This is a genomic window from Pseudomonas sp. TE3911 (assembly GCF_054062775.1).
Map to the genome: position 1 here is coordinate 513,467 of NZ_JBSSFP010000001.1, position 57,029 is coordinate 570,495.

55 protein-coding genes (2 of these 55 running past the window's edge) are annotated in these 57,029 nt (G+C 60.1%); 45 read left to right on the forward strand and 10 right to left on the reverse strand.

The features are described from left to right. Positions 1–851: the beginning of a ribonucleoside-diphosphate reductase subunit alpha gene (locus ACVWXD_RS02425; RefSeq protein WP_032886782.1), read on the reverse strand. Its footprint begins 2,044 nt before the window's first position; 851 of the gene's 2,895 nt are visible here — the first part of the coding sequence; it begins with the start codon at positions 849–851; the stop codon falls past the left edge of the window. 715 nt (positions 852–1,566) lie between these two features. Here ACVWXD_RS02425 and ACVWXD_RS02430 point away from each other — a divergent pair. Together ACVWXD_RS02430 and ACVWXD_RS02435 are read left to right on the forward strand one after the other, a co-directional pair. Beyond that, on the forward strand, positions 1,567–2,292 hold the full coding sequence (locus ACVWXD_RS02430; RefSeq protein ID WP_032886784.1) for a response regulator: 726 nt from the start codon (positions 1,567–1,569) through the stop codon (positions 2,290–2,292). Then, positions 2,289–3,899: an ATP-binding protein gene (locus ACVWXD_RS02435; protein ID WP_032886785.1), complete on the forward strand. Its 1,611-nt coding sequence runs from the start codon at positions 2,289–2,291 to the stop codon at positions 3,897–3,899. Before ACVWXD_RS02430 ends, ACVWXD_RS02435 begins: the two co-directional genes overlap by 4 nt. 4 nt (positions 3,900–3,903) lie before the next feature. On the opposite strand, the gene ACVWXD_RS02440 is transcribed toward ACVWXD_RS02435, so the two are convergent. After that, a complete protein-coding gene (locus ACVWXD_RS02440; RefSeq protein ID WP_457370640.1) occupies positions 3,904–4,620 on the reverse strand; it encodes a 4'-phosphopantetheinyl transferase family protein in 717 nt (238 codons plus the stop codon). Positions 4,621–4,745: 125 nt separating this feature from the next. Here ACVWXD_RS02440 and ACVWXD_RS02445 point away from each other — a divergent pair, with 125 nt between their 5' ends. The 3 genes from ACVWXD_RS02445 to ACVWXD_RS02455 are packed head-to-tail and all read left to right on the forward strand — an operon-like array spanning position 4,746 to position 7,093. Next, positions 4,746–5,054 (forward strand): hypothetical protein, encoded by a 309-nt coding sequence (locus ACVWXD_RS02445; protein WP_457370641.1) that lies wholly within the window; start codon positions 4,746–4,748, stop codon positions 5,052–5,054. Positions 5,055–5,072: 18 nt separating this feature from the next. Further along, complete coding sequence (locus ACVWXD_RS02450) at positions 5,073–5,750, forward strand: response regulator (RefSeq protein ID WP_032886788.1); 678 nt, start codon at positions 5,073–5,075, stop codon at positions 5,748–5,750. Next, a complete protein-coding gene (locus ACVWXD_RS02455) occupies positions 5,747–7,093 on the forward strand; it encodes an ATP-binding protein (RefSeq protein WP_032886789.1) in 1,347 nt (448 codons plus the stop codon). The genes ACVWXD_RS02450 and ACVWXD_RS02455 overlap by 4 nt, the downstream gene beginning before the upstream one ends. 138 nt (positions 7,094–7,231) lie before the next feature. Here the strand turns inward: ACVWXD_RS02455 and ACVWXD_RS02460 are convergent, their stop codons facing one another. Further along, complete coding sequence (locus ACVWXD_RS02460) at positions 7,232–8,230, reverse strand: AraC family transcriptional regulator (RefSeq protein ID WP_032886790.1); 999 nt, start codon at positions 8,228–8,230, stop codon at positions 7,232–7,234. A 339-nt stretch (positions 8,231–8,569) separates the two neighbouring features. On the opposite strand from ACVWXD_RS02460, the gene ACVWXD_RS02465 reads away from it, so the two are divergent. The 3 genes from ACVWXD_RS02465 (at position 8,570) to ACVWXD_RS02475 (ending at position 11,608) form a co-directional block, all read left to right on the forward strand. Then, positions 8,570–9,901 carry a dicarboxylate/amino acid:cation symporter gene (locus tag ACVWXD_RS02465; RefSeq protein WP_032886791.1) on the forward strand — a complete coding sequence of 444 codons (1,332 nt, stop codon included), beginning with the start codon at positions 8,570–8,572 and terminating at the stop codon, positions 9,899–9,901. Positions 9,902–10,046: 145 nt separating this feature from the next. Further along, positions 10,047–11,033: an XdhC family protein gene (locus tag ACVWXD_RS02470; protein ID WP_401384490.1), complete on the forward strand. Its 987-nt coding sequence runs from the start codon at positions 10,047–10,049 to the stop codon at positions 11,031–11,033. After that, positions 11,030–11,608 carry a nucleotidyltransferase family protein gene (locus ACVWXD_RS02475; protein ID WP_401384487.1) on the forward strand — a complete coding sequence of 193 codons (579 nt, stop codon included), beginning with the start codon at positions 11,030–11,032 and terminating at the stop codon, positions 11,606–11,608. The genes ACVWXD_RS02470 and ACVWXD_RS02475 overlap by 4 nt, the downstream gene beginning before the upstream one ends. A gap of 62 nt (positions 11,609–11,670) precedes the next feature. Here the strand turns inward: ACVWXD_RS02475 and rne are convergent, their stop codons facing one another. After that, complete coding sequence (gene rne / locus ACVWXD_RS02480; protein ID WP_457370642.1) at positions 11,671–14,862, reverse strand: ribonuclease E; 3,192 nt, start codon at positions 14,860–14,862, stop codon at positions 11,671–11,673. 758 nt (positions 14,863–15,620) lie between these two features. Here rne and rluC point away from each other — a divergent pair. The 3 genes from rluC to ACVWXD_RS02495 are packed head-to-tail and all read left to right on the forward strand — an operon-like array spanning position 15,621 to position 18,234. Next, positions 15,621–16,580 (forward strand): 23S rRNA pseudouridine(955/2504/2580) synthase RluC, encoded by a 960-nt coding sequence (gene rluC / locus ACVWXD_RS02485; RefSeq protein WP_032886795.1) that lies wholly within the window; start codon positions 15,621–15,623, stop codon positions 16,578–16,580. Beyond that, positions 16,567–17,229 carry an HAD-IA family hydrolase gene (locus ACVWXD_RS02490; protein ID WP_457370643.1) on the forward strand — a complete coding sequence of 221 codons (663 nt, stop codon included), beginning with the start codon at positions 16,567–16,569 and terminating at the stop codon, positions 17,227–17,229. The genes rluC and ACVWXD_RS02490 overlap by 14 nt, the downstream gene beginning before the upstream one ends. A gap of 21 nt (positions 17,230–17,250) precedes the next feature. Next, positions 17,251–18,234: a S49 family peptidase gene (locus tag ACVWXD_RS02495; protein ID WP_260367647.1), complete on the forward strand. Its 984-nt coding sequence runs from the start codon at positions 17,251–17,253 to the stop codon at positions 18,232–18,234. Between the two features lie 146 nt (positions 18,235–18,380). Here ACVWXD_RS02495 and ACVWXD_RS02500 read toward each other — a convergent pair whose 3' ends face one another. Beyond that, positions 18,381–18,959, reverse strand: a complete 579-nt coding sequence (locus tag ACVWXD_RS02500; RefSeq protein ID WP_457370644.1) for a Maf family protein — start codon at positions 18,957–18,959, stop codon at positions 18,381–18,383. A gap of 105 nt (positions 18,960–19,064) precedes the next feature. On the opposite strand from ACVWXD_RS02500, the gene ACVWXD_RS02505 reads away from it, so the two are divergent. The 20 genes from ACVWXD_RS02505 to ACVWXD_RS02600 all read left to right on the forward strand — a co-directional run bounded on the left by ACVWXD_RS02505 (position 19,065) and on the right by ACVWXD_RS02600 (position 36,604). Beyond that, positions 19,065–19,595: a YceD family protein gene (locus ACVWXD_RS02505; RefSeq protein WP_457370645.1), complete on the forward strand. Its 531-nt coding sequence runs from the start codon at positions 19,065–19,067 to the stop codon at positions 19,593–19,595. 13 nt (positions 19,596–19,608) lie between these two features. Continuing rightward, positions 19,609–19,791, forward strand: a complete 183-nt coding sequence (gene rpmF / locus ACVWXD_RS02510) for a 50S ribosomal protein L32 (protein WP_008152339.1) — start codon at positions 19,609–19,611, stop codon at positions 19,789–19,791. 4 nt (positions 19,792–19,795) lie between these two features. Then, on the forward strand, positions 19,796–20,806 hold the full coding sequence (plsX, locus tag ACVWXD_RS02515; RefSeq protein WP_286820059.1) for a phosphate acyltransferase PlsX: 1,011 nt from the start codon (positions 19,796–19,798) through the stop codon (positions 20,804–20,806). A 126-nt stretch (positions 20,807–20,932) separates the two neighbouring features. After that, complete coding sequence (fabD, locus tag ACVWXD_RS02520) at positions 20,933–21,871, forward strand: ACP S-malonyltransferase (protein WP_032886801.1); 939 nt, start codon at positions 20,933–20,935, stop codon at positions 21,869–21,871. Positions 21,872–21,895: 24 nt separating this feature from the next. Then, entirely contained in the window at positions 21,896–22,639 is a 744-nt protein-coding gene (gene fabG, locus ACVWXD_RS02525; RefSeq protein ID WP_032886802.1) for a 3-oxoacyl-ACP reductase FabG, read from the forward strand. 191 nt (positions 22,640–22,830) lie between these two features. Then, positions 22,831–23,067, forward strand: a complete 237-nt coding sequence (gene acpP, locus ACVWXD_RS02530; protein WP_010566559.1) for an acyl carrier protein — start codon at positions 22,831–22,833, stop codon at positions 23,065–23,067. 127 nt (positions 23,068–23,194) lie between these two features. After that, positions 23,195–24,439 carry a beta-ketoacyl-ACP synthase II gene (gene fabF, locus ACVWXD_RS02535; RefSeq protein WP_032886804.1) on the forward strand — a complete coding sequence of 415 codons (1,245 nt, stop codon included), beginning with the start codon at positions 23,195–23,197 and terminating at the stop codon, positions 24,437–24,439. Further along, a complete protein-coding gene (pabC, locus tag ACVWXD_RS02540; RefSeq protein ID WP_457370646.1) occupies positions 24,439–25,254 on the forward strand; it encodes an aminodeoxychorismate lyase in 816 nt (271 codons plus the stop codon). Before fabF ends, pabC begins: the two co-directional genes overlap by 1 nt. A gap of 1 nt (position 25,255) precedes the next feature. Beyond that, on the forward strand, positions 25,256–26,377 hold the full coding sequence (mltG, locus tag ACVWXD_RS02545) for an endolytic transglycosylase MltG (RefSeq protein WP_457370647.1): 1,122 nt from the start codon (positions 25,256–25,258) through the stop codon (positions 26,375–26,377). A gap of 19 nt (positions 26,378–26,396) precedes the next feature. Then, complete coding sequence (tmk, locus tag ACVWXD_RS02550; RefSeq protein ID WP_122756364.1) at positions 26,397–27,029, forward strand: dTMP kinase; 633 nt, start codon at positions 26,397–26,399, stop codon at positions 27,027–27,029. Next, positions 27,022–28,011 (forward strand): DNA polymerase III subunit delta', encoded by a 990-nt coding sequence (locus tag ACVWXD_RS02555; RefSeq protein WP_122681222.1) that lies wholly within the window; start codon positions 27,022–27,024, stop codon positions 28,009–28,011. The genes tmk and ACVWXD_RS02555 overlap by 8 nt, the downstream gene beginning before the upstream one ends. Before the next feature lie 63 nt (positions 28,012–28,074). After that, positions 28,075–28,860, forward strand: a complete 786-nt coding sequence (locus ACVWXD_RS02560; RefSeq protein WP_095185663.1) for a TatD family hydrolase — start codon at positions 28,075–28,077, stop codon at positions 28,858–28,860. A gap of 448 nt (positions 28,861–29,308) precedes the next feature. Next, a complete protein-coding gene (locus tag ACVWXD_RS02565; RefSeq protein WP_095185662.1) occupies positions 29,309–29,977 on the forward strand; it encodes a TetR/AcrR family transcriptional regulator in 669 nt (222 codons plus the stop codon). Between the two features lie 113 nt (positions 29,978–30,090). Continuing rightward, positions 30,091–31,059: a GTP 3',8-cyclase MoaA gene (locus tag ACVWXD_RS02570; RefSeq protein WP_032886813.1), complete on the forward strand. Its 969-nt coding sequence runs from the start codon at positions 30,091–30,093 to the stop codon at positions 31,057–31,059. A gap of 113 nt (positions 31,060–31,172) precedes the next feature. After that, the gene (locus tag ACVWXD_RS02575; protein ID WP_032886814.1) at positions 31,173–31,778 is read left to right on the forward strand and encodes a DUF4823 domain-containing protein; all 606 of its coding nucleotides are present in this window, start codon (positions 31,173–31,175) and stop codon (positions 31,776–31,778) included. Between the two features lie 27 nt (positions 31,779–31,805). Continuing rightward, positions 31,806–32,366, forward strand: coding sequence for a DUF1285 domain-containing protein (locus ACVWXD_RS02580; RefSeq protein ID WP_457370648.1), 561 nt, complete (start codon positions 31,806–31,808; stop codon positions 32,364–32,366). Positions 32,367–32,436: 70 nt separating this feature from the next. Continuing rightward, on the forward strand, positions 32,437–33,150 hold the full coding sequence (locus ACVWXD_RS02585; RefSeq protein ID WP_032886816.1) for a GntR family transcriptional regulator: 714 nt from the start codon (positions 32,437–32,439) through the stop codon (positions 33,148–33,150). After that, the gene (locus ACVWXD_RS02590; protein WP_260367682.1) at positions 33,147–34,148 is read left to right on the forward strand and encodes an ADP-ribosylglycohydrolase family protein; all 1,002 of its coding nucleotides are present in this window, start codon (positions 33,147–33,149) and stop codon (positions 34,146–34,148) included. The genes ACVWXD_RS02585 and ACVWXD_RS02590 overlap by 4 nt, the downstream gene beginning before the upstream one ends. A gap of 79 nt (positions 34,149–34,227) precedes the next feature. Beyond that, positions 34,228–35,694, forward strand: coding sequence for a purine-cytosine permease family protein (locus tag ACVWXD_RS02595; protein WP_122753523.1), 1,467 nt, complete (start codon positions 34,228–34,230; stop codon positions 35,692–35,694). Then, on the forward strand, positions 35,687–36,604 hold the full coding sequence (locus ACVWXD_RS02600; RefSeq protein WP_260367684.1) for a PfkB family carbohydrate kinase: 918 nt from the start codon (positions 35,687–35,689) through the stop codon (positions 36,602–36,604). The genes ACVWXD_RS02595 and ACVWXD_RS02600 overlap by 8 nt, the downstream gene beginning before the upstream one ends. 120 nt (positions 36,605–36,724) lie before the next feature. On the opposite strand, the gene ACVWXD_RS02605 is transcribed toward ACVWXD_RS02600, so the two are convergent. Both ACVWXD_RS02605 and ACVWXD_RS02610 read right to left on the reverse strand, forming a co-directional pair. After that, positions 36,725–36,985 (reverse strand): hypothetical protein, encoded by a 261-nt coding sequence (locus ACVWXD_RS02605; protein ID WP_032886820.1) that lies wholly within the window; start codon positions 36,983–36,985, stop codon positions 36,725–36,727. Between the two features lie 51 nt (positions 36,986–37,036). Continuing rightward, a complete protein-coding gene (locus ACVWXD_RS02610; protein ID WP_032886822.1) occupies positions 37,037–37,375 on the reverse strand; it encodes a hypothetical protein in 339 nt (112 codons plus the stop codon). Positions 37,376–37,653: 278 nt separating this feature from the next. On the opposite strand from ACVWXD_RS02610, the gene ACVWXD_RS02615 reads away from it, so the two are divergent. The 6 genes from ACVWXD_RS02615 (at position 37,654) to ACVWXD_RS02640 (ending at position 44,549) form a co-directional block, all read left to right on the forward strand. After that, on the forward strand, positions 37,654–38,133 hold the full coding sequence (locus ACVWXD_RS02615) for an N-acetyltransferase family protein (protein WP_457370649.1): 480 nt from the start codon (positions 37,654–37,656) through the stop codon (positions 38,131–38,133). Between the two features lie 157 nt (positions 38,134–38,290). Continuing rightward, positions 38,291–39,112, forward strand: a complete 822-nt coding sequence (locus tag ACVWXD_RS02620; protein WP_032886824.1) for an SDR family oxidoreductase — start codon at positions 38,291–38,293, stop codon at positions 39,110–39,112. Positions 39,113–39,149: 37 nt separating this feature from the next. Then, complete coding sequence (locus ACVWXD_RS02625) at positions 39,150–40,136, forward strand: substrate-binding domain-containing protein (protein ID WP_095186531.1); 987 nt, start codon at positions 39,150–39,152, stop codon at positions 40,134–40,136. After that, positions 40,133–41,635, forward strand: coding sequence for an L-arabinose ABC transporter ATP-binding protein AraG (gene araG, locus ACVWXD_RS02630; RefSeq protein ID WP_095186530.1), 1,503 nt, complete (start codon positions 40,133–40,135; stop codon positions 41,633–41,635). The genes ACVWXD_RS02625 and araG overlap by 4 nt, the downstream gene beginning before the upstream one ends. 9 nt (positions 41,636–41,644) lie before the next feature. Beyond that, entirely contained in the window at positions 41,645–42,613 is a 969-nt protein-coding gene (araH, locus tag ACVWXD_RS02635; protein ID WP_122681215.1) for an L-arabinose ABC transporter permease AraH, read from the forward strand. Between the two features lie 1,132 nt (positions 42,614–43,745). Continuing rightward, positions 43,746–44,549, forward strand: a complete 804-nt coding sequence (locus tag ACVWXD_RS02640; RefSeq protein WP_032887414.1) for an IclR family transcriptional regulator — start codon at positions 43,746–43,748, stop codon at positions 44,547–44,549. Here ACVWXD_RS02640 and ACVWXD_RS02645 read toward each other — a convergent pair whose 3' ends face one another. Further along, on the reverse strand, positions 44,550–45,602 hold the full coding sequence (locus ACVWXD_RS02645; protein WP_032887416.1) for an NAD(P)-dependent alcohol dehydrogenase: 1,053 nt from the start codon (positions 45,600–45,602) through the stop codon (positions 44,550–44,552). Between the two features lie 182 nt (positions 45,603–45,784). Here ACVWXD_RS02645 and ACVWXD_RS02650 point away from each other — a divergent pair, with 182 nt between their 5' ends. Then, positions 45,785–46,678 carry an AraC family transcriptional regulator gene (locus tag ACVWXD_RS02650; protein WP_032887418.1) on the forward strand — a complete coding sequence of 298 codons (894 nt, stop codon included), beginning with the start codon at positions 45,785–45,787 and terminating at the stop codon, positions 46,676–46,678. Here ACVWXD_RS02650 and ACVWXD_RS02655 read toward each other — a convergent pair. Continuing rightward, positions 46,675–48,066 (reverse strand): aminotransferase-like domain-containing protein, encoded by a 1,392-nt coding sequence (locus ACVWXD_RS02655; RefSeq protein WP_095185323.1) that lies wholly within the window; start codon positions 48,064–48,066, stop codon positions 46,675–46,677. The genes ACVWXD_RS02650 and ACVWXD_RS02655 overlap by 4 nt on opposite strands. Positions 48,067–48,415: 349 nt before the next feature. Between ACVWXD_RS02655 and ACVWXD_RS02660 the strand changes: the two genes are divergently transcribed. The 5 genes from ACVWXD_RS02660 (at position 48,416) to glyA (ending at position 53,838) form a co-directional block, all read left to right on the forward strand. Further along, the gene (locus ACVWXD_RS02660) at positions 48,416–49,621 is read left to right on the forward strand and encodes a benzoate/H(+) symporter BenE family transporter (RefSeq protein WP_032887422.1); all 1,206 of its coding nucleotides are present in this window, start codon (positions 48,416–48,418) and stop codon (positions 49,619–49,621) included. Beyond that, entirely contained in the window at positions 49,618–50,790 is a 1,173-nt protein-coding gene (locus ACVWXD_RS02665; RefSeq protein WP_032887423.1) for an NAD(P)/FAD-dependent oxidoreductase, read from the forward strand. Before ACVWXD_RS02660 ends, ACVWXD_RS02665 begins: the two co-directional genes overlap by 4 nt. 30 nt (positions 50,791–50,820) lie before the next feature. Next, positions 50,821–51,252, forward strand: coding sequence for a Rid family detoxifying hydrolase (locus ACVWXD_RS02670; protein WP_050442841.1), 432 nt, complete (start codon positions 50,821–50,823; stop codon positions 51,250–51,252). 95 nt (positions 51,253–51,347) lie between these two features. Continuing rightward, positions 51,348–52,589, forward strand: a complete 1,242-nt coding sequence (thrC, locus tag ACVWXD_RS02675; RefSeq protein WP_032887425.1) for a threonine synthase — start codon at positions 51,348–51,350, stop codon at positions 52,587–52,589. A gap of 10 nt (positions 52,590–52,599) precedes the next feature. After that, positions 52,600–53,838 carry a serine hydroxymethyltransferase gene (gene glyA / locus ACVWXD_RS02680; protein ID WP_032887426.1) on the forward strand — a complete coding sequence of 413 codons (1,239 nt, stop codon included), beginning with the start codon at positions 52,600–52,602 and terminating at the stop codon, positions 53,836–53,838. A gap of 58 nt (positions 53,839–53,896) precedes the next feature. Here the strand turns inward: glyA and ACVWXD_RS02685 are convergent, their stop codons facing one another. After that, a complete protein-coding gene (locus ACVWXD_RS02685; RefSeq protein WP_457370650.1) occupies positions 53,897–55,561 on the reverse strand; it encodes an electron transfer flavoprotein-ubiquinone oxidoreductase in 1,665 nt (554 codons plus the stop codon). 506 nt (positions 55,562–56,067) lie between these two features. Here ACVWXD_RS02685 and ACVWXD_RS02690 point away from each other — a divergent pair. After that, positions 56,068–56,817, forward strand: coding sequence for an electron transfer flavoprotein subunit beta/FixA family protein (locus tag ACVWXD_RS02690; protein ID WP_032887429.1), 750 nt, complete (start codon positions 56,068–56,070; stop codon positions 56,815–56,817). A gap of 2 nt (positions 56,818–56,819) precedes the next feature. Beyond that, positions 56,820–57,029, forward strand: partial view of an electron transfer flavoprotein subunit alpha/FixB family protein gene (locus ACVWXD_RS02695; RefSeq protein WP_099602920.1) — the beginning only. Its footprint extends 720 nt past the window's final position; 210 of the gene's 930 nt are visible here — the first part of the coding sequence; the start codon lies at positions 56,820–56,822; the stop codon falls past the right edge of the window.

Sequence of the window (57,029 nt, forward strand, 5' to 3'; positions counted from 1 at the left end):
AGTTTTTCCAGGTCGAAAGTGGCCAGGATTGGGTTCAGCAATTCGAACTCGATACCCTTGGCGACGTAGGCAGGCAGGGCCTTGGCATACAGGTCGGCCATTTCGTGGTGGGTGGCGCTGTCGGCCACGCCCAGGAAGCCCAGGCCTTCGGCACGCAGGGTGTCCATCAGCAGGCGCGCGGTCACGAACGAGTAGTTCGGCTCGCGTTCAACCAGGGTACGGGCGGTCATCACCAGGGCGGTGTTGACGTCGGTCAGGGCCACGCCGTCGTACAGGTTCTTCAGGGTTTCGCGCTGGATCAGGTCACCGTCGACTTCTTCCAGGCCTTCGCAGGCCTCGGTGATGATGGTGTTCAGGCGGCCCAGGTCCAGCGGTGCAAACGTACCGTCGGCCAGGGTGATGCGGATCGACGGGTGAGCTTGTACGGCGGCTTCTTCGGCCGGGGAGCGCACGGCGCGCTCTTTGGAGCGGGCGTCACGGTAGATCACGTAGTCGCGCGCAACTTTTTGCTCGCCGGCACGCATCAGGGCCAGTTCGACCTGGTCCTGGATTTCTTCGATGTGGATAGTGCCGCCCGACGGCATACGACGCTTGAAGGTCGCGGTGACTTGTTCGGTCAGGCGGGCAACGGTGTCGTGGATGCGCGACGAAGCGGCAGCGGTGCCGCCTTCAACTGCAAGAAACGCTTTGGTGATGGCGACGGTGATTTTGTCATCGGTGTAAGGAACGACAGTGCCGTTACGCTTGATCACGCGCAGTTGCCCTGGTGCAGTGGCGGACAGATCCATATTCGAATCTGCTGCCAGCGGCACGGAGCCCTGCGGGTTCTCGCGAGTTGTGTCGGTTTGCATGGGGGGTTGTCTCCACATTCTATATTTATTTGGGCACCATCACGGTGCCCACCGTTCCGTCCTGAAGCACTTACAGCAGGCGTTGGCCTGGCATAACAACTTCGGGACAGGAGGAAGGGGGGCTGTTCGCGCCGCTTCCATGCCGAAGTCTTCGGTTCGGGGCTTTAATGCCCTTGGCCGTATTCCTGGTGGGTGACAGTTGCCAGGTTCAAGCACTGCAACACCCGTACCGTTTTCTGCTATTGGAGCTTGAAAACGGCTGCCATCCGCTTGAGCGGTTTGGGCTTTCAAAAAATGCTTGGGTTCGACCAAACAGGAGCAAGAAAGGGCTTGAGTTTCTTGTCTGACTTGTGTTGGGTCTTTTCGCTCAAAACCCTACATGTAGGGTTTTTTTAGCGCCGAGGTACAAGATAATGCGTTTTGGGGGGCTTAGCAACGCACGACCTGTGGATAACGCTGTGGGTAAAATGTGTATGAAACGTGGAACGCCCGTGTAGGCCGCAGTACTGCTGGATTCGGCCGTTTGTCACCGAATATTCCAATATAAAAACAGCCGGTTGGATTTTTGAGGGCGCGAACCCTACCACAAAAAAACGCGATCACCGAATGGATTTACCGGCTTGTGTTCCAGGGTTGGGGCATGGCTACAATCGGCCTTCAATAGAGGCAGTATTGTGCTTCCCGTACATGACAATAATTAGAATCGAGGTAGCGCATGGAGCAAGAAGCCTGGCAAATCCTGATCGTCGAGGACGACGAGCGATTGGCCGAATTGACCCGTGAGTACCTGGAAAGCAACGGCCTGCGTGTTTCGGTTGAAGGCGATGGCGCCCAGGCCGCAGCGCGTATCATCGCCGAGCAACCAGACCTGGTGATCCTCGACCTGATGCTGCCCGGCGAAGATGGCCTGAGCATCTGCCGCAAGGTGCGCGAGCGCTACGAGGGCGTGATCCTCATGCTTACCGCGCGCACCGACGACATGGACCAGGTGCTGGGCCTGGACATGGGCGCCGACGACTACGTATGCAAACCCGTGCGCCCCCGGCTGTTGCTGGCGCGTATCCAGGCGCTGCTGCGGCGCAGTGAGCCCGCCGAATCCGCAACGGTAGAAAACCAGCGCCGCCTGGAATTCGGCCCGTTGGTGGTAGACAACGCCCTGCGCGAAGCCTGGCTGCACGACGGCAGTATCGAACTGACCAGCGCTGAATTTGACCTGCTGTGGCTGCTGGTGGCGAATGCCGGGCGCATCCTGTCCCGCGAAGAAATCTTTATCGCCCTGCGCGGTATCGGCTATGACGGCCAAGACCGGTCCATCGATGTACGCATCTCACGAATTCGCCCGAAAATCGGCGACGATCCGATCCATCCGCGTCTGATCAAGACCATTCGTAGCAAAGGCTACTTATTCGTCCCTGAAGCCGCCGCCGATATGTCGCTGTGAACTCGATCTTCCTGCGTATCTACGGCGGCATGTGCGCGGCCCTCATCCTGGTGGCGCTGTTGGGCGTACTGGCCTTGCACCTGCTTAACGAGGTGCGCAGCGGCCAATACCGCGAGCGCCTCGCCCATGGCACCTTTGCCTTGATGGGCGACAACCTGCAACCCATGAGCGCTATCGAACGCCAACGTGCCTTGGCGGTGTGGGAGCGCTTGCTGGGGATCCCCCTGGAACTGCGCAGCCTCACCGACGCACAGTTGGACCTCAGCCAGCGCAACAGCCTGCAACGCGGCCAGGTTCTGGTGCAGCAGACCGGCCCTCACGCCGCCCGTGTTCTGCGCCTGGTCAGCGATAAAGAGCAATGGGTGCTGACGGGCGAGGTGCAGCAGATCAGCGAACAACTGGCCCGTGCGACCATTTACCTGCTGGCTGACGAATTGGTGCGCTTCCCCGTGGCCGAGCAGCCGCAAAGGTTGGCGGATATAAAAGAAGCCAAGGGCTTTGGGTTCGAAATGCACCTGATGACCCTCGACCAGGCCGATATGGACGACGACCAGCGCCGCCGCGTGTCGGAGGGCGATACGGTGATGGCCCTGGGCAAGGGGGGCGACTCGATCCGCGTGTTCTCCGGCATTGTCGGTACGCCCTGGGTGCTGGAACTCGGTCCGCTGTATCAAATGAACCCGTACCCGGTGCAGTGGCTGGTCCTGATTGCTTTGATTGGCCTTACCTTGATCGGCTTGATCGTCTATCTGCTGGTGCGTCAGCTTGAGCGCCGGCTGCGTGGCCTGGAGGCGGCCGCGACACGCATTGCCAAGGGCAATCTGGAAGTGCGCGTGCCGGCCCGGGGAGCGGACTCGGTGGGTCGCCTCGCCGCGGCCTTCAATGGCATGGCTGAGCACTTGCAGCAATTGCTGGCGATTCAGCGCGAACTGGTACGTGCGGTGTCCCACGAACTGCGCACGCCGGTAGCGCGCCTGCGCTTCGGATTGGAGATGATCGGCGACGCTGCTACCCCAGAGGCCCGGCGCAAGTACCTGGAAGGCATGGACAGCGATATCCAGGACCTCGATGGCCTGGTGGATGAAATGCTCACCTACGCCAGGCTGGAGCAGGGCGCACCCGAGCTGAGTTTTCAGCGAGTGGACCTTGATGCGTTGCTTGATCAGGTGATTGGCGAATTATCGCCACTGCGCCCACAGGTGACTGTGGCGCGGGGTATCTGCTTGTCATCGGCCCACTGGGATAACGCCTGGGTCGACGCCGAACCCCGCTATTTACACCGTGCCCTGCAAAATCTGGTGAGCAATGCCATGCGCCACGCGCAGAGCCAAGTGCTGATCAGTTATCAGGTGGGTCAGGTACGCTGTCGAATCGATGTCGAGGACGATGGCCCCGGTGTGCCGGAAAACGCCTGGGAGCGTATTTTTACGCCCTTCCTGCGGCTCGACGACAGCCGCACCCGAGCGTCCGGGGGCCATGGCCTGGGCTTGTCGATTGTACGGCGGATCATCTATTGGCACGGCGGGCGCGCATTGATCAGCAAGAGCAACAACCTGGGTGGGGCGTGTTTCAGTTTGAGTTGGCCGAGGGGGCAGGATAAAACCTGACCTATCAGGCGCTGATGCTCACCAGGCTCAAGAGCTGCCCATCATTCACCGCAAACTGCCCAACCAACTCTTTGCCATGGCACCACTCATCCGATAAGTCAGTCAGCAGCCGCAGCTTTATATGCCCGGCCTCGGTCCACTCCACCACCTCGGCATGCTCAAAGTAGAAGCGCTTGTGCACAATTGGGTAAAGCGCCTTGAACAGGCTCTCTTTGACCGAAAACGTCAGCGTCACCAGCAGGGTAATCTGCTCTCGCGCCACATCGCCCATACGCTGCAGCTCGTCGGCTGTCATAATTTCCCCGGCCAGACGCTCCGCGCGCTCCAGCGTGAGTACATTTTCCAGGTCCATCCCCAACCCGAGCCATTGCGCCTTGTACCCGACAATCGCCGCGGCATGCCCGGTGCTGTGTGTGATCGAGCCACTGATGTGCGCGGGCCAGACCGGTGCACGGTCTTCGCCGATAGCCGGGATGCAGTCAAGCTGATCGAGGTGTTGCAGAGCGGCGCGGGCGCACAGGCGACCGGCCAGAAACTCGGCTTGGCGCTTGGCCACTGAGCGCTGGATGCTCGCCGGTGCCGGCACTGCGCAGCGTTGGAAATCAGCGGCTGCCAACAATGCCGGGTCGAAGTGAGTGCCGAGAAACACTGTTCCCGGTAATGGTTCGGGCAGTGGCCAATGGGCGTCGAGTGGTGTGCAGCAAGCGGGCAGAAGATTCATGGCCGGTATTTTGCCGAGTTGAGGCGCCAGAGGATAGCCCGCTGCGGCGCACCGCCTGTTCAGGGGGAGTTCAGGGGCTTTTGCGTAGGCTGACCCCAACAGCCAAACGCGTATGAGGTAACACCATGACTGCGATCAAAAAGCTGATGTTGGCGTTGACCATGCTCAGTGCTACCGCAGGGGTCCAGGCCTCTGATGATGACTTTGCCGCATTCGGCCGCGAGAAAACCAAGAAAACCAGCACCTTGATTCAACGTGTCAGTTTCGAAGACGCGAGCAGTCAGCCTACGCCTTGGGGCCAGTCCCTGGGCCTTGCTACCCCACAGCCAGCCTACCGCACCGGTTACGCGCACCTGAGTGGCCAGTTCAATGGCATTAAACTGCGCCCGCAAGACCTGCAGGGCCGCTATGATGTCCCTCTGTCGGACAGTTGATTTGCTTTGGAGAGCCTTATGAAATTGCTGGTGGTGGAAGATGAGGCGCTGCTGCGTCATCACCTGTTTACCCGCCTGACCGACAGCGGCCACGTGGTCGAAGCTGTGGCCAACGCCGAAGAGGCGCTTTACCAGGTCGGTCAATTCAACCATGACCTGGCGATTATCGACCTGGGCCTGCCCGGCATGGGCGGCCTGGACCTGATCCGCCAACTGCGCAGCCAGGCCAAAACGTTTCCGATCCTAATCCTCACCGCGCGCGGCAACTGGCAGGACAAGGTCGAAGGCCTGGCCGCCGGCGCTGACGACTACGTGGTCAAACCATTCCAGTTCGAAGAGTTGGAGGCGCGCATGAACGCCTTGCTGCGCCGCTCCAGCGGGTTCACCCAATCGACTATCGTTGCCGGGCCCTTGCTGCTGGACCTCAACCGCAAGCAAGCGTCCCTCGACGAACAGCCCCTGGCGCTGACCGCCTACGAATACCGCATCCTTGAATACCTGATGCGCCACCACCAGCAAGTTGTCGCCAAAGACCGCTTGATGGAACAGCTTTACCCCGACGACGACGAGCGCGATCCAAACGTCATTGAAGTCTTGGTCGGCCGCCTGCGCCGCAAGCTGGAAGGCCCCACAGGGTTCAAGCCGATCGACACCGTGCGTGGCCTGGGCTACCTGTTCAATGAGCGCTGCCGTTGATCCGCTCGTTACGTGTGCGTTTGATGCTGGCGGCAGCGACCCTGGCCGTGTTGTTCATGCTGGGCTTGTTGCCGGCCATGCAGGGCGCTTTCAGTCTGGCGCTGCAGGACTCCATCGAACAGCGCCTGGCGTCGGACGTGACGACGCTGATCTCCGCCGCGCGGGTCGAAAACAACCGCCTGCTGATGCCTGCGCAGTTGCCGGACGAACGTTTCAACCTGACCGATAGCCGTCTGCTCGGCTATATCTACGACCGCGAAGGCCACTTGGTGTGGCGCTCGAGGGCTACCCGGGAAGAAAATATCAACTACAAGCCGCGCTATGACGGGCGAGGCAATGAATTCGCCAGGATTCGCGAAGCGGACGGCCAGGAGTTCTTCGTCTATGACGTGGAGGTCAAGCTGCTCGGCGGCAAGAGCGCGGCGTTCAGTATCGTCGCCCTGCAACCGGTGCGCGAATACCAACTGACCCTCGAAGGCCTGCGCGAAAACCTCTACTTGGGCTTCGGCGCGGCGTTACTGGTGCTGCTGACGTTGCTGTGGCTGGGCCTGACCTGGGGCCTTCAAGCCCTGCGGCGGCTGAGTCAGGAGCTTGACCAGATCGAAGGCGGCACCCGCGAAAGCCTGTCCGAACAACACCCACGTGAATTGCTGCGCCTTACCGGCTCCCTCAACCGCTTGCTGCACAGTGAGCGTGAACAACGTACGCGATACCGCGACTCCCTCGATGACTTGGCTCACAGCCTGAAAACCCCGCTCGCCGTATTGCAAGGCGTGAGTGAAGACATGGCCAAGCGCCCGGAAGACCGCGATCAGGCCTGGGTGCTGCAATCGCAGATCGAACGCATGAGCCAGCAGATCAGCTACCAGTTGCAGCGCGCCAGTTTGCGCAAAAGCGGCCTGGTGCGCCATCAAGTGCGCCTGGAACCGGTGCTGCAAAGCCTGTGCGATACCTTGGGCAAGGTCTACCGTGACAAGGGTGTCAGGGTGTCCTTTGAACTGCCGCACGCCTGCGATGTGCCGATCGAAAAGGGTGCCTTGCTCGAATTGCTCGGCAACCTGCTGGAAAACGCCTATCGGCTGTGCCTGAGTGAAGTGCGCGTTAGTCTGGTCGAGAACCTCGAAGGCATTGAGTTGTGCATAGAAGATGACGGACCAGGCGTGCCGCCAGATCAGCGCGCGCGGATTTTGCAACGGGGCGAGCGGCTGGACCGCCAGCATCCGGGGCAGGGGATTGGGTTGGCGGTGGTCAAGGACATCATAGAAAGCTACGGCGCGCGACTGACCCTGGGAGATTCACCGCTGGGTGGCGCGGCGTTCAAGATCCACTTTCCATCTGTGTGATCTTCACTGGCTGGGCTGGCCCTATCGGGGGCAAGCCCTCTCCCGCATTTTGAATTTATTCACGCATCAAACTTTGTAAACGCAGTCAAAGGTGGGAGGGGGCTTGCCCCCGATGAGGCCCTCACACACAACGCCTCTCTAACTCTCCCGTGCGCGATAGGCCCCCGGCGTTAACCCTGTCCACTTCTTGAACGCCCGATGAAATGCCGACGGTTCGGAAAATCCCAACTGCTCGGCAATCTCCTGCAACGACAAATCCGCCCGTCCCAGATGGTAGATGGCGATGTCCCGCCGCAACTCATCTTTGAGCGCCTGAAAGCTGGTGCCTTCTTCGCGCAAATGCCTGCGAAGGGTTTGTGGGCTGATGTGCAAGTGCTGAGCGACGGCTTCCAGATCCGGCCACGGCGTGCGATCGCGGCTCAGTAGGCGTCGCAACTGACTGCTCAAGCTATCGCCTTCATCCGGGCGTGACAGCAGGTCAGCGGGAGAGCGCTCCAGAAAGTGCTTGAGGGTGCGCTCATCCTGCAGCAGCGGCATGTTCAGGTAGCGGGCAGGGAACACCAGGCTACTGTTCGGCGAACCGAACACCCGGTCGCAGGGGAACAGCAGGTCATATTCGCTGGAGTGGGCCGGCATCGGGTAGCTGAACGTGGCCTGGTGCAGTCGGATGCGCTGGCCGATCAGCCAACTGCCCAGGCGGTGCCAGATCACCAGCAGGCATTCGCTGAGGAAGTGATCCGGGTCCCACAGTTGGGAGTCATCCAGGCTCAGGCGGGCCATTTCGCCTTCCCGTGTGAGCTGCCAACGCGGGCCTTGTGGGAATAGGCTATAAAATAATAAGCCGCGTTCCAGGGCTTTCTCCAGCGTGCGGCAGTGGATCAACGCATGGCACATCATGGCGAAAGTGCCACGTTTGCTCGGACCGTCGGCAAAGCCCAGGTATTCGTCGTCCAACGCCAGCCAAAGCATCTGGAGCAACCGGGTAAATTGCTCCGGCGCAATGCGGGCGCGAGGTTCAGTCAACTGCTCGGGGGTGATGCCCAACTGTTGCAGCAGGCCCGAATAATCGTAACCGGCCCGACGCGCTCCGCCCAGGGCGGCCCGTGCGTAGTGACTGGCGATGGTGCGTTCACGCATGCGGGGCCCTCGTCCATGGAATGGCGGATGGTAGTCAGCACCTGGCAAGGCGACAAGGCGGATATCCGCCAAATTGTAGGACGCGATTGGGTGCGGTGGCGGAAATTCGCCAACCGATTTGGCGCCTGGCGAGGCGTCTGAAAACGATCAGCCCTGATGCCTAAAGGCCTTTAGGGCTTTTGAGCAAAGTGGCACGGCGTTTGCGATAAGGATTACAGCGCAGGCCTGGACCTACAGGCTTCGCAAACAACAAATCCCTCCAGTGCAGGAGGGTTCGCAATTCAAGTGTCGTGGGCAATGGCGGATATTTGCCACACGGGACGATTGAGGAATTTTGCAATGACGACTCGTCAGCCAATCTACAAATCCCTGTATTTCCAGGTGATCGTTGCAATCGTTATCGGTATTTTGCTCGGTCACTTCTACCCGCAAACCGGTGTGGCCCTTAAGCCACTGGGTGACGGGTTTATCAAACTGATCAAAATGGTCATCGCCCCGATCATCTTCTGCACCGTTGTCAGCGGCATCGCTGGCATGCAAAGCATGAAATCGGTCGGCAAAACCGGCGGCTACGCGCTGCTGTACTTCGAAATCGTTTCCACCGTCGCCCTGCTGATCGGCCTGATCGTGGTGAACGTCGTGCAACCGGGCGCCGGTATGCACATCGACGTAGCGACCCTGGACGCTTCCAAAGTCGCTGCCTATGTGACTGCTGGCGCAGACCAGAGCATCGTTGGCTTCCTGCTTAACGTGATCCCGAACACCATCGTCGGCGCCTTCGCCAACGGCGACATCCTGCAAGTGCTGATGTTCTCGGTGATCTTCGGTTTTGCCCTGCATCGCCTGGGTGCCTACGGCAAGCCGGTGCTGGACTTCATCGATCGCTTCGCCCACGTGATGTTCAACATCATCAACATGATCATGAAGCTCGCGCCACTCGGTGCCCTGGGCGCCATGGCGTTCACCATCGGTGCCTACGGTGTAGGCTCGCTGGTGCAGTTGGGCCAACTGATGATCTGCTTCTACATCACTTGCCTGTTGTTCGTGCTGGTGGTGCTGGGCGGTATCTGCCGCGCTCACGGTTTCAGCGTCATCAAGCTGATCCGCTACATCCGTGAAGAGCTGCTGATCGTATTGGGTACTTCCTCCTCCGAGTCCGCACTGCCACGCATGCTGATCAAGATGGAGCGTCTGGGTGCCAAGAAATCCGTAGTAGGTCTGGTAATCCCGACTGGCTACTCCTTCAACCTTGACGGTACTTCGATCTACCTGACCATGGCTGCCGTGTTCATCGCTCAAGCGACTGACACCCACATGGACATCACCCACCAGATCACTCTGCTGCTGGTGCTGCTGCTGTCCTCCAAAGGCGCTGCTGGCGTGACCGGTAGTGGCTTCATCGTTTTGGCTGCAACCTTGTCGGCTGTAGGCCACCTGCCGGTTGCCGGCTTGGCGCTGATCCTGGGTATCGACCGCTTCATGTCCGAAGCCCGCGCACTGACCAACCTGGTCGGTAACGCCGTTGCCACCATCGTTGTGGCTAAGTGGGTCAAGGAACTGGACACCGACAAGCTGCAAAGCGAGCTGGCGTCTGGCGGTACCGGTATCTCCGAAACCCGCGAAATCGATGACCTGGGCGTGGCCGAAGGCCCTGCACCTGTCGTCAAGTAAGCCGCTGAAGGCGTGAGCCCACGCTAGCAGCTATACGCAAACGCCCCGACTGGTTCGGGGCGTTTGCGTTTCTGCTCGGCCACTTTTGAATCGCTTTGCTTTACAGTAAATGAATACTTCATCAACAACGCTGGCGGGAGACTGAATGGACAGTGTGGATTTGAATGTCCTGCGCAGCGTGCTGGAATGGCGCCGCGCTGGACAGCGAGTGGTGTTGTACAGCGTGGTCCAGACTTGGGGCAGTGCACCGCGTCCGCCGGGGGCAATGCTAGCCCTGCGGGGCGACGGCGTGGTGATTGGCTCGGTTTCCGGTGGTTGCATCGAGGATGACTTGATCGCGCGGTTGCAGGACGGCCGCTTGCCTCATGACGGCCCGCCGGTGCAGATGGTGACCTACGGCGTTACACGCGACGAAGCTGCGCGTTTTGGGTTGCCGTGCGGCGGCACGCTGCGCTTGACCGAGGAGAGGGTGGATGACTGGGGCTGGGTAGAGAAGTTACTGGCGCGCTGCGAGGATCATCAGATTGTTGCTCGGGAGCTAAACCTGGCAAGCGGCGAAGTGACCCTGAGCGGCGCGAGCAAGACTGATGTGGTGAGTTTCGACGGTGAACGCTTGCGCGCCATCTATGGACCACGCTGGCGCCTGCTGCTGATCGGCGCCGGGCAACTGTCGCGCTATGTGGCGGAAATGGCGCGTTTGCTGGATTTCGAAGTGCTGATCTGCGACCCGCGCGAAGAGTTCGTGTATGGCTGGGAAGAGCAACATGGCCGCTTTGTGCCGGGTATGCCTGATGAGGCAGTATTGAATATCCAGACCGACGAACGCACGGCGATTGTCTGCCTCACACACGACCCGCGGCTGGATGACATGGCGTTGCTGACGGCGTTGAATTCCAATGCCTTCTATATCGGCGCGCTAGGTTCAAGGGTCAATACCCAGAAGCGCCGTGAAAACCTCGCCGCACTGGGTTTGTCGGCGGAGGCGATTGCCCGCTTGCATGGGCCGATTGGTTTGCATATCGGCAGCCATACGCCGGCGGAAATCGCGCTGTCGCTGATGGCGGAAATTGTCGCAATCAAGAACGGCGTGGCGCCTATGCAGAAAAAGCCTTTGCCGGTGGTAGCTGAGTGACCGTGACGGCGATTGTGCTGGCGGCAGGGCAGGGCAGCCGCTTTCGCGCAGAAGCTGGGGCCGACCAGGATAAATTGCTGGCGCTCTGTGTAGGTCGCGATGGCGTGACGCGACCGGTGATCGAGCAGGTGCTGTTGAATCTGCCGGCAGACGTAGTGGAGCGCTGGGTGGTGACCTCGCCAGATCGTTCGGAGGTCATTCGGTTGGCGAAGGTGTATAGCTGCAAGGTCTTGCTGCTGCAGTCGGCTGGCATGGGCGACAGTATTGCCGCAGCTGTCGCGGCCAGTGCTTCGGCGCAGGGTTGGCTGGTGGTACTGGGGGATATGCCGTTTATTCAAGCGTCGACGATCGAGCGCGTGATAGACGGCCTGGATAGCATCAATGTGCCGGTACATGCCGGTCAGTATGGCCACCCGGTTGCCTTTGCCCGTGCATTTGGGCCCGCCTTGATGGCGCTGAGTGGCGATCGTGGTGCCAAAGCGTTATTTGTACAGGCTGTTTTGAAGGAGGTGCGGGTGGAGGATTCCGGTGTTTTGTGGGATGTGGATGTGCCCGCGTTATTGCATTACCGCTGACCGGCAGACAAAAAAAAGCCCCGCCTGATCACTCAGGCGGGGCTTTTTAGTGGCTGATGGAATCAGACGAGGGGTTTAGGCTCGTGCTCTTCTTCCAGGGCCTTGTGCTCTACCACGGCTTCAGCAACCGGAGCAGGCGCTTCGACAGCTTCGACTACAGCCGGAGCGGCGGCGGCAGCAGCAGCGGCGGCTGCCTCAGCTTCCTTGCGGCGACGACGCACTTCACGTGGATCGTTCGGCGCACGGCCGTTTTCGCTCAAGGCGCTGGCAGGAGCAGCTTCAACCACGGGTGCTTCAACTTCAGCAACAACCGGGGCTTCAACAGCCACTGGTGCAGGCTCGGCAACCACGACTTCAACCACCGGTGCTGGCGCTTCTTCTACAACAGGCGCTGGCGCGGGAGCTTCGACCGGGGCGGCAGGTTCGGCAGTCCACTGGAAGGCGGTCTGTTCTTCGCGAACTTCACGCACCGCTGGGGCAGCTTCTTCGACAGCCGGAGCTTCAACTACGGCTTCAACCACTGGCTGAGGTTCAACAACCGGCGCAGGTTCAATGGCGACCGCTTCGGTTTCTGGCTGGGCGTCGCGAACCGGGGCTACTTCCACTTCCGGAACCACTGGGGCTTCGATCGGGGTAGTTGCCTCAACAGCGGGGGCCTCAACGACCGATGCTTCAACCGCTGGGGTCTCGGCAACTGGTGCTTCTACAGCAGCGGTTTCTTCAACGGCTGCAGTAGCGCGTTCAGCTTGCTCGTGAGCCTGGGCTTCAGCAGGAGCGCTGATGACCGAGCTGGCAACGGCAGCAGTAACGGCCAGGCCGGCAGCCAGTTCGACACCCGTCGGTTCGTTAGCTTCGTTGGTTGCGCCCTCAGCGTTCTCGCCGGTCTCTTCCGAGCCTTCGATTACGTTGCCGTTGGCATCACGCTGGCGCTCGCGACGGTTGCTGCGACGACGCTGACCACGGGAGCGGCGGCGAGGACGATCGCCTTCGGCGTTGTCCTGACCATCTTCCTGCAGTTGCTCTTCGCCGGTCAGTACTTCTTCCTCTTCGCTGGCGGAAGCAGCTTGCTCGGCGCGTGGTTGACGCTCTTCACGCGGAGGGCGCGGCTGGCGCTCTTCACGGGGGGCGCGTTCTTCACGCGGCTGGCGGGCCGGGCGCTCTTCGGTAGTCGCAGCAGCGGCAGCAGCAACGGCTGGCGCAGCGTCCAGCGGCTCACGCAGTTCACGTACGCGTTCCTCACGCTCGCCACGTGGCTTGCGATCTTCACGCGGAGCACGTGGGGTGCGAGGTGCGCGCTCTTCACGCGGTGCGCGTTCTTCACGGGCTACGGCTGGTGTTTCTTCACGTGCTTCACGAGGCGCACGCTCTTCACGTGGTGCGCGTTCTTCACGCGGTGCCCGTTCTTCGCGCGGCTTGCGCTCTTCGTCACGGCGACCGTTGCGGTTGCGGCTCTGCTGACGGCCGTTGCGACGTTCTTCGTTACGTGCCGGGCGCTCGGAGGCTGGTTTTTCAACTACAACCGGGGCCACAGGCTCTTCTTTGGTAGCGAACAGGCTGACTAGCGATTTCACCAGGCCTTTGAACAGGCTCGGCTCAGGCAGGGCGGCTGGTGCAGCAACCGGTGCGGCAGCTTCAACCGGCACTGGTGCGTTGGCACGGGCTGGCGCGGTTTTCACAGCAGCTTCCTGGCGAACCAGAGTGCGGGTCGCGGCGGCTGGCTGGACTTCTTCCACTTCGGCAGCGGCAGCAGCGATTTCGTAGCTGGACTGGCCGCTGTGGGCTTCCGGGCTGTCGTCACGCAGGCGCTGTACTTCGAAGTGCGGCGTTTCGAGGTGATCGTTCGGCAGGATGACGATACGGGCACGGGTGCGCAGTTCAATCTTGGTGATCGAGTTGCGTTTTTCGTTCAGCAGGAAAGCGGCGACCGGGATCGGCACTTGCGCGCGGACTTCGGCGGTGCGGTCCTTCAGGGCTTCTTCTTCGATCAGGCGCAGGATCGCCAGGGACAGCGATTCAACGTCACGGATGATGCCGGTGCCGTTGCAACGCGGGCAGACGATGCCGCTGCTCTCGCCCAGGGATGGACGCAGGCGCTGACGGGACATTTCCAGCAGGCCGAAGCGCGAGATGCGGCCGACTTGCACGCGGGCACGGTCAGCTTCCAGGCATTCGCGGACTTTCTCTTCCACGGCGCGCTGGTTCTTGGCTGGGGTCATGTCGATGAAGTCGATCACGATCAGGCCGCCGATGTCACGCAGGCGCAGTTGGCGGGCGATTTCTTCAGCCGCTTCCAGGTTGGTCTGCAGGGCGGTTTCTTCGATGTCGCTACCCTTCGTGGCGCGCGCCGAGTTGATGTCGATGGACACCAGTGCTTCGGTCGGGTCGATCACGATGGAGCCACCGGAAGGCAGTTCGACGACGCGCTGGAAAGCGGTCTCGATCTGGCTTTCGATCTGGAAGCGGTTGAACAGCGGAACGCTGTCTTCGTACAGCTTGATCTTGCTGGCGTACTGCGGCATCACCTGGCGGATGAAGGTCAGGGCTTCGTCCTGGGCTTCAACGCTGTCGATCAGCACTTCGCCGATGTCCTGGCGCAGGTAGTCGCGGATGGCGCGGATGATCACGTTGCTTTCCTGATAGATCAGGAACGGCGCGGAACGATCCAGGGACGCTTCTTTGATAGCGGTCCACAGTTGCAGCAGGTAGTCGAGGTCCCACTGCATTTCTTCGCTGCTGCGGCCCAGGCCGGCAGTGCGAACGATCAGACCCATGTCGGCCGGTGCGATCAGGCCGTTCAGCGCTTCACGCAGTTCGTTGCGTTCTTCGCCTTCGATGCGGCGGGAAATGCCGCCAGCACGTGGGTTGTTCGGCATCAGCACCAGGTAACGGCCGGCCAAGGAGATGAAGGTGGTCAGGGCGGCGCCCTTGTTGCCACGTTCTTCTTTTTCGACCTGGACGATGACTTCCTGGCCTTCGCTCAGGACGTCCTTGATGTTCACGCGGCCTTCGGGGGCTTTCTTGAAGTATTCGCGGGAGATTTCTTTGAGGGGCAGGAAGCCGTGGCGCTCGGAGCCGAAATCGACAAAGGCAGCCTCAAGGCTTGGTTCGATGCGAGTAATACGGCCTTTATAGATGTTGGCCTTCTTTTGCTCGCGTGCACCGGATTCGATGTCCAGGTCGTAGAGGCGTTGGCCATCTACCAGTGCAACACGCAACTCTTCGGGTTGAGTTGCGTTAATCAGCATTCTTTTCATGTTGTACCGTCGGTTTCCGGGCTGCCGGAAACGGCGTTCGGCACACACGACTTCTCACGGTCGGTGTCAGGTGCGTCAAGAGTGGTTGGCCACTCCAGTGTCCAGCAAAATCGGCCAATTGGGCCGGTATCGCGACGGACGCGTCCTGCTTGTTAGCGGTGGTGACAAAGGCACCACTTCAACAAAAGCTAAGGTCAGGAGGAGGAATCAACCGGCGACTGTGGACGAGATGAAGCGTCTAAATATAAGCCTAGTGCTACACGGTCCGACGGTTGTGCATCTCCACCCTACACGTATCCCTGATAATTCGGGTGCTGCCGCGCGCAGAATCCGCAGCGGGTTGGCATTTACCGTGTACTCCAATGGGGAGTTCACGCTCATGGCTAAACAAGACTGAATGTGGGCGACTGCGCTCTCACTCAGCTCTTAACAGGCGTTGTTTCCGAAGCATTCGCCGTGGTCTGGCACAAGACTGACTGCACTTTGTGAACTGGCCGTAAATATCGGCGCAGAATGCGAGTATTCACTCTGCTTTCTGCACTCGCTTCAGGCCTCATGTCACCTGCGCTTGTTACAATCTCGAACCTTCCAGGGTGGCGAAAGCCCCGTAGGACGGCCTCGCGTCCTGATGAATTGCGATGGTCAGGGCCGGCAGCTTGCCGCAAGTCCTCTGTCCAGGCCGCTTTTGGCGGCGTTCGCGACTATAGCAGTAATGATTAAGTGCTTCAATTCCATAAAAAATTGTTATCATCGCCGCCATGACGACTACCGCCCCCCAGACCCCCAGCGTCCAGCTGCTTGAGGTCTCGCCGGAATATGCCGGCCAACGCATCGACAACTTTCTCCTGGCCAGGCTCAAAGGCGTGCCCAAGACCTTGATTTACCGCATCTTGCGTAAAGGCGAGGTGCGCGTGAACAAGGGTCGTATCAAGCCCGAGTACAAGCTGCAGGCGGGCGATATCGTCCGTGTGCCGCCAGTGCGCGTGCCTGAGCGGGACGAGCCTGTTCCCCTCGCGCAAGGGCTGCTGCAGCGCCTTGAGGCGTCGATTGTCTTTGAGGACAACAAACTAATCGTGATCAACAAGCCCTGTGGTATTGCTGTGCATGGTGGCAGCGGCCTAACGTTTGGGGTGATCGAAGCCTTTCGCCAGTTGCGCCCGGATGCCAAGGAGCTGGAACTGGTCCATCGCCTGGATCGCGATACTTCCGGCCTGTTGATGATCGCCAAGAAGCGCAGCATGTTGCGGCACCTGCACACCGCCCTGCGGGGTGATGGCGTGGACAAGCGCTACATGGCGTTGGTGCGTGGCAACTGGGCCAGCTCAATCAAAAGCGTTCGCGCGCCGCTTCAGAAGAGCAATCTGCGCTCGGGCGAGCGCATGGTCGAAGTGGACGAGGAGGGTAAAGAAGCCCTGACCCTGTTCAAGGTGCTGCGCCGCTTCGGTGACTTCGCCACCCTGGTCGAGGCCAAACCGGTCACAGGGCGTACCCACCAGATTCGCGTGCATACCTTGCATGCGGGCCATTGCATTGCCGGTGATACCAAGTACGGCGACGAAGACTTTTCCAAGGAAATTAGAGACTTGGGCGGTAAGCGCCTGTTTCTCCATGCCTACATGCTGACTGTGCCGCTGCCTGATGGTGGCGAGCTGAAGTTGCAGGCGCCTGTCGATGAGATGTGGGCCAAGACCGTGGAGCGTTTGAGTGTCGCACCTTGATTACAAGCTGCTGATTTTTGATTGGGATGGGACGCTGGCCAACTCCATTGGTCGCATTGTCGAGTCGATGCACATGGCGTCCACCCGTTCAGGCTTTGCGTTGTGCAGCGATCAGGCGGTCAAGGGCATTATTGGTCTGGGGCTGCCTGAAGCCATCCGTACCCTGTATCCCGAAATCAGTGACGCTGAACTGACAGCGTTTCGCGAGCATTACGCCGATCACTACATTGCGCTGGAGGCAGAGCCTTCGCCGCTGTTTGAGGGCGTTGTGCAATCGCTGGCGGCGTTCCGGGCGCAGGGCTACCACTTGGCAGTTGCTACCGGCAAGGCTCGTCGCGGGCTGGATCGGGTGCTCAAGGCTCATGGTTGGGAAGATTACTTCGACATCACCCGTGCTGCGGATGAAACCGCCAGCAAACCTCACCCTCTGATGCTGGAGCAGATCCTTGCCCATTGCGGCGTGTCGCCGCGTGAGGCGCTGATGGTGGGTGATGCTTCCTTCGATCTGATGATGGCGCGCAACGCCGGCATGGACAGCGTTGCAGTCAGCTATGGTGCCCAGTCCGCTGAGGCGTTACAGCAATACGAGCCTAGGGTCACGATTGATCATTTTTCTGAATTGCAGGCCTGGCTCGGTCGGGCTCAATAAGTTTTTGCTGGGGTTGATGGCATGAGTGACGAGTGGAAAGCGCCTGAAAAGGCTGGAAGCGGTGACGACAAGAGTTGGAAGCTGCTGGAGAAGACGCTCCTGGCCAGCGTCCAGGAGCAGCGTCGTGCGCGGCGCTGGGGGATTTTCTTCAAGCTGCTGACCTTTACTTATCTGTTGCTCATGCTGGCGCTGCTCAGTCCGCTGATGGATATGGAAAAGAGTGCAACCCGTGGCGCGAACTACACCGCGCTGATCGAGGTGCGCGGTGTAATTGCCGACAAGGAGCCGGCAAGCGCCGATAACATCGTCGGCAGCCTGCGTGCTGCGTTCGAAGATCCCAAGGTCAAAGGGGTGATCCTGCGCATCAACAGCCCGGGCGGTAGCCCGGTGCAATCGGGTTATGTGTATGACGAGATTCGCCGCCTGCGTGGCCTGCACCCGGATATCAAACTGTACGCCGTGATTTCCGATCTGGGTGCTTCGGGTGCTTATTACATCGCCAGTGCCGCTGATCAGATCTATGCCGACAAGGCCAGTCTTGTGGGCTCCATTGGTGTGACGGCGGCCGGTTATGGGTTTGTTGGCACTATGGAGAAGCTGGGTGTTGAGCGCCGCACCTACACCTCGGGCGAGCACAAAGCGTTTCTGGATCCGTTCCAGCCGCAAAAGCCCGATGAAACCCAATTCTGGCAGAGCGTGCTGGATACCACTCATCGCCAGTTCATCGCCAGCGTGAAGCAGGGGCGCGGGGATCGTCTGAAGGATAAAGATCATCCCGAGCTGTTCTCGGGGTTGGTGTGGTCCGGTGAGCAGGCGTTGCCGCTGGGTTTGATCGATGGCCTGGGCAGTGCCAGTTCGGTGGCGCGGGATGTGATTGGCGAGAAGGAGTTGGTGGATTTCACGGTTGAGGAATCGCCGTTTGATCGCTTCTCCAAGAAGCTCGGTGCCAGCGTGGCTGAGAAGCTGGCGCTTTACATGGGCTTCCAGGGGCCGACGCTGCGCTAATATCTCAAGTCTGTCGTAGGTCAAAATGTAGGAGGGGCGGTGCGACGATTCGACTTGCCCCCGGTAGCGGTGGATCAGTCAATCCAAGGTTGGCTGATACGCTTCTAGCGGGGAAAACCCTCTCCCGTATTTGGTATGCGGTGTTCTTAAGGGAGTTGCACGCCTTCGCTGAGTAGCATATCTACCAAGCGAATCAGCGGTAAGCCGACAAGGCTGGTCGCATCTGGCCCGTCGGTGCTTTGGAACAAACTCACGCCCAGCCCTTCCGCCTTGAAGCTGCCCGCGCAGTCATATGGTTGTTCGACACGCAGGTAGCGCTCGATGCGCGCTGCATCCAGCTCGCGCATGTGCACGGTAAAGGGTACGCAGTCGACCTGGCAGTGCCCCGTCTCGCTATTCAGCAGGGCCAGGCCGGTGAGGAAGCTGACACGCTTGCCGCTGGCGGCCAATAACTGCTCACGCGCATTTTCGAAAGTGTAAGGTTTGCCGATGATGCGGCCTTCCAGTGCGGCGACCTGGTCTGAACCGATGATCAGGTGTCCTGGGTGGCTGGCGGTGAGGGCGCGCGCCTTTGCTTCGGCCAGGCGCTTGACCAGCTCGATGGCGGACTCATTTGCAGCATGGCTTTCGTCGATATCCGGCGAGCTGCAGATGAATGGCAGGTGCAGGCGACTGAGCAATTCCCGGCGATAAACCGAGCTGGAAGCGAGTAATAAAGGCAGCATGTACGACTCCTCAAGGCAGTCGCCGATTCTAGCGGGGCGACCGGCTGACGCACAGGGCTGAATTTCCTTTGACATGGCTGGGTGCATCCCTATAATGCTGCGCCTATGTTGAATGACCCGATTCCACCTCACGTTGACCCGCGCAAATTGGCTGATCGTGGCACTTCCCTTCAAGGTGAATTGCTGCTGGCCGATTTGGAGAGACTCTGCGACCCGCTTTCCGACACTGTCGGTACGGTGCAGGCCAAATTCGTTTTTGAACGAGATGAACGTAGATCTGTGGTAATCCACAGCTTTATCGACACCGAGGTCAAAATGGTTTGCCAGCGTTGTCTTGAGCTGGTCACCCTGCCGATCCACAGCGAGTGCAGTTATGCCGTGGTAAAGGAGGGTGCGAATACCCAGTCGTTGCCGAAAGGTTATGACGTGCTGGAACTGGGCGAAGATCCTTTGGATCTGCATGCACTGATCGAGGAAGAGCTTCTGCTCGCCTTGCCCATTGTGCCTGCTCATCATCCGGAAGAATGCCAGCAGCCGGAGGGTCTCGATGACGAGGCCGAGCCGAGCGAGGACGAGGTAACGCGGTCCAACCCGTTCAGTGTATTGGCGCAGTTAAAGCGTGACCCAAACGTTTAGGAGTTAATCAATTATGGCTGTTCAGCAGAACAAAAAATCCCGTTCCGCCCGTGACATGCGTCGTTCGCACGATGCCCTGACGGCGAGCACTCTGTCTGTAGAAAAAACCACCGGTGAAATTCACCTGCGTCACCACGTATCGCCAGAAGGCGTATACCGTGGCCGTAAAGTGATCGACAAGGGCGCTGACGAGTAATCACTTGTCTGCTCAAGTCATCGCGATTGACGCAATGGGCGGGGACTTCGGTCCCCGCAGCATTGTTCAGGCCTGCATTGCCAGCCTGATTGCTACGCCCTCGCTGCACCTGACCCTCGTCGGTCAACCCTCACTCCTTGAAGAATTGATCGCCAGCCATCCGGTTGTGGATCGCGCGCGCCTGACGATTACGCCGGCCAGCGAAACCATCAGCATGGATGACAAGCCTGCTTCGGCCCTGCGCGGCAAGCCTGACTCTTCAATGCGAGTGGCCTTGGAGTTATTGCGTGATGGCAAGGTGCAAGCCTGTGTCAGTGCAGGTAACACCGGGGCGTTGATGGCACTGTCACGGTATGTGCTCAAGACGCTGCCTGGCATAGACCGGCCCGCGATGGTCGCGGCGATTCCAACGCAGAAAGGCTACTGCCAACTGCTGGACTTAGGTGCGAACGTGGATTGCAGTGCCGAGCACTTGTTCCAGTTCGCCGTGATGGGCTCGGTGGCCGCAGAAGCGCTGGGTATAGCCCGGCCGCGTGTGGCCTTGCTGAATATCGGCACTGAAGACATCAAGGGCAATCAGCAGGTCAAGCTTGCCGCCAGTCTGTTGCAGGGCGCGCGGGGCTTGAATTACATCGGTTTTGTCGAGGGTGACGGTGTTTACCGCGGCGAAGCGGATGTGGTGGTCTGCGATGGGTTTGTCGGCAATATCCTGCTTAAATCCAGCGAAGGCCTGGCGACCATGATCGCCGTGCGCATTGAGGCATTGTTCAGGCGCAATGTGGTATCGCGCATCGTAGGTGCTCTGGCGCTGCCGTTGATGCGGCGTCTGCAGGCCGACCTGGCTCCGGCGCGGCACAACGGTGCGAGCTTTCTGGGGTTGCAGGGGATTGTGGTGAAGAGTCACGGTTCAGCCGGTGTTGAAGGCTTTCAAAGTGCTATTGCGCGGGCCTTGATCGAGATTCAGGAAAACCTGCCGCAACGCTTGCACGGCCGTCTTGAGGATCTGTTGCCTTAGGCGAATTGGCTCTGGAGTGCTTAAATGTGACCGGCCAGTTCAATTGACCATCCAATCTGTCAGTTTCGCGCGCTCCCATAGTCGGCGCGCGCATTTTTGACGACCAGATCATTAGGGGCTTGTTACATGTCTACATCCCTCGCATTCGTCTTTCCAGGGCAGGGTTCGCAGTCCCTCGGCATGTTGGCCGAGCTGGGCGCGCAATACCCGCTGATCCTGGATACCTTCAAGGAAGCTTCCGAGGCCCTGGGTTACGACCTGTGGGCGCTGACCCAGCAGGGGCCGGAAGAGCAGCTCAATCAAACCGATAAAACGCAACCGGCCATCCTGACCGCTTCGATCGCCTTGTGGCGCCTGTGGCTGGCCGAAGGTGGCGCGCGCCCGGCATTCGTCGCCGGTCACAGCTTGGGCGAATACAGCGCCTTGGTTGCTGCGGGCAGCCTGACCCTCGCCGAAGCGGTCAAGCTGGTCGAGCGTCGTGGTCAACTGATGCAGGAAGCCGTTCCGGCCGGGCAGGGCGGCATGGCCGCTATTCTGGGCCTGGACGACGCAGTAGTGATCGAAGCCTGCGCCGAAGCGGCCCAGGGCGAAGTGGTCAGCGCAGTGAATTTCAACTCCCCTGGCCAGGTGGTGATCGCCGGTGCCAAGGCGGCAGTCGAGCGCGCCATCGAAGGCTGCAAGGCGCGTGGCGCCAAGCGTGCGCTGCCGTTGCCGGTGAGCGTGCCGTCCCACTGCGAGCTGATGCGCCCGGCGGCCGAGCGTTTTGCCGAGTCCATCGCAGCCATCAACTGGCAGGCACCGCAAATTCCCCTGGTGCAGAACGTCAGCGCGGCCGTGGCGGTCGACCTCGACACGCTCAAGCGGGACCTGCTGGAGCAACTCTACAAGCCTGTGCGCTGGGTCGAGTCGGTCCAAACCCTGGCCGCCAACGGCGCCACCGAGCTGGTCGAGTGCGGCCCAGGCAAAGTCCTGGCTGGTCTGAACAAGCGTTGCGCCGACGGCGTGTCGACTGCCAACCTCAATACCCCGGATGCCTTCGCTGCCGCTCGTGCGGCGCTGGCCTGATCCCCGAACTTAGGAGAAGCCTGCATGAGTCTGCAAGGTAAAGTTGCACTGGTTACCGGCGCGAGCCGTGGCATTGGCCAGGCTATCGCCCTGGAACTGGGCCGTCAGGGTGCCGTTGTGATCGGCACCGCCACTTCCGCTTCGGGCGCCGAGCGTATCGCCGCGACCCTGAAGGAAAATGGCGTTCAAGGCACTGGCCTTGAGCTGAACGTGACCAGCGATGAGTCTGTGGCTGCTGTATTGGCCGAGATCACTGCACAGTTCGGCGCACCGGCTATTCTGGTGAACAATGCCGGTATCACGCGCGACAATCTGATGATGCGTATGAAAGACGACGAGTGGTACGACGTGGTCGATACCAACCTGAACAGTCTGTTTCGCCTGTCCAAGGGCGTTTTGCGCGGCATGACCAAGGCTCGTTGGGGTCGAATTATCAATATTGGCTCCGTAGTGGGTGCCATGGGCAACGCAGGCCAAGTAAACTACGCAGCTGCCAAGGCTGGTCTGGAAGGTTTCAGTCGTGCTTTGGCACGTGAGGTCGGCTCGCGGTCGATTACGGTCAACTCGGTGGCCCCAGGGTTCATTGACACCGATATGACCCGCGAACTGCCGGAAGCACAGCGTGAAGGCTTGCTGACGCAGATTCCGCTGGGCCGTCTGGGCCAGGCTCAAGAGATCGCGAATGTGGTCACTTTCCTGGCATCCGACGGTGCGGCATACGTGACTGGGGCTACAATCCCGGTGAACGGCGGGATGTACATGAGTTAAATTGTGACGGATCGCTTCAAAAAAATGTCATACGAGCTGTCTAAAATCCGTTATAAAGCTGCAACTTAATTTATAGGCAGGTGGCGGACCGGGTACAGGGTGAAGCTTTCAGTTGAAAAGCTGAAAAGGCTTTCTATACACTTACCCACTGGCCAGCTGCCTGAATTTGTCCATTAGGAGTTAAACAAGGTATGAGCACCATCGAAGAGCGCGTCAAGAAAATCGTTGCCGAGCAACTGGGCGTCAAAGAAGAAGAAGTGACCAACACTGCTTCCTTCGTAGAAGACCTGGGTGCCGATTCCCTTGACACCGTTGAGCTGGTGATGGCTCTGGAAGAGGAATTCGAGACCGAAATCCCGGACGAAGAAGCTGAAAAAATCACTACTGTTCAAGCTGCTATCGACTACGTTACTGCCCACCAGGCGTAATAGTTTGTAGTCGTCGCTTGCTGTTAGGGAAAACCGCACTGCTGTAACGGCGTGCGGTTTTTTCTTTAGCGGTGATGAAAAAGTAAGCTCTGAAGCAAAGTGTCGTCATTAGAAAAAGGAGAGTGCTGTGTCGCGTAGACGCGTCGTAGTCACCGGTATGGGTATGTTGTCGCCACTGGGTACGGATGTGCCGAGCAGTTGGCAGGGCATTCTGGCTGGCCGCAGTGGTATTGGTCTGATCGAACACACGGACCTTTCTGCCTATTCCACCCGTTTTGGCGGCTCGGTAAAGGGGTTCAATGTCGAGGAATACCTCTCGATCAAAGAGTCCCGCAAACTCGACCTGTTCATTCAATACGGCCTGGCAGCCGGTTTTCAGGCAGTGCGTAACGCCGGCCTGGAAGTCACTGATGCCAACCGTGAACGCATCGGCGTGGCGATGGGGTCTGGTATTGGTGGTCTGACCAATATCGAAGAAACCAGCCGCACGTTGCACGATACTGGCCCTCGTCGAATTTCACCGTTCTTCGTGCCTGGCTCGATCATCAATATGATTTCCGGCTTCCTGTCCATCCACCTGGGTGCACAGGGACCGAACTACGCCATCGCTACTGCGTGCACCACCGGCACGCATTGCATCGGCATGGCAGCGCGCAACATTGCCTACGACGAAGCCGACGTGATGATCGCCGGCGGTGCCGAAATGGCAGCCTGCGGCCTGGGTATGGGCGGCTTTGGCGCGTCCCGTGCGCTGTCGACCCGCAATGACGAGCCGACCCGCGCCAGCCGTCCGTGGGACAAGGGTCGTGACGGCTTCGTACTGTCCGATGGTGCTGGCGCCCTGGTGCTGGAGGAGTTGGAGCACGCTAAGGCGCGCGGAGCCACTATCTATGCCGAGCTGATCGGCTTTGGCATGAGCGGCGACGCCTACCACATGACCTCGCCACCGTCTGACGGTGCCGGCGCTGCGCGCTGCATCACCAACGCATTGCGTGATGCGAAGGTCAATGTCGATCAGGTGCAGTACATCAACGCCCATGGCACTTCGACCCCGACCGGTGACTTGGCGGAAGCTGAGGCCATCAAGTCGGTGTTCGGCGAGCACGCGTACAAGCTGGCTGTCAGCTCCACCAAGTCCATGACCGGTCACCTGCTGGGTGCGGCGGGCGCGGTCGAGGCGATCTTCAGCGTGATGGCCATCAAGGATCAGGTCGCTCCGCCGACCATCAACCTGGATGAGCCGGATGAAGGCTGCGACCTGAACTTCGTACCGCACGAGCCGCAACAGATGCCGATCGACGTTGCGATCTCCAACTCGTTCGGATTTGGTGGCACCAACGGTTCCCTGGTGTTCCGCCGGTACGCCGAGTGATGCACAGCTGGGTCGACGGTCAGCCAGCGGACAGCGTGCCCCTGAAAGATCGCGGCCTGGCGTATGGCGATGGCCTGTTCGAGACCGTCGCCGTCAAGGCCGGGCAGCCCCTGCTACTCGACCGCCACCTGCAGCGCCTTGATGAGGGCTGCAGGCGCTTTGCGTTCGTGGTCGATCTCGGGTTGATCCGCAACGAAGTGCTTGCCTATGCCGCCTCCCTCGGTGACGGTGTCCTCAAGCTGATCCTTACCCGTGGCGACAGCCTGCGCGGTTACGGCATCAATCCCGACGCACCTGTGCGCCGTATCCTGCAGGGCAGTCCGCCCGCAACCTATCCCCACACCCATGGAACCGACGGCATTCGCCTGTTTCCGTGCGCTACCCGTTTGGCGGAGCAGCCCTTGCTGGCCGGCCTGAAGCACCTTAACCGCCTGGAGCAGGTGATCGCGCGTGCCGAATGGCGAGATGTCGAACATGCCGAAGGTTTGATGCTGGATATGTCCGGCCGCGTCATTGAGGGCGTATTCAGCAATCTGTTTCTCGTGCGTAATGGCTTGTTACTAACCGCCGATCTGAAGCGTTGCGGTGTCGCGGGCGTGATGCGTGCCGAGATCCTGGACCAGGCACAATCGCTGGGCATCCCGGTGGCCGTGGCCGACATCACTGTCGAGCAACTGCAGCAGGCCGACGAAGTCTTTGTCTGTAACAGCGTGTATGGCATTTGGCCGGTGCGCGGCTGTGCTGCGATGAGCTGGCCGGTTGGGCCGCTCACCCGTAAACTGCAGGGCATTGTTCGCGCGCTATTGGATATCTGAGTTGATACGAAAACTGGTTGTACTGCTGCTGATCGGTCTGTTCTCGGCGGCTTTGCTGTTGGGGGTCTGCGCCTGGAAATACGACGCTGCCTTGAAGCAGCCGCTGAATCTGACCCAAGAGCAGTTGCTCGATGTGCCGGCAGGGGCGACTCCGACCGGCACCGTCAATCGACTGGAAGCCGACGGCGTGATCGATGGAGCCTTCTGGCTGCGTCTGTATTGGCGCTTTAACCTCGACGGCCAACCGCTGCATAGCGGCGAATACCGCATGACGCCCGGCATGACCGCCGAAGGCCTGATCGGCCTCTGGCAGCGTGGCGACGTGGTGCAATACAGTCTGACACTGGTGGAAGGCTGGAACTTCCGCCAAGTGCGTTCGGCCCTGGCCAAGCATGAAAAGATCGTACAGAGCCTCTCCGGCCTGAGTGACAGCGAAGTGATGGAGAAACTTGGTCACCCTGGGGTGTTTCCCGAAGGGCGATTCTTCCCGGATACGTATCGATTCGTGCGCGGCATGACCGACGTCGAATTCCTTAAAAAAGCTTACAACCGCCTGGACGACGTACTGGCCCAGGAATGGAGCAAGCGCGCCCCCGATGTGCCGTACACCGACCCTTATCAAGCGCTGATCATGGCGTCTCTGGTGGAAAAAGAGACCGGTGTGCCTGAGGAGCGTGGCCAGATTGCCGGTGTGTTTGTCCGCCGTCTGAAGATCGGCATGCTGCTGCAGACCGACCCTACGGTGATCTACGGCCTGGGTGAGCGTTACAACGGCAAGTTGACGCGCGCTCACCTCAAGGAATCTAACCCTTACAACACCTACATGATTGCCGGGCTGCCGCCGACGCCAATCGCCATGGTCGGTCGCGAGGCTATCCATGCCGCATTGAACCCGGTGCCTGGCAGCAGCCTGTATTTCGTCGCCCGTGGCGATGGCAGTCATATTTTCTCCGATGACCTGGGTGCGCATAATGCCGCCGTGCGTGAGTTCCAGCTCAAACGCCGTGCCGATTACCGCTCGAGTCCGGCACCGGTGGTAAAACCGCCGGAAGATGCAACGCCGCCAACGGAAGCGCCCGCTGAGCCCGTGCTGGACACCACCGCGCCGCAAAGCCCGCAATGACTCTGACTAAGGACTGCCTGTGACTGGCTTGTTTATTACCCTGGAAGGCCCGGAAGGCGCCGGCAAAAGCACCAACCGCGATTACTTGGCAGAGCGCTTGCGTGCCGAAGGCATCGAGGTGGTGTTGACCCGTGAGCCCGGCGGTACGCCTTTGGCCGAGCGCATCCGTGAAGTGTTGCTGGCCCCAGGCGAAGAACAGATGAACCCGGACTCCGAGCTGCTACTGGTGTTCGCTGCCCGGGCACAACATCTGGCCGAAGTGATTCGCCCGGCCCTGGCCCGCGGTGCCGTGGTGATTTGCGACCGGTTTACCGATTCCACCTACGCCTACCAGGGCGGCGGCCGCGGCTTGTCATTGGCGCGCATCGCTACCCTGGAAACGTTCGTGCAAGGTGATTTGCGTCCTGACCTGACCCTGTTGTTCGACTTGCCCGTAGAAGTGGGCATGGCCCGCGCCAGTGCTCGTGGTCGTCTCGATCGCTTCGAACTCGAAGGCCAGGCGTTCTTCGATGCTGTGCGCAGCGCGTTTCTCAAACGTGCTCAGGTCGAACCTGCTCGCTATCACCTGCTTGACGCATCCCAGCCGTTGGCCAATGTGCAGCAGGCCATCGACGGCTTGTTGCCAACACTGTTGGAGCGCGCCCGTGGCTGAAGCCTACCCGTGGCAGGACAGTCTCTGGCAGCAGTTAGCCGGCCGCGCCCAGCACGCCCATGCCTACTTGTTGCATGGGCCAATCGGTATTGGTAAACGGGCCCTTGCCGAGCGCCTGATGGCCAGCCTGCTGTGCCAGCGTCCGGTTAACTTGGAGGCTTGTGGCCAGTGCAAATCCTGCCTGTTGCTTAAGGCTGGCAGCCATCCGGACAATTACCTGCTGGAGCCCGAGGAAGCCGACAAGGCGATCAAGGTCGACCAAGTGCGTGATCTCGTCAGCTTCGTGGTGCAAACCGCGCAGATGGGCGGGCGCAAGGTGGTGCTGATCGAGCCGGTAGAAGCGATGAACATCAACGCCGCCAACGCCCTGCTCAAAAGCCTGGAAGAACCCTCTGGCGATACTGTGCTGTTGCTCGTGAGCCACCAGTCAAGCCGCCTGTTGCCGACCATCCGCAGCCGCTGCGTGCAGCAGGCCTGTCCGCTGCCAAGCGAGGCGATTAGCCTGCAATGGCTGGCGCAGGCACTGCCAGACTGCTCCGCCGATGAACGTGTCGAACTACTGACCCTGGCCGCCGGTTCGCCCTTGGCGGCCGTGAAGCTGCAAGCCCAAGGCGTGCGTGACCAGCGCGCGCTGGTGGTGGATGGGGTTAAAAAACTGCTCAAGCAGGAACTGTCTGCGACACAACTGGCCGAAAGCGCCTGGAAAGACATTCCCCTGTTGCTGCTGTTCGACTGGTTCTGCGACTGGTCGAGCCTGATCCTGCGGTATCAGTTGACCCAGGATGAAAATGGCCTGGGCCTGCAGGACATGCGCAAGGTGGTGCAGTATCTCGCGCAGAAAAGCGCGCAGGACAAGGTGCTGTCCATCCAGGACTGGATCCTCGCCCAGCGCCAGAAAGTGCTCGGCAAGGCCAACCTCAACCGTGTGCTGTTGCTTGAAGCGCTGCTGGTGCAGTGGGTGGGCTTGCTCGGCCGCCGTTAATTTCCGTGGCCGACGGATGTATCGTCGGCCAGACACTTTCCGTGACTCAAGTTGTAACTTCCTATGCTCGTAGATTCCCACTGCCACCTTGATCGTCTTGACCTCGCCCAGCACGGCGGCTCCCTCGATGCCGCCCTGGAAGCGGCTCGCCAGCGCGGAGTCGGGCATTTCCTGTGCATCGGCGTCAGCGCCGACAACGCCGCCGACGTCAAAGCCTTGGCTGATCGTTATGCCGACGTGGATTGCTCAGTGGGTATCCACCCGCTGGACCTCAAGCCAGGCGAGGCCCCGGCCCTCGACTGGCTGCTGGGCGAACTCAACCATCCGCGTGTAGTGGCCATCGGCGAGACCGGCCTGGATTACCACTACGAACCCGAAGCTGCCGAGTTGCAGCAGGCATCCTTTCGCCTGCATCTGCAAGCCGCCCAGCAGACGGGCAAACCGGTGATTGTCCATACCCGCGGCGCCCGTGCCGACACGCTCACCTTGCTGCGCGAAGCCGCGTTGCCCCAGGCCGGCGTATTGCACTGCTTCACTGAAGACTGGGACATGGCCAAGGCTGCGTTGGACCTGGGTTTCTATATCTCCCTGTCGGGTATCGTCACTTTTCGCAATGCCGACGCGTTGCGTGACGTGGCCCGCCAAGTCCCGGCCGATCGCCTGTTGGTGGAAACGGACTCGCCGTACCTGGCGCCCATCCCCCATCGCGGCAAGCCGAACCTGCCGGAGTACGTGCGTGATGTGGCGGATTATCTGGCGATGCTGCGGGGTGAGTCCTACGAGCGTTTTGCGCAACAGACTACCGAGAACTTCAAGCGCCTGTTTCCATTGGCTCACGTCGCTTCGTAGATCCAGGGTCAAATTGCGGGCAAAAAAAACCCGGGTTCTGGGGGGTGAATCCGGGTTAAGACCATTAGGAGTAAAGCAAGGGCACACAGTCCGTCGGTACCCAGGTCGGCGCTTCACTTGGGGGAGATGTCACGCCGACAGTTCAAGTATTGATCAGTATCTGATTCAGTCCAGTCGCGACTGATCGTTTTTTAAACAGATTTGGAATACACGCGCTTCGCTTGAGTTCTCATTAGGCCGGTGCACGGGTGCAGTTGTTGCGTATTATTTCTGACTGATAGCCATGAAATCGTTGGCAGTCTGAAAGTAAAGTGCATGGCGGGTTCACATAGACGTTGCCCAACGACCGTTCAGTCGGGATAATCCCTCGCACTGGGTAAATCGTATCGCCATGTAATCTTGGTCATGCGCAACCCTCCCTATTCCGACCTTTGCAGACCTCTTCCTCATGCACAAAGAACCCCGTAAGGTCCGTGAGTTTCGCCGCCGTGAGCAGGAAATTCTCGACACCGCACTCAAATTGTTCCTCGAACAAGGCGAAGACAGCGTCACCGTCGAGATGATCGCGGATGCCGTGGGTATCGGCAAAGGCACGATCTACAAGCACTTCAAGTCCAAGGCGGAGATCTACCTGCGCCTGATGCTCGACTACGAGCGCGACTTGAACGAGCTGCTGCATTCGGCCGATGTCGATAAAGACAAGGAAGCGCTGTCCCGCGCTTACTTCGAGTTCCGTATGCGTGATCCGCAGCGCTATCGCCTGTTCGACCGCCTGGAGGAGAAGGTCGTCAAGGGCCATCAGGTGCCAGAGATGGTCGAAGAGCTGCACAAGATCCGCGCCTCGAACTTCGAACGCCTGACCCTGTTGATCAAGGGCCGTATCAGTGAAGGCAAGCTTGAAGACGTACCTCCTTATTTCCACTATTGCGCGGCTTGGGCCTTGGTGCACGGCGCCGTGGCGCTGTACCACTCGCCATTCTGGAGCAATGTGCTGGAAGACCAGGAAGGTTTCTTCCAGTTCCTGATGGACATTGGCGTACGCATGGGCAACAAGCGCAAGCATAGCGCCGAGCCAGCAGCCGTAGAGTCTTCGCCCGTGGAGACGCCGGCGTCGTAATCTTTACTGCCAGGCGTAGTACCCCAGGAATATACTCAGGCAAGGACCTTGCTAAAAGCTGATTTATCAGTCAGTTTTTAGCGCGCCCGAATCATCCTCTGCCGGAGTGATCCATGATCGTTGATCGTCAAGGCAGGCGTTTTCGCAATTTGCGGATCAGCCTGACTTCAGCCTGCAACTACGCGTGTACCTACTGCGTGCCCAACGGCAAGCGGCTGGTGGCTGCCCAAGACGAACTCTCGGCCGAGGCCATGGCCCGTGGTGTGGCTTACCTGATCGAAGCGGCGGGCATCGACCGACTGCGCATCACGGGTGGCGAGCCGCTGGTCAGCCCCAAGCTGGAAGCCTTCATGAGCGCAGTCGGTGGCATGGGTCTCAGCGATATCAGCTTGACCACCAACGGCCAGTTGCTGGCGCGCAAACTGCCGCTGTTGGTGGATGCCGGCATTCGGCGTATCAACGTCTCTCTCGATACCTTGGACGCGGACGCCTTCCGCAGCATCGCCCGTGGTGGCGACTTGGCCACCGTGCTCGATGGCATGGACCAAGCGCGCGCTGCAGGAATCAAGATCAAGGTCAACATGGTGCCGTTGCGCGGCCAGAACCTCGACCAAGTGATACCGCTGCTCGACTACTGCTTGGAGCGTGGTTACGAGCTGCGCTTTATCGAGTTGATGCGCATGGGCCACCTGGCCAAGGATTCCAACGCGTTCCTGCAGCAATTCGTCAGCCTGCAGCAACTGCTCAGCCTGATTGGCGAACATCACGAATACCTGCAAGCCAACGCACCAGTGGACGCCACCGCAGTTCGCTACGAGGTACCGGGCAAAGGCTACTTTGGCGTGATCGCCAACGAGAGCGTTCCATTCTGCCGTACCTGCTCACGGTTGCGCCTGTCGTCCACAGGCTGGCTGCATGGCTGCTTGTCTTCCAGCAACCGCCACTATGTCGGCGACCTGCTCGACAAACCGCGCCATCAGGCACTGCCGGCGCTGCAAGGCTTGCTGATGAAGGCCCTGGGCGACAAACAGGAAGTGGCATTTTCCGGCGGCGCGACGATCATGAAGATCATCGGCGGCTAACGCTATCCCCAGATTACACATCACCCAATATGGGAGTTGCCTTCAAGCTGGCGCAGAACCTGCATCTCACGCCCATTCGCCGGTTTTCCGTCACCGGCTTCTGGAGGATTAGGATGCGTAATCTGGTTTTGTTGCTGGCGTCATTGACGCTGAGTGGTTGCATGACCGTCAGCGATATGGCCGAAGGCACCCGCTATCAGATGAGCGACGCCGGGTTGCTTGACCACAGCGACACCCGCCGTACCGCCTCGGTTCGCATACAGCCGGACTCCTTTGTTTTCATCGCGCAGGGTGCCTTCGTGCCGCCGGGCAGCGCCTATCCGCGACCGAACGTGGTGGCCGAAGAAGCCTTCAACGGATTCGTCGAATACTTCCCCATGGTGCGCCGCGCCCGTCAGCCCGAAGGTCTGGAGCAGGCGATGGCCGAAGCTCGTGCGGCGGGTGCCCATTACCTGCTGTACTGCCGATTCGCCAAGGCAGATGACCGCATCGGCAACGCCGACGAATGGGCCGATCAAGAGGCTCTGGACCGGGTAGGGCTAGACAGTGGCGTAATCCAGATCATGTTGATCGAGACCAGTACCCAGTATTTGATTGATACTGCACGCATTCGCAGTCGTGGCGGTTTACTGACGTTCCACGACAATCGGCCACAAGACTTGATTGCCCGCCCGCTGGCGCAGTACGCCCGAGGCCTGCTGGGTATGAGCGATCAGTAAGGCCAGATCAAAAAAAGGGAGAACCCCATGACCGATTCCGCCAAGGCCAACGACCTGTTGGCCCAACTGCCCAAAGGCAAGGGACCGGCGCCGGTGCACCTGTGGAACCCGGACTTCTGCGGCAACATCGACATGCGCATCGCCCGCGATGGCACCTGGTTCTACCAAGGCACGCCTATTGGGCGAAAGCCGATGGTCAAGTTGTTCTCCAATATCATTCGCCGCGATGGCGATGATTATTTCCTGATTACTCCCGTGGAAAAAGTCGGCATCACCGTCGATGATGCGCCCTTTGTCGCGTTGACCCTGGAAGTTGAAGGGCACGGTGAAAGCCAGTTGCTGCGCTTCACCACCAACGTCGATGAACAGATCGAAGCCGATATCGAACACCCGATGCGGGTGGTCATCGACCCCGTCACCCAGGAACCTGCGCCCTATCTACGGGTGCGTACCAACCTCGAAGCGCTGGTGCACCGCAACGTGTTCTATCAATTGGTCGAGCTTGCTGTAAGCCGTCCGATCAACGGTCAGAACTGGCTGGGCGTGTGGAGCGGTGGCGAGTTTTTCCCGATCGGCGTGGAACCTTGAGGCCGGTTTTTTCACCTTCTTGAAATAATAAGCTTGCTGCTAACGGGCGCTTTCGGTTATCAATTTGTACATGATTAGACATGTTCGATTTGATAAGAAAAAACGCGTCGTCGACGAGCTCATCCGCCGTATCGAGGGTGGGGTGATGGCCGACGGTTTCCTGCTGCCAGGCGAGCACCAACTAGCGGAAGAATTTGCGGTCAGCCGCGGCACCCTGCGCGAAGCCCTGGCCGAGCTCAAGCGGCGCAATTACATTGCGACCCAGAGCGGCGTCGGCTCCATCGTCACATTTGACGGCATGGTGCTCGATCAAAACAGCGGGTGGGCCCAGGCCTTGGCGGACAATGGCGCCTTGGTGACCACCGATGTCCTGCGCCTGGAAGCGGTGACGCGCCCCGACCTGTTCAGCCGGTTCGGCACCGATCAATTTATCGCCCTCGACCGCCGCCGGCGCACCACCGATGGTACCGCCGTGTCCCTTGAACGTTCGTTGATGCCCGCGTCCGGTGGCCTGGAAAGCCTGCCCCGCGTCGGCCTGATCGACAATTCCCTGACCATCACCCTGGCGGCCTACGGCTATGTCGGCGCCGAAGGTGACCAGTGGATCGGCGCCGAACCCCTCAGCGATGAAGACGCCCAACTGCTCGGTCGCCCGGCGGGGACCGTATTCCTCAAGGCATCGCGCACCACCTATGACCGGCGCGAGCGTTTCATGGAGCACGTCGAAAGCTTGCTTGACCCTCTGCACTTTCGCCTGCACCTGCAATTTGGATCGTCGAAATGACCTCGAATAACCGCGCCGTTGGCGCTTTCTACGGTCTCGCGCTGGGTGATGCCCTGGGCATGCCTACTCAGTCCCTCAGCCGCGAGCAGGTGCGACAGCGCTTCGGTGCTATCACCACCTTGGAAAATGCCGGTGCCGACCAACCTATCGCGCCGAACATGCCCGCCGGTTCCATTACCGATGACACCGAACAGGCAATTCTGGTCGGCGAGTTGCTGGTTGAAGGCCAAGGCAAGATTGAGCCCACCGTGCTCGCCCAGCGCCTGATCGACTGGGAAGCGGTGATGCGTGCCAAGGGTTCCCAGGACCTGCTCGGCCCGTCGACCAAGCGTGCCATCGACATGATCCTTGCCGGTCATACCCCGGAAGAGTCCGGCCGCTACGGCACCACCAACGGTGCTGCCATGCGCATCACGCCGGTGGGAATCGCCGCCGATGTTAGCGACCCGGCAGCGTTTATCCAGGCGGTCATCCAGGCGTGCCAGGTCACCCACAACACCACCTTGGGCATCTCCAGTGCAGCGGCGGTGGCGGCGGTGGTGTCAGCCGGTATCAACGGTGCGGATCTCGGCGAAGCCTTGAATATTGGCGGCCAGATCGCCCGACAGGCGGAAGGCCACGGTCATTGGATTGCTGGCGGGCGTATCTCCACCCGTATCAGTTGGGCGCGCACTCTGAGTGTCGGCAGCGGCGACAAAGCGTTGTTTGCTGAACTGCTCTACGAATTGATCGGCACCTCAGTCGCCTCCCAGGAGTCGGTGGTGGTGTCGTTTGCCCTCGCCCAGCAAGTGGCAGTGGGGGATATGAACGCCTTCGAGGCTTTGTGCCTGGCCGCCAGCCTTGGCGGTGACACCGACACCATTGCGGCGATTCTGGGTGCAATGCTCGGCGCCTGTTTAGGCATGCAGTGCTGGCCTGCGGCAATGATCGAACAGATCAAGGCCGTTAATGGGTTGGACTTGCAGCCGTTGGTTGAAGATCTGTTGAAAATGCGCTGAGTCAGGACAGTTGGGAAGACCGATTCACCTTGCACACCTGCCACAACCACAACAATACCGGCACCAGGAGCACCCCCTCATGAGCAGCACCTCTTCCGGCCAAAGCGCCGGACAATTGGAAACACGCGGCATCGAACCGGTCCCCGAAGGCGAGTGCAATGGCCATCCGCTGCAACTGTTCTGGGTGTGGTTCGCCGCCAACATCAGCATCCTCGGCTTGCCGCTCGGCGCGACGCTGGTGGCGTTCCGTGGCCTGGCAATCTGGCAGGCGATCATCGTGGCGATCCTCGGCGCAGCAGGCTCCTTCGCGGTGGTGGGCATCATCTCCATCGCTGGCCGTCGTGGTAGGGCTCCCAGCCTGACCCTGTCCCGCGCTATCTTCGGCGTGCGCGGCAATATCGGCCCAACGCTGGTGTCGCTGATGTCGCGCCTGGGCTGGGAAACCGTCAACACCACCACCGCCGCCTTTGTGCTGCTGTCGTTGTGCTCGATCCTGTTCGGGTCGCCGGTCGAGGCCAAAAGCGCGCCGATGCTGACCCTGATCTTCATTGCCATCTTCGTGTTGCTGACCCTGTCCGTTTCCGGCCTGGGCCATGCCACCCTGCTGGTCATCCAGAAGTGGGCCACGTACGTGTTTGGTGCGTTGAATATCCTGGTCGGCGGCTTCCTCTGCGCCACCATCGACTGGAGCGCCGTGTTCAACGCCACACCCGCACCGCTGAGCGCAATGATCATCGGCATAGGCACCATGGCCGCCGGCACCGGTATCGGTTGGGCCAACGCCGGTGCCGACATGTCGCGCTACCAGCACCGCAGCGTCAAGGCCGTGCGTCTGGTGGCATCCGCCGCGTTTGGTGCGGGCATTCCGCTGGTACTGCTCATCACCCTCGGCGGCTTGCTGTCGGTGGGCAACAACGACCTGGCCTCGGCCACCGACCCGATCATCGCGATCCGCGACATGCTGCCTACCTGGATGGCCGTGCCGTACCTGATCACCGCGTTCGGCGGTTTGCTGCTGTCCAATAACCTGTCGGTATACTCGGCCGGTCTCACCACCTTGACCCTCGGTTTGAAGGTCAAGCGCGTGCACGCAGTGATCGTCGACATCGTCGCGATCTTCGCCGGTTCGATTTACTTCATGTTGATTGCCGACAGTTTCTACGGTCCGTTCATCACCTTCATCTCGTTGCTGGCGGTGCCGATTACCGCGTGGGTCGGGATCTTTGTGGTCGACCTGATCCACCGTCACTACTACAGCCCCAAGGATCTGCTGGACGTCAGCCCCAGCAGCGCCTACTGGTATCGCGGCGGTGTGGAGTGGCGTGCGTTCGGCGCGTGGGCCGTGGCGATTGTGCTGGGCTTTAGCTTCACCACCATCGGTACCACCGCCGAAAATATCTGGTTCGCCGGGCCGCTGTCCGACTCCTGGCTGGGCCACAACGGCCTGGGCTGGATCGTCACCTTTCTGGTGGCCGGCGGGATTTATGCCGTACTGGGCGGCGCGGCTGATCGTCGCCCAGCGTTAGTTGAGAGCCCCAATGTCTAGATTGCTGCACACCGGCCAGGTCATTGTTGACCTGGTCATGGCCCTCGATACCTTGCCCGCCACTGGCGGCGACGTGCTCGCCAAGTCCGCCGGTTTCGAAGCCGGCGGCGGCTTCAATGTAATGGCGGCGGCACGACGCAATGGGTTGCCGGTGGTTTACGTAGGGCGCCACGGCAACGGCCGCTTTGGCGATCTGGCCCGCGCGGCGATGCAGGCCGAGGGCGTGGAAATGGCCCAGGCGGCAAGTGAGGGCAAGGACACCGGGTTGTGTGTCTCGCTGACCGAGGCCACCACCGAGCGCACCTTCATCTCCCATATCGGCGCTGAAGGTGACTTGACTGCCGATGACCTGGCGCGCGTCGTTCCCCAGGCTGATGATTATGTATACGTCAGCGGCTACAGCCTGCTGCTGGAAGGCAAAGCGCAGGCGTTGCTCGATTGGTTACTGGCGTTACCCCGCGCTATCACCGTGGTGTTCGACCCGGGCCCGCTGGTCAAGGCGCCCGATTCTGCACTGATGATTGCCTTGCTGCCACGTATCGACATCTGGACCAGCAATGGCCCGGAAGCTTTGGCGTTTACCGGTGCGAAAACACTGGCGGACGCACTGCTAGACCTCAATCGGCATCTGCCTGATGGCGCGCTGCTGGTGGTGCGTGATGGGCCGAATGGCTGTTGGGTCAGTCGTCACGGACATGCCGACCATGTGCCAGGCTTTAAGGTGAGGGCAGTGGATAGCAATGGCGCGGGTGATGCGCATGCGGGGGTGTTTATCGCAGGTTTGGCTGCGGGTTTGACACCGTGTGAGGCAGCGCGTCGGGCGAATGCGGCGGCGGCGCTGGCGGTGACCCGTTGGGGCCCGGCCACCTCGCCCGGCACCGACGAAGTTGATTCTTTGCTCACTCACTGAGCGCGGAGCAGACATGTGGGAGGGGGCTTGCTCCCGATTGCAGTGCATCAGCCCATGAACAGGTGGCTGACATACTGCTATCGGGAGCACGCCCCTTCGCACATTTGGTTGGTGTGGAGGCTACTGACCGGCGTCCAGTTTGCGCGCCTCATCCACTCCAGATGCCGTCAGCTTGATCGGCAAGTTCAGCGAGTATTCACCGGCGTCGTCGGTGGTCACATGCCCATCCTTGATAAACCCGCGGTCCTGTAGGAACGCCAACACACTGGCGACCTCCTTTTCGCCGCGGTAGTTATCCAGCACCTCCTTGCCCAAACCTTGTGGGTGGGCGTGCAGCAGGCGGGTGAGGACTTCTTTTTCAAGGTTTCTATCGACGTTCATGCGTACCTCTTCACTGGGAAATGATCGGGTGTTCATCTTGCGGTCGAGTGCTTAAGGCGCAGGTTGTTTCGGCGCGCCGGGCAGATTCGAGTCGTCGCCTTTGTTGATCTTCGGCTCATTGATCGACGGGCCCATTTTACCGTTGCCGACTGCGGCAGGTGCCTGGCGCTCGGTGTCGTGGCCCTTGGTATGCGGGTCGGCGCCGTTGGCGTTATCAATGACTGCGCCACCATTGGTGTCCAGGCCGGTGCCCATGGACTTTTGCGATTCGGTGGTGGCGTCAGGCGTAGGATCGGTCGGGCCGGTGGTCGAGCTGGCAGCGACGGCGCTCAGCGATGCGGCGGACAGCAGGCCGGTGAGGGCGAAGGCAGCAAACTTGGAAGGCTTCATGAGGATATCTCCATAGAATTAATGTCCTTACCCTCTATTGGTCAGTTGCCGTTTGTTGATGGTGCCTTGATGGCGACGAACGGTATCAGCGCGCCTGTAAGATTTTGTGTGGCGCGGCCCCTCACCACTCCCGCCGCGCCACCCCCTGCTTTGTCGTGTGCGTGCGGGGTGCTTGCAGCAGCGCAGGCCGGCGTAACTGCACGGCCCATGAAAATGCGCTGCAATCAGTCATCAAAGCGCCTTAGTATGTCGGCTTTGAAATTGCCCAAGGCTTGCCCATGACCATCGAGATTCGCCCCGCCGTGCCCAGCGATGCTGCGCAGATCCTGACGTTCATTACCGAACTCGCCGAGTACGAGAAAGCCCGGCATGAAGTGATCGCCAGCGTGGTGGATATCCAGCGCAGCCTGTTCAGCGAGGGCGCCACCGCCCATGGCCTGATCTGCTTGCGCGATGGCCAGCCGATTGGTTTTGCGGTGTTCTTTTTCAGCTATTCCACCTGGCTGGGCAGCAACTGCCTCTACCTGGAAGACCTCTATATCAACCCCGAGCAGCGCGGTGGCGGGGCGGGCAAGAAGTTGCTGCGCCACCTTGCCAAGATCGCGTTTGATAACGGCTGCGCGCGTTTCGAGTGGAGCGTGCTGGACTGGAACGAGCCAGCGATTGCCTTCTACAAATCCATCGGCGCCCAGCCCCAGGAAGAGTGGGTTCGCTATCGCATGGAAGGTGATGCATTACGGGATTTCGCCCTCGGCTGATTGTCATTTCGCCCACAAAACCGGCCAATCCAGGGTCGGTTTTTTTATGTCAAAGCTCACAATGTGGGATGCAAATTTATATATTGAGATGTTTCGGGATCTGGGTTTATAGTCGGCGACATCAGCACTCACTACCAAAAATAAAACAGGTGAAGCGATGCAGGCACAACCGTTGTCACTCCCCGCTGTGCCCGAGCCCACTTACGGCGAGCGGCTCAAAGGCAAGGTGGTGATCATCACCGGCGCCGCCCAAGGCATTGGCGAAGCGATCGTCGCGTGTTTCCAGGCCCAGCAGGCGCGCCTGGTTATCGCCGATATTCAGGGTGAAAAAGTCGAGAAGGTGGCCGCCCATTGGCGCGAACGCGGTGCGCAGATTTACGCGCAAGCCGTCGACATCACTTCAAAAGAGCAATGGCAGGCGCTGGTCAATGTGGCCATTGAGCGCTTTGGTCGCGTGGATGTGCTGGTCAACTGTGCTGGCGTCAACGTGTTCTGCGACCCACTGGAGATGACCGACGAAGATTGGCGCCGCTGCTTCGCCATTGACCTCGACGGCGCCTGGTTTGGCTGCCGCACGGTGCTACCGCACATGATTGAGCAGGGCGTCGGCAACATCATCAATATCGCCTCCACCCATTCCAGCCACATCATTCCTGGTTGCTTCCCGTACCCCGTCGCCAAGCATGGCTTGCTCGGCCTCACCCGCGCCCTCGGTATCGAATACGCGCCCAAGGGCATTCGCGTTAACGCTATCGCGCCGGGCTATATCGAAACCCAACTCAACGTCGACTACTGGAACGGTTTTTCCGACCCCCACGCCGAGCGCCAGCGCGCCTTTGACCTGCACCCGCCCAAACGCATCGGCCAGCCGGTGGAGGTGGCGATGACTGCGCTGTTTTTGGCCACCGACGAGGCGCCCTTTATCAATGCCACCTGCCTGATGATCGATGGCGGGCGGTCTGTGATGTATCACGACTAGAACTTTTACCGCTCAATAACAATAAAAGGTGTCGTTCATGAAAAAAGCCCTACGCGTCCTTGCCGCCGCCGTTGCTTTAAGCAGCCTCAGCAGCCTCGCATCCGCCGAAGAAGTGAAGATCGGCTTCCTGGTTAAACAAGCCGAAGAACCCTGGTTCCAGACTGAATGGGCCTTCGCCGAAAAAGCCGGCAAGGAACACGGTTTCACCGTGATCAAAATCGCCGTGCCCGATGGTGAGAAAACCCTTTCCGCCATCGACAGCCTGGCCGCCAACGGTGCCAAAGGTTTTGTGATTTGCCCGCCGGACGTGTCCCTCGGCCCAGCCATCGTGGCCAAGGCCAAGCTCAATGGCTTGAAAGTCATGGCCGTGGATGACCGCTTCGTCGATGCCAAAGGCAACTTCATGGAGGACGTGCCGTACCTGGGCATGGCCGCTTTTGAAGTCGGTCAGAAACAAGGCGCCGCCATGGCTGCCGAAGCGAAAAAACGTGGCTGGGACTGGAAGGACACCTACGCGGTGATCAACACCTTCAACGAACTCGACACCGGTAAAAAACGCACCGACGGCTCGATCAAATCCCTTGAAGAAGCCGGCATTCCGAAAGACCACATCCTCACCGCCGCACTGAAAACCCTCGACGTCCCCGGCAGCATGGACGCCACCAACTCGGCGCTGGTCAAGCTGCCCAGCGGTGCGAAAAACCTGATCATCGGCGGCATGAATGACAACACCGTGCTCGGCGGCGTGCGCGCTACCGAAAGCGCAGGCTTCAAAGCGGCCAACGTGATTGGCATCGGCATCAATGGCACCGACGCCATCGGCGAACTGAAAAAGGCCGACAGCGGCTTCTTCGGCTCCATGCTGCCAAGCCCGCATATCGAGGGCTATAACACGGCGCTGATGATGTACGAGTGGGTCACCAAAGGGACCGAGCCACCGAAGTACACCGCGATGGATGAAGTCACCCTGATCACCCGCGCCAACTTCCAGGAAGAACTGACCAAGATCGGGCTGTGGAAATGAGTGCGGCGGCCCTGCGGTTTGAGGGTATCGGCAAAACCTTTCCCGGGGTCAAGGCGCTGGACGGCATCAGCTTCAGCGCCCAGCCGGGGCAGGTGCATGCCTTGATGGGCGAGAACGGCGCGGGCAAGTCGACGCTGCTGAAAATCCTCGGCGGCGCCTACATTCCCAGCAGCGGCACGGTGCAGATCGGCGAGCAGACCATGGCGTTCAAATGCGCTGCGGACAGCATCGCCAGCGGCGTCGCGGTGATTCACCAGGAGCTGCACCTGGTGCCGGAAATGACCGTGGCCGAGAACCTTTTCCTTGGGCACCTTCCGTCGCGTTTTGGGGTGGTCAACCGGAGCCTGCTGCGCAAGCAGGCCCTGGCGTGCCTCAAGGGTCTGGCCGATGAAATCGATCCTGAAGAAAAGCTCGGGCGCTTGTCCCTGGGCCAGCGCCAACTGGTGGAAATCGCCAAGGCGTTGTCCCGTGGCGCCCATGTGATCGCGTTCGACGAACCGACCAGCAGCCTGTCGGCGCGGGAGATCGACCGTTTGATGGCGATCATCACGCGCCTGCGGGATGAGGGCAAAGTGGTGCTGTACGTCTCGCACCGCATGGAAGAGGTGTTCCGGATTTGCAATGCCGTGACGGTGTTCAAAGACGGGCGTTACGTGCGCACCTTTGATGATATGAGTGCGCTCAGCCACGACCAGTTGGTGACCTGCATGGTCGGTCGCGACATTCAGGATATTTACGACTACCGCCCGCGAGAGCATGGCGAGGTCGCACTCAAGGTCGACGGGTTGCTGGGGCCTGGCCTGCGTGAGCCGATCAGTTTCGACGTGCGCAAAGGCGAGATTCTTGGCTTGTTCGGGTTGGTCGGGGCAGGGCGCACGGAGCTGTTTCGTTTGCTCAGCGGGTTGGAACGCAGCAGCGCTGGCAGCCTGCAATTGTGCGGTGAAAACCTGCAACTGCGCTCACCTCGCGACGCCATCGCCGCCGGTGTGTTGCTGTGTCCCGAGGACCGCAAAAAGGAAGGCATCATTCCGCTTTCCAGCGTCGCCGAGAACATCAATATCAGCGCCCGTGGTGCCCATTCCTCGTTCGGCTGGTTGCTGCGCGAGCCCTGGGAGAAAGGCAACGCCGACCAGCAAATCAAGGCGATGAAAGTCAAAACCCCGGATGCGCAACAGAAAATCATGTACCTGTCCGGCGGCAATCAGCAGAAGGCCATTTTGGGGCGCTGGCTGTCGATGCCGATGAAGGTCTTGCTGTTGGATGAACCGACGCGGGGCATCGACATCGGCGCCAAGTCGGAGATCTACCAGATCATCCATAACCTGGCGGCCAGCGGCATTGCGGTGATCGTAGTGTCCAGCGACTTGATGGAAGTCATGGGTATTTCCGACCGCATCCTGGTGCTGTGCGAAGGCGCCCTGCGCGGTGAACAAACCCGTGAAAACGCCACCGAATCCAACCTGCTGCAGCTGGCCCTGCCGCGCCGCGTGACGAACTGAGAGACGACCATGAACACTCAAAACAACGCGTTGCCCACCGCACGCAAACCCTTCGACCTGCGCGCACTGCTCGACAACTGGGCGATGCTGTTGGCGGCGGTGAGCATCTTTGTGCTGTGCGCCTTGCTGATCGACAACTTCCTCTCACCGCTGAACATGCGCGGCCTGGGCCTGGCGATTTCCACCGTGGGCATTGCCGCGTGCACCATGCTGTTCTGCCTGGCGTCGGGGCACTTCGACTTGTCGGTGGGCTCGGTAATCGCCTGTGCCGGCGTGGTGGCGGCGATTGTGATGCGCGATACCGAGAGCGTCATGCTCGGCATCGGCGCCGCGCTGCTGATGGGCCTGATCGTCGGGCTGATCAACGGCATCGTCATCGCCAAGCTGCGGGTCAATGCGTTGATCACCACCTTGGCCACGATGCAGATCGTGCGCGGCCTGGCCTACATCTTTGCCGACGGCAAGGCGGTTGGCGTGTCCCAGGAGCAGTTCTTTGTGTTCGGCAACGGCCAGTTGTTCGGCGTGCCGGTGCCTATTTTGATCACCATCGTGTGCTTTGTGTTTTTCGGCTGGCTGCTGAACTACACCACCTACGGGCGCAACACCATGGCCATCGGCGGCAACCCGGAAGCGGCGTTGCTGGCAGGGGTGAACGTTGACCGCACCAAGATCCTGATTTTCGCCGTGCACGGTCTGATCGGCGCGCTGGCCGGCGTGATCCTCGCCTCGCGCATGACCTCAGGCCAGCCGATGATCGGGCAGGGTTTTGAGCTGACGGTGATCTCGGCCTGTGTACTGGGCGGGGTGTCGTTGAGTGGTGGGATTGGCATGATCCGCCATGTGATCGCGGGGGTGTTGATCTTGGCGATCATCGAGAACGCGATGAACCTGAAGAACATCGACACGTTTTATCAATACGTAATCCGCGGTTCGATCCTGCTACTGGCGGTGGTCATCGACCGCATGAAACAGCGCTGATCCCTCGCCACGTGAAGCTCAAACTGTGGGAGGGGGCTTGCTCCCGATAGCAGTGGGTCAGGTAATGAATATGTAGCTGACACACCGCCATCGGGAGCAAGCCCCCTCCCACAGTTTTAATCGGCGGAGAATTTGAATACGGTGTTTTGGCTGTAAGTTTGTCCTGGGTTCATCAATACGTGATCTGCGGTTCGATCCTGTTGTTGGCGGTGGTCATCGACCGTATGAAACAACGCTAAACCCTCGCCATGTGAAGCCCAAAATGTGGGAGGGGGCTTGCTCCCGATAGCAGTGGGTCAGGTAATGAATATGTAGCTGACACACCGCCATCGGGAGCAAGCCCCCTCCCACAGTTTTAATCGGCGGAGAATTTGAACACGGTGTTTTGGCTGTAAGTTTGTCCTGGGTTCATCAATACGAGATCTGCGGTTTGATCCTGCTACTGGCGGTGGTCATCGATCGCATGAAACAACGCTGATCCAGACCCTATGAAGGCCAAATGTGGGAGGGGGCTTGCTCCCGATAGCAGTGGGTCAGGTAATGAATATGTAGCTGACACACCGCCATCGGGAGCAAGCCCCCTCCCACAGTTTTAATCGGCGGAGAATTTGAATACGGTGTTCTGGCTGTAAGTTTGTCCTGGGTTCATCAATACGTAATCCGCGGTTTGATCCTGTTGTTGGCGGTGGTCATCGACCGCATGAAACAACGCTGATCCAGACCCTATGAAGGCCAAATGTGGGAGGGGGCTTGCTCCCGATAGCAGTGGGTCAGGTAATGAATATGTAGCTGACACACCGCCATCGGGAGCAAGCCCCCTCCCACAGTTTTAATCGGCGGAGAATTTGAACACGGTGTTCTGGTTGTAAGTTTGTATTGGGTTCATCAATGCGTGATCTGCGGTTTGATCCTGCTACTGGCGGGGGGCATCGACCGCATGAAACAACGCTGATCCAAACCCTATGAAAGCCGAATGTGGGAGGGGGCTTGCTCCCGATAGCGGAGTGTCAGTTTGCACATTTGTCTCTGACACACCGCCATCGGGGGCAAGCCCCTCCCACCTATAGATCTCAACTGTATTGACGGGCGGTATTTGCCATAATGCCCGCGCTTTCATACTTATAGGCCCGATATGCAGGAAAACGCCCACACCCCCGTCAAAGACGCCGCCCCCACCGGCACCCAGACCCTGCTGCGTGGCTTGGGCGTGGTGCAGGCAGTGGCGGCCGGTGCGCGGGATCTGAAAGAGATCGCCAAGCGCATCGGCACCACTCGCAGCACCACCCACCGCCTGGCCAGTTGCCTGGTGGATGAGCGTTACCTGCGCGTAGTGCCGCAAGTCGGTTACCTGCTGGGGCCAAAGTTGATTGAACTGGGCTTCCAGGCACGGGAAGAGCTGCCATTGGTGACCCTGGCGGTGCCGTACCTGGACGAGTTGTCCGCGCTGACCGGTGACACCATCCACCTGGCGATTCGCGAATTTGACGACGTGCTGTACCTGCACAAGAACCCCGGCCGTAATGGCCCGGAAATGCGTTCACGGGTCGGCCATCGCATGCCGTTGGCGCGCACGGGCGTAGGCAAGGCAATGCTGCTGGATGACACGGTGCAAGAGTGGCAACGCTTGTACGAAACCAGCCTGCCGGCGGGAGGAAAGAACCTGCAGTGGCCGCAGCACCCGGAGCAATCCTGGGCACAGTTCGAGCAGCGTATGCATGAATATGTGGTGGGCGGTTATGCGTTCGATCTGGAAGACAACGAACCGTCGATCCGCTGCGTGGCGGCACCGGTGCGCGATGCGAGCCGGCGAATCGTCGCCGGCATCAGCATCGCCAGTACCGTGCCTTATATGCCGCTGGAGAAAATGGCCGAGCTGATCCCTGTCATCAAACAAGTCGCAGCGCGGCTTTCAGCGGAGTTGGGCGCGAAGGTCTGATCAGACCTTCAGGGTCGCCATGTCGATGACAAAGCGGTACTTCACATCACCGGCGATCATGCGGGCATAGGCCTCGTTGATCTGGCGGATGTCGAGCATTTCGATGTCGCAGGTGATGCCATGCTCGGCACAGAAATCCAGGACTTCCTGGGTTTCGGCAATGCCACCGATCAGCGAGCCGGCCAGTACTTTACGGCCCAGCACCAGCTTGGCTGCATTCACCGGCGGGTCCACTGGCTCGATCAAACCCACCAGGATGTGCACGCCGTCAAAGCGCAGCACGTCGAGGTAGGGGTTCAGGTCGTGCTGCACTGGGATAGTGTCCAGCAAGAAATCAAAGTGCCCGGCAGCGGCTTTCATCTGCTCGGCGTCGGTGGACACGATCACGTGGTCGGCGCCCTGGCGACGGCCTTCTTCAGCCTTGCTCGCGGAGCGGGTGAACAGTGTGACTTCAGCGCCCATGGCCTTGGCGAACTTGATGCCCATATGGCCCAGACCGCCCATGCCCAGGATCCCGACTTTATCGCCGGCCTTTACGCCGTAGTGCTTGAGCGGCGAGTAAGTGGTAATGCCGGCGCACAGGATCGGCGCGGCGCTGGCCAGGTCGAGCTTGGCCGGAATCTTCACCACAAAGTGCTCGCTGACCACGATGCTGTCGGAGTAGCCGCCCATGGTGTTGCTGCCATCCACACGATCCGGCGTGGCGTAGGTCATGGTCGGGCCTTCGAGGCAGTATTGCTCCAGGTCCGATTTGCACGCTTCACAGTGACGGCACGAATCGACCATGCAGCCTACGCCGACGAGGTCGCCGACTTTATGCGCGGTAACGCTGGCGCCGACGGCAGTGACCTTGCCGACAATTTCGTGACCGGGCATCAGCGGGTACACAGCGATGCCCCATTCGTTTCGCGCCTGGTGGATGTCGGAGTGGCAGACGCCGCAGTACATAATCTCGATCGCCACGTCATCGGCGCGCGGGCTGCGGCGTTCAAACGACATGGGGGCGAGGGGAGTGGTGGCCGACTGGGCGGCATAACCGATGGCGGTATACATGGTGAAACCTCGCAAAAAGCAGTGACAAGTGAGGCGGGCCATTCTCCCCATCGACCGTCGAGGCGACCATGGCGATTGCTCCGAGTCTCATGCCTATTCGTCCGGGAGTGCCCCTTGTTTGGATTTATGTGCCGCCAGACCTGCGATGATGCTCTCATCCCTTTTTCGCGAAGTTTTTTGCCATGTTGTTGACCCGCCATCTCGACGCCAACGCCACGTTGGTTTCCCTGATTGAGGGGCTCACGCCCTGTGACGGTTTTTCCCCTACCCATCTGCCCGGTGTGAAGGTGCTGCGCGCCAGTTGCGACGTGGCGCGCGGCCCGCAGATCTATGAGCCGAGCCTGATGTTCGTGGCCCAAGGCAGCAAACTCGCTTATCTGGGGCCGCGGACCCTGGAGTATGGCGCTGGGCATTACTTGATCCAGGCGATGCCCGTGCCGTTCGAGTGCGAGACATTCGCCATGGCGCCCGGAGCACCGCTGTTGGGTGTGTCGGTGGGTATCGACCGTGTGGTGTTGGGGGAGTTGGTGATGGCCATGGGCATGCAGGCTGGGCCGCCACCGACCCCGCAAACCCTGGAGTCGATGAGTTCGGTGGTGTTGGATGACGCCATGCGCGGTTGCGTCGAACGGTTGTTGCAGTGCCTGCACGATCCGCTGGAAAGCCGGATCATGGGGCCAGCGCGGGTGCGCGAATTGTTGTTCACCGCGCTGCGCGGGCCGCAGGCGGATGTGCTGCGTGCGTTGGTAGAGCAACAGGGGCAATTCTCTCGGATTGCCACGTCGTTGAGTCACCTGCATGCCCATTTCGCCGAGCCGCTCAATATCGAGACGTTAGCCGGGTATGCGCACATGAGTGCGTCGACCTTCCATGAGCACTTCAAGCGATGCACCTTGCTGTCGCCGGTGCAGTACCTCAAGCGTCTGCGCCTGCTCAAGGCCCAGCAATTGCTGCTGGTGGAAGGCATGGGCGTGGCCCAGGCGGCGCACAACGTGGGTTACCAGAGCACGTCGCAGTTCAGTCGCGAATACAAGCGCTACTTCGAGCGCAACCCGGGGGAAGAGCGCGCGGCTTAGTAGTAACGTCGCGGGTCAGAATCGATCAGGCTGGCCAACTTGGTCAGGGCGAAGCGCAGCTCGTCCTGACTGGTGGGCGACATCAGTACCAGCCGTACACTGCGCGTCACCCCGGAACGTTCGGCCTGGAACTGAGTGCCACTGAGCACCAGCACCCCATTGGCCCGCGCCAGCATGGTGAATTCGTCGCTGGTCCAGGGCTCTGGCAGCGTCAGCCAGACATGGTAGGAGTACGGCTGGGTCTTGAGTTCGTAATTGGCGAAGATCTCCTGGGCAATCGCTTGGCGCCCGGCGGCTTCGTTGCGCTGGATACGGATCAGTTTTTTGTCCAGGCCTTCGGTGACGACATTGCTGGCCAGTTGCGCAGTCAGTGGCGACGGCATCCACACGCTGCTGCGGACCATCGACGTCAAGCGTGACAGTAGTTTTGGCGGGCTATACAGGTAGCCGATGCGCAGCGCAGGCATCACCGACTTCGACAGGCTGGTCAGGTACACCGAACGGTCCGGGGCGAACGCCGACAGCGGTTTGATTGACGGGTCGGTGGCGAGAAAACCGTAGATGTCATCGTCGAGGATGATGAAGTCGAACTCTTCGGCCAGCGCCGCGATTTGCGCCCGACGCTTTTGCGACATGATCGCCGCCGTCGGGTTCTGGCAGGTTGCCACGCAGACCAGCATCGCCGGTTTTTCGCGCTGGCACAGTTCGCGCAGTGCCTCGGGGATGATGCCTTCGTCATCCATCGGCACGCCCCGCAGACGGCGCTCCAGGCCGTGGGCCAGGGAAATGATGCCGGGGTAGCAAAGCGCTTCGCAGAGCACCAGGTCGCCGGCGTTGGTCAGGGCGCTCATGGCCACCATCAAGCCATGCTGGGCCCCGGCGGTGATGATCACTTGCTGCCACTGCGCATCGGGCAACGAATGCCGCAACCACTGTGCACCCGCCTCGCGATGAGCCGGGTGGCCGCCATCGGGTGCGTAGTCCAGGGCGCGCGCGAAATCGGTGCTCTTGGCCATGCTCACCAATGCATCGCGCAGCCAGTATTCCAGGGTTTCGCTGTAGGGCTTGATGATCGACAGATCGAGCAGTTCGGACTGCCCAAGATTCAAGGGTACGGACGCGCTGTTACTCGCCGGCAGTTCCAACTGCTTTTGATTGAGCACATACGTGCCGCGCCCCACTTCACCCTGCACCAAGCGACGCCGCTGGGCTTCGCTGTACGCGCGGCTGATGGTGCCCGGCGTGACATTCAGCGTCGTGGCCAGCTCCCGCAGGGTCGGCAGGCGATCACCTTCGTTCAATACGCCGTTGCCGATATCGCGTGCCAACGCATCGGCAATCGACAAATACATCGGCTGGCCGAATTCGCTTAGCTGGGGAACCCACATGAATGATCACTGCCCATCGTAGAAATGATGAATATCCGAGCATATCACATGGAGGTTAGGCAACTAATAAATCGACACAATTGGCGAATTGATTCGATTGATCCCGTGATTGAATCGATATTGATCGCTAGGTTCAGATATTTTTTGGTTTTTTAATCGCCTTATAAATCAAATAATTAAATGCGTAATGGCGCGAAAATAGGCACGCATAGCAAAAAAACATCCCGTAACAACCTCGCCAGCTATTGAATCAACTCAATTCCTTCAAATACACTCATCTCGAATCGAAGCAATCGACTCAATCTTCCCCTGTTCACTGCCCGGCCCCGCCGCGCCAAGTCGAGACATCATGGACACACTCAGAAAGGATCTATCCCTGTCAGCCGTCATCGCGGGCTTTATTGCCGTGATCATTTCTTATGCCGGCCCGTTGATCATCGTGTTTCAGGCGGCCAAGGAAGCGCACCTGCCCAATGACGTGGTGTCTTCGTGGATCTGGGCGATTTCCATCGGCAGCGGCATCACTGGCCTGTTCCTCAGCTGGCGCCTACGGGTTCCGGTGATTACCGCGTGGTCCACACCTGGCGCGGCATTGCTCGTTTCGATGCTGCCGACGGTGACGCTGCCACAGGCCATCGGTGCCTATGTGGTGGCGTCGGTGATCATTGCCGTGGTGGGGTTGTCCGGCGCATTCGACAAGTTGATGAGTCGACTGCCCAAGGCCATCGCCGCTGCCATGCTTGCTGGCATTCTGTTCCGCTTCGGCGCCGAGCTGTTTACCTCGATCAAGCTGCAACCCGCGCTGGTACTGTCGATGATCGCGGCCTACCTGATCTTCAAACGCCTGTCGCCGCGCTACGCAATTCTTTCGGTGTTGATTATCGGCTGTGCAGTCGCCGCCTCGTTTGGAGAGTTGAACAGCACGGCAATCACCATCGCCGTGGCGCACCCGGTGTTTATCGCGCCGGAATGGAGTTGGCACGCCATCATCAACATCGGCCTGCCGTTGGCGCTGGTGACACTGACCGGGCAGTACGTGCCGGGCATGGCAGTGTTGCGCACTTCGGGCTACAACACCCCGGCGCGCTCGATCATTTCGGTGACGGCGATCGGTTCGGTGCTGATGGCACCGTTCGGTTCCCACGGCTTCAACCTCGCCGCGATCACCGCTGCCATCTGCACCGGCCGCGAAGCCCACGAGGACCGCGACAAACGCTACATCGCCGGGATCGCCTGCGGGGTGTTCTACATCCTGATGGGCACCTTCGGCGCGACCCTGGCTTCGGTGTTTTCCGCCTTGCCTAAAGAGTTGATTGCATCTCTCGCCGGGTTGGCCCTGTTCGGTGCGATCAGCGCCGGGCTGACCGGTGCCATGGCCGACGAGAAGCAACGGGAAGCCGCGTTGATCACCTTCCTGGTCACCGCCTCGGGCATGAGTTTCCTCGGCTTGGCCGCGGCGTTCTGGGGCTTGATCTTTGGTCTCGTCGCCCACTTCGTGCTGACCTACACCCGAGAAAGCAAGGCCATCGCGATGGCTGAGGGCAGCCGTCCATGACCGCACGTTACGATTTCATAGTGGTGGGCGGTGGCATCGCTGGCGTGTCGGCGGCGTATGAGCTGGCGGCCCACGGCAGCGTTTGCCTGCTGGAGCAGGAGCAGCAACTGGCCTATCACACCACTGGCCGTTCGGCGGCGATCTCCATGGAAAGCTACGGCAACCAGCAGATCCGCTCGCTGACCTGCGCTTCCCGAGGCTTTTTCGAGAACCCGCCCGAAGGCCTGGCCGAACACCCATTGTGGTCGCCACGCGGTGCCTTGATCGTGGCGCAAGCGCAGCGGGTGGACAAACTGGCTGCGCGGTTTACCGCAGTGCTCGGGCAAGTGCCCACGGCAAAGTTCCTCGACGACCAACAGGTGCTCGAACTGGTGCCCTACCTGGCCGAAGGCGCCTGGAGCGCAGGCATCTATGAGCCCAGCGCGTTCGACCTGGATGTGCATGGCATTCATGGCGCCTACCTCGGCGGCCTGCGGGTGCGCGGCGGTGTGGTCAAGCGCGAAGCCGAAGTGGTGCGCGGCGAACACCGCAACGATCACTGGACCTTGCACACCGCTGACGGCCAACGGTTAGAGGCGTCGATCGTGGTCAACGCTGCCGGCGCCTGGGCTGATGAGTTTGCCCAGCGTTGCGGGGTGCCCAAGGTTGGTGTGCGGCCGCTGCGCCGCACGGTGCTGGCGGTGGATCCGCAGTGCGACGTGCACCACACGCCGTACCTGGGCACGGTGGACGAAGACATTTTCATCAAGCCGGAAGCCGGGCGCCTGATTGTCTCGCCCTGCGATGAAAACCCGTCGCTGCCCTGTGACGCGCTGCCTGACGAGCTGGACCTGGCGATCACCATGGACCGTCTGCAAAGCACTACGCGCCTTCGTCCACGCTCGATCATCAACAAGTGGGCAGGCCTGCGTACCTTTGTTGCCGACCGGTCCCCGGTGCTCGGCCAGGATCCGCAACACGAGAGCTTTATCTGGCTAGCCGCCCTCGGTGGCTACGGTATTCAAGCCGCGCCAGCCATTGCCCGGCTGTGCAGTCACGCGGCGTTGGGCATCGCCATGCCGACCGATCTGGCGGCGCTGCAACTCAACTACCAGCATTTCTCCCCGGCGCGTTGCCGCGACGAGGCGTTTTCCAGCCTGGCCGTCAAACAGGTTGCCGATTTGCACTAACCCTCCACCCACTTCACAAGGAACGTCACCATGCAGACCAACGCTCAACACCAGTCCGTCGCCAAGCCTTTCCTGGGCGAAGAAAACGTGATCTTCACCGACAAGGCGCCGCTGCCCCTGGGCACGTATTCCCAAGGGATCAAGGTCAGTCACGGGCAAACCATCTACCTGTCGGCACAGACTCCCGTCTCGGCGCTGAACAACGAGGTGCTGGCCAAGGACTTCGAAGGCCAGTTGCGTCAGACCCTGGACAATCTGCAGCAAATGGCCGAGGCCGCAGGCGGCACTTTGGCGAACGTGGTCAAGGTCACGGCGTTCATCACGGACTTGAGCGAGTTCCCGACCCTCAACCGGGTGATGGAGGAGTACTTCACCCAGCCATACCCGGCGCGCACCACTGCCGGGGCCAGCGCCCTGGCGCGCAATACCCTGGTCGCCATCGACGCCATCATGGTGGTCTGAAGCCCACTCTCTGCGTGCAGTGCCCGTCGGTCCGGGGCAGTGGACCGACGTCGGCAGCAAAAGCACCCGCACCGCGTATTTTCAGGGGGTTGGTCATGAAACATTCGTACAGCGAGTATGTGTTGCAGTGCCTGGTCTGCGATCGCAGCTACCAGCCGCATGAGGTCAGCTACTACTGCCCTCATTGCAAAACCGACGGTGCCCTCGATGCGCTTTACGATTATTCGACGCTCAAGCGCGAGTGGTCCAGGGACACCCTGGTCCATGATCACGCCCGAGGCATGTGGCGTTATGACCGGCTGATGCCATTGCGTTCGACGCAGTTCATCCCGCCGCTGCTGGTGGGGAACACGCCGCTGTATTCGCGCCCGGAACTGCTCGGTAGGGGCGCGCGGATCAAGGTCTATATCAAAGATGAATCGCGCCAGCCCACCGGCTCGCTGAAAGACCGCGCCAGCGCCCTGGCGGTTGCCCATGCCATGCAGTCCGGTGCACGCACCGTGGCGGTGGCCAGTACCGGCAACGCCGCCTCGGCCCTGGCCGGGATGAGTGCAAGCCTGGGCCTGCATAACGTGATTTACCTGCCCAAAAGTGCGCCCCGCGAGAAGCTCGCTCAGATGCAAGGCTATGGCGCCGAGATTGTACTGGTCGATGGCCAGTACGACGAAGCCTTCGAACAATGCCTCAACGCCTGTGAAACCCACGGTTGGTACAACCGCACCACCGGGATCAACTCGTACATGAGCGAAGGCAAGAAAACCGTGGCCTTCGAGATGTGCGAGCAGCTCAACTGGCAGGTGCCGGATCTGGTGTTCGTGCCGGTCGGTAATGGCTGCATTCTGGGCTCGGTCTACAAGGGGTTCTTCGACCTGCTGCAAATGGGCTGGATCGAGCGTATTCCACGGCTAATCGGCGTCCAGGCCGAGCACAGCAACTTTATGTACCGGGCCTGGCGCAGTGACCGGCCGATGCAGCAGATTGAACGCATTGCCCCCACCAGCCTGGCCAGCAGCATCAATGTGGCCTTGCCGCGCGACCGTCTCAAAGCCATGCGCGCCGTGACGGCCAGCGGCGGCGAGTTCATTTGCGTCAGCGATCCGAGCATTGTCGCGGCGGCTTCCCGCCTGGCCGCCAGCACCGGTGTGTTTCCCGAGGCCGGCGCGGCGAGTGCCTTCGCCGGGCTGCTCAAGTACGCCGAAGCACACCCCGACACCCCGCAGACCGCCGTGATCCTGATCACCGGCAGCGGTTTGAAAGACACCTCCATTTTTCTCTCCAACTCGACCAGGGGCCAGACACGGGTGCAATCCCAGCCCCTGGCCGACCTGCTGACCTAGGAATCCCACCATGAGCCTGCAAAATTTCGACCCCGCCATTGCCCGCCTGATCGACCGTGAACGCAATCGTCAGGAAACCCACCTGGAGCTGATCGCTTCAGAAAATTATGTGAGCGACGAGGTGCTCCAGGCCCAGGGCTCGGTGCTCACCAACAAGTACGCTGAAGGTTATCCGGGCAAGCGGTATTACGGTGGGTGCAAGGTCGTCGACGAGATCGAAAACCTGGCCATCGAACGCGCCCGCAAACTGTTCAATTGTGAATACGTCAACGTTCAGCCGCACTCTGGGTCGCAGGCCAACCAGGCGGTGTTTCTCGCGGTGCTGGAACCCGGCGATACCATTCTGGGGATGTCCCTGGCTCATGGTGGTCACCTGACCCATGGCGCATCGGTGAATTTCTCGGGCAAGTTCTACCAGGCGTTTTCCTACGGCCTGGACCCTGACACCGAGACCCTGGACTACGCCGAAATGGAAGCCCTGGCCCGGCAGCACAAACCGAAGATGATCATCGCCGGGGCCTCCGCCTATTCGCGCACCCTGGACTTCCAGCGCTTTCGCAAGATCTGCGATGAGGTAGGCGCCTACTTGATGGTGGACATGGCGCATTACGCCGGTTTGATCGCGGCGGGCGTGTACCCGTCGCCGGTCGGCATTGCCGACTTCATCACCTCGACCACTCATAAAACCCTGCGTGGCCCGCGCGGCGGCTTGATCCTGGCCAAGGCGCAATACGCGGCGTTGCTTGATAAGACGATTTTTCCGGTCTACCAGGGCGGACCGCTGATGCATGTCATCGCAGCCAAGGCTGTGGCGTTCAATGAGGCGCTTAGCGATGGGTTCAAGCATTACCAGCAACGGGTGATCGACAACGCCCGTACCATGGCCGACGTCCTCACTCGCCGTGGTTTGCGTGTGGTGTCGGGAGGCACCGATTGCCATATGTTCCTGCTTGATCTGCGCGCGATGAACATCACTGGCAAGGATGCCGAAGCGTTGCTGGAGAGTGCGCACATCACCTTGAACAAGAATGCGATTCCCAACGACCCGCAAAAACCGGCGATCACCAGCGGCATTCGCATCGGTACGCCGGCGCTGACCACCCGGGGCTTTGGGGAGGCGGAGTGTGCTGAAGTGGCAAACCTGATCGCCGACCTGCTGGAGCAGCCGAACAACGCGACACTGCTGGAGAACACCCGGCGCCGGGTGATGCATCTGTGCGAGTGCTTTCCGGTTTATCTGCTGAGCTGACGCAAACAAAAAAGCCAACGCTTTTGGGCGTTGGCTTTTTGTGTTTCAGGCAATCGTCTTACATGTTCGGGTAAGTCGGTCCACCTGCGCCTTCCGGCGTGACCCACGTGATGTTCTGCGAAGGGTCCTTGATGTCACAGGTCTTGCAGTGCACGCAGTTCTGGGCGTTGATCTGGAAGCGCTTCTCGCCGTCTTCCTTGGTGATCACTTCATACACACCGGCCGGGCAGTAGCGCTGTGCCGGTTCATCGTAGAGCGGCAGGTTGGTGCCGATCGGGATGCTCGGGTCTTTCAGCTTCAAGTGGCACGGCTGCTCTTCTTCATGGTTGGTACCAGAGATGAACACCGAACTCAGCTTATCGAAGCTCAGCTTGCCGTCTGGCTTGGGGTAGTCAATCTTCGTGCTGTCTTTGGCCAGCTTCAGGCAGGCGTAGTCCGGCTTGGTGTCGTGCAAGGTGAACGGCATCTTGCCGCCGAGGATGTTCTGGTCGAACCAGTTGAAGCCCGCACCGAGGATCGGGCCGAACTTGTGCATCGCCGGGCCGAAGTTGCGGGTGGCGAACAGTTCTTCGTAGAGCCAGCTGGCTTTGAAGCTGTCGACGTAATTGGTCAGTTCATCACCGCCTTCGGACTCTGCCAGCAGGCGCTCGGCCACGGCGTCGGCGGCGAGCATGCCGGACTTCATGGCGGTGTGGCTGCCTTTGATCTTGGCCACGTTCATGGTGCCCAGGTCGCAGCCGATCAGAGCGCCGCCCTTGAAGACCATTTTCGGCAACGAGTTGATGCCGCCCTTGGCCAGGGCGCGAGCGCCGTAGCTGATGCGCTTTCCGCCTTCCAGGTACTGTGCGAGCACCGGGTGATGCTTGAGGCGCTGGAACTCATCGAAGGGCGACAGGAAAGCGTTGCTGTAGGACAGGTCGACGATCAGGCCCACGACCACCTGATTGTTTTCCAGGTGATAAAGGAAGGAGCCGCCGGTGTTCTCGTTGCTCATGATGTCCAGCGGCCAACCGGCGGTGTGGACCACCAGGCCTGGCTGGTGCTTAGCCGGGTCGATTTCCCAGATTTCCTTGAGACCAATGCCGTAGTGCTGGGCGTCGGAGTCGCTGTCCAGGTTGAAGCGCTGGATCAACTGCTTGCCGATATGCCCGCGGCAGCCTTCGGCGAACAACGTGTACTTGCCACGCAGTTCCATGCCTGGGGTGTACACGCCTTCTTTAGGATTGCCTTCGCGGTCGACGCCGAGGTCACCGGTGATGATCCCGCGCACCACGCCGTTCTCGTCGAACAGTGCTTCCTGGGCGGCGAAACCTGGGTAGACTTCCACGCCCAGATTCTCGGCCTGCTGGGCGAGCCAGCGGCACAGGTTGCCGAGGGAGATGATGTAGTTGCCTTCGTTGTGCATGGTCTTGGGCACGAAGAAGTCAGGCACTTTGGTGGAGGCTTCGGGGCTGCGCAGTACATAGATGTCATCGCGCACCACGGGTGTGTTGAGCGGGGCGCCGAGTTCTTTCCAGTCCGGGAACAGTTCGTTCAGGGCCCGTGGTTCAAACACGGCACCGGAGAGGATGTGTGCGCCGACTTCGGAGCCTTTCTCGACCACGCAGACGCTGATTTCCTTACCGGCTTCGGCGGCCTTCTGCTTCAGTCGGCAGGCGGCGGACAGGCCAGCCGGGCCAGCGCCGACGATGACCACGTCGAATTCCATGTATTCGCGTTCCACAGGCTATCTCCTACTCAAGGCTCAACAGGCTTTTTTTCTAATGGGTGGAGGTTCGGTGTCGTCTTGCGGCAACGGCAAGACCCACCTTTCTCTCTAGGTGGCGCATTATATATAGACCACTGTCAGCGTCCAATACAAACGTTTGTTTGAATTGCCCGCAGGCTAGGAAAATCAAAGCAACGCGGCTTATGACTGGCCATTTTGCCGTATTGACCAGAATAGGCGTTCCGGTCAATATACGGTCGGTTTTGCGCTTACCGTAGGCAGACAGCAGGTTTCAAGAGCACGTCCAAAAGCGAAACAGGTGACGCGCGCCTAAACACCGGCGCGCAGTTTACACGCCGCGATAAAGAATGACCTCTCAGTCACCACTGACGAACGGTCGTCATTTCCCGTGAGCAAGGTCATTTGCCCAGGTTTTTGGAGGTGCCCTTGTGTGCCGATGAGCATCAACCGCCAGGTTCGCCTAGGCGACTTTCTTTTCACCGGAGAGTAACGAGGAATCCATGAAGGTTCTTGTAGCTGTCAAACGCGTTGTCGATTACAACGTGAAAGTTCGCGTCAAGGCGGACAATTCCGGCGTCGATCTTGCTAACGTCAAGATGTCGATGAACCCTTTCTGTGAAATCGCTGTGGAAGAAGCCGTACGCCTGAAAGAGAAAGGCGTAGCGACTGAAATCGTCGTGGTTTCCATCGGTCCTACCACTGCTCAAGAGCAGCTGCGTACCGCCCTGGCACTGGGCGCTGACCGCGCTATCCTGGTCGAATCCGCTGAAGACCTGACCTCCCTGGCCGTTGCCAAGCTGCTCAAGGCTGTTGTCGACAAGGAACAGCCTCAGCTGGTGATCCTCGGCAAACAGGCCATCGACAGCGACAACAACCAGACTGGCCAAATGTTGGCTGCACTGACCGGTTACGGCCAGGGCACCTTCGCCTCGAAAGTCGAAGTAAGCGGCGACAGCGTTGCCGTGACCCGCGAAATCGACGGCGGCGCACAAACGGTTTCCCTGAAACTGCCGGCCATCGTCACCACCGACCTGCGTTTGAACGAGCCGCGCTACGCGTCCCTGCCAAACATCATGAAAGCCAAGAAGAAGCCTCTCGAAGTGCTGACTCCGGACGCTTTGGGCGTTTCCACCGCCTCCACCAACAAGACCGTCAAAGTTGAAGCGCCGGCTGCACGCAGCGCGGGCATCAAGGTCAAGTCGGTGGCTGAACTGGTCGAGAAACTGAAAAACGAAGCGAAGGTAATCTAACCATGACTATCTTGGTAATCGCAGAACACGACAACAAAGTGCTGGCCCCGGCCACGCTGAACACTGTTGCTGCTGCCGCCAAAATCGGTGGCGACATCCACGTGCTGGTAGCAGGCCAAGGCGCTGGCGCCGTGGCTGAAGCCGCTGCCAAAGTGGCTGGCGTGAGCAAAGTACTGCTGGCCGACAACGCCGCTTACGCTCACCAACTGCCG

Coding starts and splice junctions, on each gene's coding strand:
- ACVWXD_RS02430 (WP_032886784.1), top strand. CDS start 1,567: ATGGAGCAAGAAGCCTGGCAAATCCTGATCGTCGAGGACGACGAGCGA.
- ACVWXD_RS02440 (WP_457370640.1), bottom strand. CDS start 4,620: ATGAATCTTCTGCCCGCTTGCTGCACACCACTCGACGCCCATTGGCCA.
- ACVWXD_RS02445 (WP_457370641.1), top strand. CDS start 4,746: ATGACTGCGATCAAAAAGCTGATGTTGGCGTTGACCATGCTCAGTGCT.
- ACVWXD_RS02450 (WP_032886788.1), top strand. CDS start 5,073: ATGAAATTGCTGGTGGTGGAAGATGAGGCGCTGCTGCGTCATCACCTG.
- ACVWXD_RS02460 (WP_032886790.1), bottom strand. CDS start 8,230: ATGCGTGAACGCACCATCGCCAGTCACTACGCACGGGCCGCCCTGGGC.
- ACVWXD_RS02465 (WP_032886791.1), top strand. CDS start 8,570: ATGACGACTCGTCAGCCAATCTACAAATCCCTGTATTTCCAGGTGATC.
- ACVWXD_RS02470 (WP_401384490.1), top strand. CDS start 10,047: ATGGACAGTGTGGATTTGAATGTCCTGCGCAGCGTGCTGGAATGGCGC.
- rne (WP_457370642.1), bottom strand. CDS start 14,862: ATGAAAAGAATGCTGATTAACGCAACTCAACCCGAAGAGTTGCGTGTT.
- rluC (WP_032886795.1), top strand. CDS start 15,621: ATGACGACTACCGCCCCCCAGACCCCCAGCGTCCAGCTGCTTGAGGTC.
- ACVWXD_RS02495 (WP_260367647.1), top strand. CDS start 17,251: ATGAGTGACGAGTGGAAAGCGCCTGAAAAGGCTGGAAGCGGTGACGAC.
- ACVWXD_RS02500 (WP_457370644.1), bottom strand. CDS start 18,959: ATGCTGCCTTTATTACTCGCTTCCAGCTCGGTTTATCGCCGGGAATTG.
- ACVWXD_RS02505 (WP_457370645.1), top strand. CDS start 19,065: ATGTTGAATGACCCGATTCCACCTCACGTTGACCCGCGCAAATTGGCT.
- rpmF (WP_008152339.1), top strand. CDS start 19,609: ATGGCTGTTCAGCAGAACAAAAAATCCCGTTCCGCCCGTGACATGCGT.
- fabD (WP_032886801.1), top strand. CDS start 20,933: ATGTCTACATCCCTCGCATTCGTCTTTCCAGGGCAGGGTTCGCAGTCC.
- fabG (WP_032886802.1), top strand. CDS start 21,896: ATGAGTCTGCAAGGTAAAGTTGCACTGGTTACCGGCGCGAGCCGTGGC.
- acpP (WP_010566559.1), top strand. CDS start 22,831: ATGAGCACCATCGAAGAGCGCGTCAAGAAAATCGTTGCCGAGCAACTG.
- pabC (WP_457370646.1), top strand. CDS start 24,439: ATGCACAGCTGGGTCGACGGTCAGCCAGCGGACAGCGTGCCCCTGAAA.
- ACVWXD_RS02560 (WP_095185663.1), top strand. CDS start 28,075: ATGCTCGTAGATTCCCACTGCCACCTTGATCGTCTTGACCTCGCCCAG.
- ACVWXD_RS02565 (WP_095185662.1), top strand. CDS start 29,309: ATGCACAAAGAACCCCGTAAGGTCCGTGAGTTTCGCCGCCGTGAGCAG.
- ACVWXD_RS02570 (WP_032886813.1), top strand. CDS start 30,091: ATGATCGTTGATCGTCAAGGCAGGCGTTTTCGCAATTTGCGGATCAGC.
- ACVWXD_RS02575 (WP_032886814.1), top strand. CDS start 31,173: ATGCGTAATCTGGTTTTGTTGCTGGCGTCATTGACGCTGAGTGGTTGC.
- ACVWXD_RS02580 (WP_457370648.1), top strand. CDS start 31,806: ATGACCGATTCCGCCAAGGCCAACGACCTGTTGGCCCAACTGCCCAAA.
- ACVWXD_RS02585 (WP_032886816.1), top strand. CDS start 32,437: ATGATTAGACATGTTCGATTTGATAAGAAAAAACGCGTCGTCGACGAG.
- ACVWXD_RS02590 (WP_260367682.1), top strand. CDS start 33,147: ATGACCTCGAATAACCGCGCCGTTGGCGCTTTCTACGGTCTCGCGCTG.
- ACVWXD_RS02595 (WP_122753523.1), top strand. CDS start 34,228: ATGAGCAGCACCTCTTCCGGCCAAAGCGCCGGACAATTGGAAACACGC.
- ACVWXD_RS02600 (WP_260367684.1), top strand. CDS start 35,687: ATGTCTAGATTGCTGCACACCGGCCAGGTCATTGTTGACCTGGTCATG.
- ACVWXD_RS02605 (WP_032886820.1), bottom strand. CDS start 36,985: ATGAACGTCGATAGAAACCTTGAAAAAGAAGTCCTCACCCGCCTGCTG.
- ACVWXD_RS02610 (WP_032886822.1), bottom strand. CDS start 37,375: ATGAAGCCTTCCAAGTTTGCTGCCTTCGCCCTCACCGGCCTGCTGTCC.
- ACVWXD_RS02615 (WP_457370649.1), top strand. CDS start 37,654: ATGACCATCGAGATTCGCCCCGCCGTGCCCAGCGATGCTGCGCAGATC.
- ACVWXD_RS02620 (WP_032886824.1), top strand. CDS start 38,291: ATGCAGGCACAACCGTTGTCACTCCCCGCTGTGCCCGAGCCCACTTAC.
- ACVWXD_RS02625 (WP_095186531.1), top strand. CDS start 39,150: ATGAAAAAAGCCCTACGCGTCCTTGCCGCCGCCGTTGCTTTAAGCAGC.
- araG (WP_095186530.1), top strand. CDS start 40,133: ATGAGTGCGGCGGCCCTGCGGTTTGAGGGTATCGGCAAAACCTTTCCC.
- araH (WP_122681215.1), top strand. CDS start 41,645: ATGAACACTCAAAACAACGCGTTGCCCACCGCACGCAAACCCTTCGAC.
- ACVWXD_RS02640 (WP_032887414.1), top strand. CDS start 43,746: ATGCAGGAAAACGCCCACACCCCCGTCAAAGACGCCGCCCCCACCGGC.
- ACVWXD_RS02645 (WP_032887416.1), bottom strand. CDS start 45,602: ATGTATACCGCCATCGGTTATGCCGCCCAGTCGGCCACCACTCCCCTC.
- ACVWXD_RS02650 (WP_032887418.1), top strand. CDS start 45,785: ATGTTGTTGACCCGCCATCTCGACGCCAACGCCACGTTGGTTTCCCTG.
- ACVWXD_RS02655 (WP_095185323.1), bottom strand. CDS start 48,066: ATGTGGGTTCCCCAGCTAAGCGAATTCGGCCAGCCGATGTATTTGTCG.
- ACVWXD_RS02660 (WP_032887422.1), top strand. CDS start 48,416: ATGGACACACTCAGAAAGGATCTATCCCTGTCAGCCGTCATCGCGGGC.
- ACVWXD_RS02665 (WP_032887423.1), top strand. CDS start 49,618: ATGACCGCACGTTACGATTTCATAGTGGTGGGCGGTGGCATCGCTGGC.
- ACVWXD_RS02670 (WP_050442841.1), top strand. CDS start 50,821: ATGCAGACCAACGCTCAACACCAGTCCGTCGCCAAGCCTTTCCTGGGC.
- thrC (WP_032887425.1), top strand. CDS start 51,348: ATGAAACATTCGTACAGCGAGTATGTGTTGCAGTGCCTGGTCTGCGAT.
- glyA (WP_032887426.1), top strand. CDS start 52,600: ATGAGCCTGCAAAATTTCGACCCCGCCATTGCCCGCCTGATCGACCGT.
- ACVWXD_RS02690 (WP_032887429.1), top strand. CDS start 56,068: ATGAAGGTTCTTGTAGCTGTCAAACGCGTTGTCGATTACAACGTGAAA.